Origin of the sequence: Streptomyces montanus, from assembly GCF_005786655.1 — a bacterium.
Lineage (GTDB): Bacteria > Actinomycetota > Actinomycetes > Streptomycetales > Streptomycetaceae > Streptomyces > Streptomyces sporangiiformans.
Genome location: NZ_VBZC01000034.1, coordinates 1,321 through 58,991, shown reverse-complemented (window position 1 = coordinate 58,991; position 57,671 = coordinate 1,321). Strand labels below are relative to the sequence as shown.

Sequence of the window (57,671 nt, the reverse complement as noted above, 5' to 3'; positions counted from 1 at the left end):
TGCGTCACCCCGGTGCTGTCCTACGGAGTGGAGCACTGGACGCGCCAGATACAACGGCGCCCGATCGACGCCGGGCACTGGGTACAGCTCAGCCACCCCGAGGAGATCGCGTCCCGGATCACGGAATTCGCCAACCGCGTCGAAGACGGCTCCCGCCGCAGTCCGGACCACACCGCGCACCCGATCTGACAGCCCAACAGACCAGCAGTACTGGACGGCTGCCTGACCGCCCCTTCGCACACACCGATCGCTGACGGAGGAGGAACCTGTCATGTTCCGAGCCGCACATGCCCACCTGCAACGTCCGTCCGAGCCCATCGACCACCACGACCTGGTGCTGCAACCCCGGGACGTCACCTTCGACTGGGGCACCACCCCGCTGCACTGGCTGCCCGGTGAGCCCTTCGCGACGCACACCTTCGACGTGCTCCACCTCATGCTCCCCGAGCTCGAACGCTGGTTCGTGCGCACCTTCGAGCAGGCACTGCCCCTGATCACCGATGACCGGCTGCGCGAGGACGTACGCGGCTTCATCGGCCAGGAAGCGATGCACGCCGAGGCGCACCAGGAGGTCCTGGAGCACCTGCTCACCAGGGGGCTGGACCCGGCTCCGTACACACTGCAGTCCGAATGGATCTTCCGAAGGGTGCTCGGAGACCGGCCGGATCTGACGCCGGCCGCCACACACGCGCACCTCCTCCAACGGCTCGCCCTCATCGCGGCCTTCGAGCACTTCACCGCGTATATGGGTCACTGGATTCTCAGCAACGGGCACCTGGACCGGGCCGGTGCGGACCCCGCGATGCTCGATCTGTTCCGCTGGCACGGCGCGGAGGAGGTCGAACACCGTTCGGTCGCGTTCGACCTGCTGGTGCACCTCGATCCCCGGTACCGGCGCCGAGTGGTCGGCATGCTCGTCACTGCTCCGGTGCTCACCCGGCTGTGGATCCGCGGAGTCCGCTTCCTGATGAGCGCCGACCCCGAACTCGACGACCGGGTCAAGGTCCGCTTCCGCGACTACCTGGCCGCCGCCCGCAAGGACCTGTTGCCGCCACCGGGCGCGTTCGCCCGCTCGGTGCTGCGCTACTTCCGCCCCGACTACCACCCGACCCAGGAGGGCTCGACCCAGCAGGCAGTCGCCTACCTGGCGGCGTCCCCCGCTGCCCGAGCGGCTGCCCGATGACCCAGCAACCAGCGAGGCATCCCATGGACATCAGCACACCCCTCACTCGGCCGCCGGACCTGTACGGCAGACCGTGCAGCGACTCCTTCATGCAGAAGCTGGCGGCTTTCAGCGACAACTCGGTCACACGGCTCGCGCGGCGCGGCACTCCTCCCAGGCGACCGCCGGCCACCGAGATGCCCGCGATCCGGGAACTGGTGGTCGCCGCCAAGCACCAAGAGGCCGAGGATGTCGTCTGCCTGCGGCTGGCGGCACCCGACGGGGGAACGCTCCCGCCCTGGCAGCCCGGCGCCCACATCGAACTGCACTTGCCCTCCGGCCGCAAGCGGCAGTACTCGCTGTGCGGCGACCCTGCCGACCGGTACCGGTACCGCATCGCGGTGCGCCGCATCGCCAACGGCGGAGGCGGTTCGGCCGAAGTGCACGACACTCTCGGAGACGGTATGCGGGTCGCCGTCACCGGGCCCCGGAATGCCTTCCCCTTCGCCGCCGAAGCATCCATCCTGCTCATCGCGGGCGGCATCGGAATCACCCCGATCCTGCCGATGGCCCGGGAAGCCGCCCGACGCGGGCTGGACTGGAGGCTCGTGCACACCGGCCGTACCCGCGGCTCGATGCCCTTCGCGGCAGAGCTGGCCGAACTCGCAGCCGCAGCCCCTGGCCGGGTCTCCATCCGTCCTGACGACGAGTCCGGCGTACCCGAAGCAGCCGATCTATTGAGCTTGAGCCCGGCGGCGGGTGCGGTGTACTGCTGCGGGCCCGCGCCCATGATCGACGGCGTTCGGCGCGCGTTCGGTGGCAGCCGCGCGTCAGCCCTGCACTTCGAGCGTTTCGCCCCGGCCCCGATCACGGACGGCCGTCCCTTCGAACTTCAGTTGGGCGACACCGGACGGGTTCTGCCAGTGCCGTACGACCGCTCCGCCCTGGATGTTCTCCACGAGGCCCTGCCGGACCTGCCGTTCTCCTGCCGCCAGGGGTTTTGCGGCACCTGCCGGGTACGGGTGGCCCATGGCCATGTAGATCATCGTGACCGTCGGCTCACGGCCACCGAACGCGCGGAGGGCGCCATGCTGCCCTGCGTCTCGCGTGCACCGGAAGGAGAGCGGTTGGTGCTGGAGGTGTGAGCGATGGTCGAGGGCCCGTAGAGCGCGGCCGTCGCCGCGAGGAACCTCAGCGGCAGGGTTGATCCCCGACCCATGGCGCGACGCACTGCCTGGACGGTGAGACGGTCCATCGGGGACACCGGCCAGATCCCACGCTCTCAGCGTGCTGGGCGGTGAGGTCATACGAGCCTGACCGGCCCGGCGTCGATGGGCAGGCGGACCAGGAGATAGGGCTTGCGGCGCAGGTCCGTGCCCTCGTGGAAGGGCGACAGCCGGTTGAGCTGGTTGGCGATGGCGTACAGGTGCCGGTCCGAGGCGACGGACAAGGTGTCGACCCAGAGCAGGTCGCTCCCCTGGGCGAGGGTCCGGTAGGTGCCGTTCGGGCTCCTGCGCCAGAGGGAGTTGTGTTCCAGGTCGCCGCCGTAGAGCCGCCCCTGGTCGTCGCTCTCCAGGCCGTCGGCCATCGGCTTGAACCCGAGGTCCTCGACCGTCGCCGCCACCTCGGCGTCCGTGGCGTCCGGGTCGGCGAGGGCGTCGGTGGACACGCTGTGCAGTCGGCGGCTGGACAGCGGGCAGAAGTAGAGGCGCGTGCCGTCGGCGCTGAGAGCGATGCCATCGGAGCCGGTCTCGTAGTACGTGGGCTCACCGCCCGCGGGGCGGACCATGAAGGGCTCGCCCTCAATGACCGGAAGGAACTGCTCGTCCGGGAGCGCCGAGGGATGCCCGGCCAGTCGCCGCCAGGAGCGGCCCGTGGCGAGGTCGACCACGATCACCCCGTTCGAGCCGCCCGAGTCGGTGATGAACGCCATGCCCTCGGCGCCGCGCCGCAGGTCGAAGCGCACGTCGTTGGGGTAGCTGTTCGCCGGCACCACCTCGGGCGGGAAGAGGATCTTCCGTACGATCCGGTCGGTGCGCAGGTCGACCGCCACGAGCTTCGGACCGCCGTAGGAGGACCCGGCGAACAGCGGGCTTCCGGTGTCGAGGACCCACAGCCGGTCGGCCGGGTCGACGACGACGCTCTGCACCGACCGGAAGTGCCCGGCCAGGTCGGAGGCGTCCTCGCGGTTCACCTCGGCATCGGGGTAGGCCACCGGCTTGCCGCCCCGCAGTTCGGCGACGGTGAACGGGACGTCGTCGCCCCAGCGGGGAAAGTTGACGAAGACCCGGCCGCGGCGCGAGACGGTGACACCCGTCGGCATCGCGCCCCAGAAGCGGGCAACGACCTCGTATTTTTTGGCTGTTGAACCGGATGCGGAGGCGGAGGTGGGCCCGGCGAGTTGAGTGGCGGCCAGCGACGCGGTGGTCGCTGTAAGGAACGTACGTCGTTTCATGCGAGCGTCTCCTGCTTGGTCAAGTTTCCGGAAGGCGCGGCGAGTTCCCGCATCACCTCGGCGCGTGGGGGGATCGGCCGGAACAGGTCCGCCGGGCTGCCGGCCGGGTCAGCGGGACCACGCGGCGGTCCCCGAAGGTGACCATCGCGTGCACGGGCGCGGCGCTGGCGCGCATGAGCGCCGCGACGCCCCGGCGGCCCTGCCTGCGGGCGAGCTCCGACCCCGCGCTGATCATCAGAGCGGTGAGGGCCGGCATCGGACGCCCGAAGAGCGTGATCTCCTTGATGCGTGCCTCGTCGTCGAGCCGCAGCAGTTGCGCCTCCTCGAACGGCTGGGCTCCCACCCGCGCCCGGTAGAACAGCGAGTACGCGTCGCCCTCGCAGGTCTGAGTGTGGAAGCGGATGTCCTGAACGGCCGTGAACGCCGAGGTCAGAAAATCGCCCAGCTGGGCAGGTCCCTCGAAGCGGAACTGCTCGGTGAGCGGCGAGCTGAGCACGACGTCCCGGCTCAGGCACGCGACCGCGGCGTCGACGTCACCGCGTTCTGAGGCGGCGCGCCAGCTCGCGACAGTAGCGGCGCCGGAGTGCAGGGTCTCGGACATGGGTCTCTCCCGGTATCAACGGCGCGATGGGGTTTGCGGGTGACGGGGGTCAGCCGGCCAGCTTGTTCATCGTGCGGATCTGCTTGTCCAAGACCCAGGCAGGAACAAAGCGGAGCAGGCGCGCGCGTCCGGCCATGGGGCCGGCGGCATAGCGCAGCTTCGGCTTCGCGTCGGTCGCTGCCGCGACGATCGCCTTGGCGACCACGGCGGGGTCGTCACCGCCCTTGATCGCCTCCGCCATCAGGCGGTCGAAGACGTGCCGCTGGTCCGCGTAGACCTGCAGGGACATGTCGGGCTTCGCGCTGTTGGCCTCGAACCCGGTGTTGGTGTAGGCGGGTTCGACGAGAAGCGACCGGACGCCGTACTGCCGCACCTCGTGGTCCAGGGACTGGGAGTAGCCCTCGATCGCGTGCTTGGACGCGCCGTAGACGGCCATGTAGGGAGCGGGGATGAACCCCTGTACGGACGAGAGGTTGATGATGCGCCCGCGTCCCTGGGCGCGCATGTGCGGCAGGACTTCCTTCACCATGCGCATGACCCCGAAGACGTTGATGTCGAAGACGCCCTGGGCCTGCGCGACGGAGGTTTCCTCGGCCGCACCTATCGAGCCGATGCCGGCGTTGTTGACCAGGACGTCGATCCGCCCGAACCGCTCGATCACCTGCTGGACTGCGGCGGTGACCGACTTGTCACTGACCACGTCGAGGTCGAAGAACGTCACACCCTGGAGCGGGGCGACGCGTGAGGTGTCCCGGCCTGTACCGGCCACCTCGAAACCCGCCGCGACCAGCGCGAGCGCGGCTTCCTTGCCGATCCCGGAGGACGCACCCGTCACCAGTGCCACCGGCCGATTTGTCGTCATCACGCACTCCCGAACTCATCTGGGAAACCGATCGGTTTCGCCTCGCCTCACTGTAAACTGATCGGTTTCCTGACGCAAGCTCAAGCAGGGAACTGATCGGCCGCGTCACCGGCCGGCTTCAGGTTGAGCTGACCGGCGCCCGTCAACATGCGGCACGGGCTGGATGAGGAGGCAGGGGAGACGCGGGAGTGTCCTCCCAGCGCTGCGATCGCCGAGTTCGCGCTCACCGGCCCCCGTCCAAAACAGACGCCACTCATCCACAACTCGGCCCACTCCGCCTGCAACACGACCTCTTTCAACACGGGGAACGTAAGTCGCGGGCTGCGCCTCAGGCAGAACACAGGGTTCCCGCAGCGGATCGGTACAGGTCCACCGATGGCCGATGTGGAGGACCTGATCAGCGGGCTGGCCAGACGCGACTCACTCGCCGCGGTACTTCGCCGCAGCCGCCTGGGCGAGTACCTGTGACTTCTGCAGGGCCGTGTCCACCGACTGCCTGCCGGCGATGGCCGCGCTGATCTCCTGGGAGACCTTGTCGCCGAGGCCGGCGTACTCGGGGATGCCCACGAATCCGATACCGGTGTAGGGGCGGGGACTGACGCCCGGGTTCTTCGGGTCGGGGGCGTTCGTCTCCGCTGTGTACTCCTGCCGGTACCAGGCCGCGGCCGCCATCTGGTAGTCGGGATTGGCGTAGAGCGACTTACGGCTTCCGGCCGGCGCCGCGGTCCAGCCGAGTTCCGTGCCGACCTGCCGCTGGTACTCCTTGGAGGAGGCCCAGGAGATGAACTTCCAGGCGGCGTCCTTATTCGTCCCGGCGTCCTGGATGCCCCATGCCCAGGTCCACAGCCAGCCGGCCGTCTCGGTCTTGTCGTGCGGCGCCGGGACATAGCCGACCTTGCCCTTGACCACCGAGCCGTCGGCCTCGATCGACGAAGCGAGGGAAGTGGCGTCGTACATCATGGCGCACCTGCCCGACAGGAAGGTTTCGAGGATCTCCTGGACGCCCATCCGGTGGGCGTTGGGCTGGCCGTGCGAGCGGACCAGGTCGACGTAGAACCCCACTGCCTCCTTGAACGCCGGGGAGGTGAGCCGGGCGTTCCACTTCATGTCGTACCAGGCGCCGCCGAAGGTGTTGACGACGGTGTTGAGGGGGGTCAGGTTCTGGCCCCATCCGGGCATGCCGCGCAGACAGATGCCGCTCGCACCGTCGGTGCCGTCGATCTTGGCCGCCAGCGACGCGACCTGGTCCCACGTGGGCTTCTGCGGCATGGTCAGCCCGCTCTTCCTGAAAAGGTCCTTGCGGTACATCAGGAAGGAACCCTCACCGTAGAAGGGCTCGGCGTAGAGCTTGCCGTCGGCCGTCAGCGACGTGATCAGACGAGGGAAGATGTCGTCCTGGTCGAAGGACTCGTCCTCCAGGAAGGCGCTCGTCGGCGTGAGCCAGCCGTTCTTCGCGAAGATCGGCGCTTCGTACGGGCTGACGCTCGCCACGTCGTAGTGTCCGGCCTGGCTCGCGAATTCGCGGTTGACGGCGGCCCGCGCCTCGTTCTCCGGCAGGAGCGTGTAACGGACCGTGATGCCGGTCTCCGCGGTGAAGTGCTCCTTCGTGAGCCTTCTCAGGTTCTGCATCTGGGACGCGTCCGTGGTGAGCACATTGATGCTCTGCGCCCCTCCGGACGAAGAGTCGGTGCCGACGCAGCCGGAGAGCGCCAGCCCTGTCGCGGCCGCGAGGCTCACGGTCACATGGAAGAGGCGCCTGTGCTTCATGGGACTCCGATGGCTACGGCGTTCGGTCCCTTGGTTATATATCCGTCTTTATTACGTAACGGGCAGTTAATGCGAAGTGTAGCGAAATAAGAGTGATCGCTCAGATGCGGCCGCGCGCCGCCGCCGAGGAGCGCCGGGAGAGCGCGTCGGCGGCGACGGCGGCCAGCAACACGGCACCGGTGATGATGAACTGGACGGCGTCCCGGACCCCCAGAAGCGCCATGCCCGAGGCGATCGACTGGATGACCAGCACGCCGAGCAGCGCGGACCAGGTCGAGCCGCGCCCGCCGAACAGGCTGGTGCCCCCGATGACAGCCGCGGCGATGGCGTTGATCAGCAGCATGCCGGAGCCGGCGGCGCGGGCCGTCGTCGGGCTCGCCGAGGTGAGTTCCGAGGCCACGAACAGGCCACCGATCGCGGCCAGTGTCCCCGACACCATGAACATCGCGATCCGGACCCGGATCACACCGACGCCGGCGCGCAGCGCCGCTTCGACGCCGCCGCCGAGCGCGTACACCCGCCGCCCGTAGCGGGTCCGGCGCAGGATGTAGTCCGAGACGACGATGACCACCAGGAAGATCAGGAGAGCCAGCGGCAGGCCCTGGAACTGGTTGAGCGTGTAGGCGGCGGCGAAGGTGACCGCCGCCAGTAGGCCTGTGCGCAACCAGAGCTCGCCCAGCGGCCGGTACGGCATACCGGTGGCCTTGCGGCGGCTCCTGCTCCAGGCGGCGAACAGGAGGTAACCGGCCGTGCCGAGCGCCGCCAGACCGTACGCGGCCGCGGGGTCTTCGAAGTAGTTGCTGGTCAGGGACGCGACCAGGCCCTCCTCGTCAATGTTGATGGTGCCGCTCGCGCCCAGCAGGTACAGCGTCAGACCGTTCCAGGCCAGCAGCCCCGCGAGGGTGACCACGAACGAGGGCACGCCGATCCAGGCGAAGAAGGCCCCGTGGACGGCTCCCACCGCCATTCCCGAGACCACCGCCACGATGACGGCGAGCCACTCCGGCACACCGAGGTTCACGTTCAGCACGGCGAACGCGGCCCCTGACAGGCCGCTGACGGAGCCGACCGACAGGTCGATCTCGCCGATCAGCAGCACGAAGACGATGCCGACCGCGACCACGCCGGTACCGACGATGTCCACGCTGAGGTTGGACAGGTTGCGCGGCGAGAGGAAATTGTTGTCGAGGGCCTGGAAGACGGCCCCGATGACGACAAGGCCGAGGGCGACCAAGATCGGGCCGCCTTCGGCGCCGCGCAGCCTGTCGCGGACCGTTTCGGCGTATCTCCCGACGTTCATGTTCCGCCCGCGGGTGCGCGCGGGCCGACCCGATGAGGCGGACCCGGTCCGGGCGCCGCCGTCCGTCCCGGTGGAGCGCGAATCCCGGGACGCGCCCCTTTCGCTTCCGCTCACGGCCATGCCCCCTCGGTGCCCGGGGTGCGGTGGGCCACGGCGTTGTCCGCAGCGCCGGTGATGGAGGAGATGATCTGTTCCTGGGATGTGGTGTTCACGTCGAAGAGGCCGTTGTTGCGGCCGAGGCGCAGGACGGCGACGCGGTCCGCGATGGCCTTGATGTCCCCCATGTTGTGACTGATGAGGAGCACGGCGAGGCCGCGGTCACGCAGCTCCTCGACGAGGTCGAGGAGGTGGCTGGTCTGCTCGACGCCCAGGGAGGCGGTGGGTTCGTCGAGGAGGAGGACCTTGGGTGCGCCCATGAGCGAGTGGGAGAGCGCGACGGCCTGCCGCTGTCCTCCGGACAGTGTGGCGACAGGCGTCCGCACATCGGGGATGGGGATGGCCAGGGTGCGCATCAGCTCCCGGGCGCGGCGCTCCATCTCCACCTCGTCGAGGATGCCGAGCCGGTCGATCTCACGGCCCAGGAACAGGTTGCCGACGACATCGAGGTTGTCGCACATCGCGAGGTCCTGGTAGACGGTCGCGATGCCCAGCGCCTGGGCGTCGTGAGGGCGTTTGATGTGGACGACCCGGCCCTCCCACTCGATGACACCCCTGTCGGCCGGGCCGACGCCCGAGATCACCTTGATGAGCGTGGACTTGCCGGCGCCGTTGTCGCCCACCAGCGCGACCACCTCGCCGGCCCGGATGTGCAGCTCGACATCCATGAGAGCCTGCACACCGCCGAACCGCTTGGAGATGCCTCGCAACGCCAGCACGGGCGGGTACGCCACGGGGACCACCTCCCTTACTGGACTCCCCTCACTGGGGTTCGCCGCCTTACGGGGTGAGTCCGGCCTCGTCACAGGCGGGCCGGAGCTTCGGGGTGCAGATCTCGTCGATCGTGTACACGCCGTCCTTGACGAGGGTCTGCTCGATGTTGTCGACCGTCACAGCGATCGGGGTGAGCAGGACGGCCGGGATGTCATCGTCGGTGGGGGTGTCCACCGTCGTCGTGGTGAGGGAGCCGACGTCGTTGCCGCGCCCCAGGGCGATGGCCATGGCGGCGGCCGAGTCGGCCTCCGCCGTGAAGGGCTTGTACACGGTCATGTACTGCTCCCCCTTGACGATGCGGCGCACGGCATTGAGGTCGGCGTCCTGGCCGGTCACGGGAGGCAGCGGGGTGACCCGGGCGCTCTTGAGCGCGGAGATCACGCCGGTGGCGATGGTGTCGTTGGCCGCCAGGACGCCGTCGATCCGCTGCGGGCCCAGGGCGGAGATGGCGGCGGACATGTTGTCGTGGGCGTTCTCCGCTCGCCACCCCAGGGTGGTGTACGACTTGCCGATCTTCACCTTGTTCTCGAGGACGGACATCGCCCCGTCGCGGTACCAAGCCGCGTTGGGGCTGGCCGGATCGCCGTTCAGCATGACGATCTGGCCCTCCTTCGCCTTGTCGCCCATGGCCCTGAGGAGAGCCTCGCCCTGGAGCCGGCCGACCTGCGCACCGTCGAAGCTGACAAAGCTCGAGATCGGGCCCTCGGCGAGCCGGTCGTAGGAGACGACCGGGACACCCTCATCGCGTGCGTCTTGGATCGAGGAGCGCAGCGCCTTGGTGTCGGCGGCGTCGACGATCAGGACCTCGACTCCTTTGGTGATCATGGAGTTCATCTGTTGCCGCTGGTTTGCCGCGTCGTTCTCGGCGTTGGCGTACTCCAGACGGCAGTCGGGGCACAGTTCCTTCACCCTCTTCTCGATCAGGGGCTTGTCGGAGTGCTCCCAACGAGGGACCGCACGGCTCGGAAGCAGCAGGCCGACGGTGAAGCCGCCATCGCTCGCCCCGCTCCCGCCGTTGTCTCCGCAGCCGGCCAGGGAGACGGCCATGAGCCCCGCGACGGTGGCGGCGACTGCGTTCCACGTACGGGTCCTGCGGGTCCTGCGGGTCCTGCGGGTCCCAAGGGTCTTATGGGTCTTACGGGTCTTACGAGTGCTCTGGGTCCTCATGTCAGACCCCCTTGTTCTGTCCGGGGCCCGGCCTCCGCGAGACCGCGGTCGATGGGTGGCACGATGATCTCGCTCCACACCTGCTTGCCCGCGCCGACCGGCACGGAGCCCCAGGACGCCGACATCGCCTCGACCAGGAGGAGGCCCCGGCCGCCGGTCGACTCCCAGTCCACGATCACCGGCTTGGCGGGCGCACGGGGCGAGGAATCGGTCACGGCGACCCGCACCCGGTCCGCGGCGAGGATGAGGTCGACGCGGACCGCGCCCTGGGTGTGCACCAGGGCGTTGGTGACCAGTTCGGAGACGACCAGCAGCACGGTGTCGGCCGCGTCCGCGACCTGCCAGGAGCGCAGGGTGCGCGCGGTGAACCGGCGCGCGTGCATGACGGCGTCGGGCAGCCGCCACACCACCCAGCCGGCCCGTGTCGGCCGGACCTGCATCCCGTCGTACCGCAGCAGCAGCAGTGCCACGTCGTCCTCACGACGACCGTCGTCGCCGAGGATCGCGTCGGCCATCCGGCCGGGGTCCGTGGGATCGGCCGCGGAGAGCGCTTCGCGCGTGCGGCGCATGCCTTCGTCCAGATGCAGGGCGGCGGACTCGACCAGGCCATCGGTCACCATGGCGAGGACGGTGCCCGGCGCCAGCGCGACCGCGGTCATGGGGTACTCCGCGTCCGCGAGTATGCCCAGCGGGAGCCCGCCCTCGACCGGGACCTCCTCCGTGCTTCCGTCCGGATGCCGGGCCAGCGGCGAGAGGTGCCCGGCACGGACGAACCAGGCATTGCCCTCCTCCATGTCCAGCTCGACATAGCAGCAGGTGGCGAACAGGTCGGTCTCCATGCCGACCAGCAGACGGTTGGCACGCGAGACGACCACGTCGGGCGGATGACCCTCCACGGCGTAGGCCCTGACCGCGGTGCGCATCTGGCCCATGATGGTCGCGGCACCGGCGCTGTGCCCCTGCACATCGCCGATGACCAGTGCCACCCGCCCCTCGGAGAGGGCGATTACGTCGTACCAGTCACCGCCCACCTGCAGCCCGCGTTTGGCGGGCAGATAGCGGGCGGCGGCGATCCCGCCGGGCAGCTCGGGGAGACGGCGCGGCAGCAGACTGCGCTGCAGCATCGTGGCAAGCTCCTGCTCGGCGTCGTGCACGTGCGCGCGCATCAGGGCCTGCCCGACCAGTCCCGCGGTCGCCGTGAGCAGGGAGCGCTCTTCGGGTACGAACTCGTGCGGCTCGTCCCAGCCCACCAGGCACACCCCGGCGACCCGGCTCTTGGCCAGGAGCGGCAGGACGGCCAGCCCTCCCGGGCCGACGCCCGCGAGCCCGGGTTCGAGCGTGGCTTGTGCGGGCCACAGGCCCATGCGCCCCTCCCGCAGAGCCGACTGCAGCGTGGGCAGGGAGTCGACCGGTGCGTCGGGCCACTCCGAACGCCACTCGGCACGCCACGCTTCCGGCCAGGCACAGGGCTGCGGCGGATCCAGCACGGTGACCGTCAGCCGGTCTTCCTGCAACTCCGCGAGCGCCACCCGGTCGGCACCGAGGGGCTCGCGCAGGGCGGCGACGACCACCTGGCTGACATCACGGACCGTGGTGGCGTCGTCGAGCGCGGCGGTCAGCCACTGGATCTTGGAGACGTCATCGGCACTCTGCCGCAGCGCGGAGGCCGCGGTCATCACGCCCAGCACCTGCTCCGCCCCGTCGCCGGTGCCCTTCAGCACCCGGCAGCTCAGGCGCAGCCAGCGTTGCTCACCCGTGGGGCGGCGGATGCGGAACTCCAGTTCCCGGCGTTCGGATGCCTGCGTGGACGGCTCCACGACCGACATCAGCGCGGGCAGGTCCTCCGGGACGGTGTGCGCGAGCAGGGTGTCGACCTTGCCGTCGAAGTCGTCCGGGGCGATGCCGACCAGTTCGAGCACGACCGCGTCCGCCTCGATCAGACCGGTGTCCGGGACCAGGAGGAACGAGCCGACGCGCATCCTGAGCAGGGCGGGGCCCAGCAGCGGCGAGGGCGCGGACCCGTCGGCCCCGGCCTTGAACACGTCAGCGACCGCGTCGGCGTACCGCTCCAGGAAGCCCTGCTGCTCGGTTCCGAAGTCCTCCGCGGTGTCCCCCACGACGACGAGGCAGCCCAGCCGCCTGCCCTCCGCTCTGAGGGGCATGACACCGAGCGACACCCCGCGCCGCAGTGCCGCCGCCCCGCCCTCGTGGTACGAGGCGAGCGCCGTGGGACCCAGCCACAGGGGCCCGCCGGCCCGGAAGGCGTCGGCCATGGGGGAGCGACTGGACACGGGGCTGCGCTCCGGCAGCCCGTACCGGGCGGGGGCGTCTCCGGCCGTTTCGACCAGCCGAAGGTCTTCGCTCTCCTCGTCCGGCGCGTAGACCGCCGCCAGCGCCGCCCCGGCGAACGCCAGGATCCGCTCGCTCGCGGTGTCCTCAGGCGCCGGAGGAGGCGAGCCGGTCCCCTCCGCCCCTGCTCCGTATGTCCTCAGCCCCGAGAGTCCGGCCTGGGCACCGCCGTAGTGGGGCATGTCCGCATCTACCTCCTGTCCGTGCACCGGTGCCAACCGGTGGAGGCCCCCCGGAACACAGGCGGCGCCGACCCCGGCGCCGGTTCACGCCGCTCAGGAGGCGGGGCACCCCACACCAGAATCGCATACATGGACAAAGCCGACAGATGCATCAGGGATGGTTGTGCACTCGCACCCGCGTCAGGCGTTTACAGCGGTTGCCGTGCGCGCTAGCTTCACAAGAGGGAGGTGGGAGCGCTCCCATACGGGGTGGACCGGAACCCGCCCCCGGGGTTCGCTCCCGCCTCACACCTACGCGTACGCATCCATGCGTGCACATCACCTGCGCACGTTCCTTCAGGTCGTACACCAAGGAGCAATTGTCATGCACGTGACAAAAACGCGATTAGGGCTGCTGCCCGCACGTCACAGAGCCCTCCTCCTCGTCCTGCTCGCCCTCGTCACGACGATCCCGGCGCTCGGTCTGGTCGTCACGGCCGGAGGCGAGGCCCAGGCGCACGGCACGCCCATGAAGCCGGGCAGCCGCACCTTCCTGTGCTGGCAGGACGGACTGACCGACACCGGTGAGATCAAGCCCGTCAACCCGGCCTGCAAGGCGGCGCAGCAGGTCAGCGGCACAACGCCGTTCTACAACTGGTTCTCCGTACTCCGCTCGGACGGTGCCGGCCGTACCCGCGGCTTCGTGCCCGACGGCGAGCTGTGCAGCGGCGGCAACACCAACTTCTCCGGGTTCAACACGCCCAGCAAGGACTGGCCGCTCACCCACCTCACGTCGGGAGCGACCGTCGACTTCTCGTACAACGCGTGGGCGGCGCACCCGGGTTGGTTCTACGTGTACATCACCAAGGACGGCTTCGACCCGACCAAGACGCTCACCTGGAACGACATGGAGGACCGGCCGTTCCTGAGCGTCGACCACCCGCCGCTGAACGGCAGCCCGGGCACGGTCGAGGCCAACTACTCCTGGCGGGGCAAGCTCCCGGACAACAAGTCGGGCCGCCACATCGTCTACATGGTCTGGCAGCGCTCCGACAGCCAGGAGACCTTCTACTCCTGCTCGGACGTCGTCTTCGACGGCGGCAACGGCGAGGTGACCGGCGTCAAGGAGCCGGGCAACCCCACCGATCCCGTACCGGGCCAGTGCTCCGCGACCCGGCGCACCACGGGCAGCTGGTCCGGCGGCTACCAGTCCGAGGTGACCGTCACCAACACCGGAAACGTGCCGATGCTCGGCTGGATGGTCGACTGGAACCTGCCGAGCGGGCAGCGGCTCGACAGCCTCTGGAGCGGCACCGCGACCACCCAGGGGCAGAACGTGATGGTGCACAACGCGAACTGGAACGGCTCGCTGGAGCCAGGCCGGAGCACGACCTTCGGATACGTCGTCTCCGGCTCGGGAGGTGATCCGTCGACCAGCCTTGCGTGCAGGGTTGGCTGATCTTCGGGGACGGGTGCGGGTGGGCGGGGGAGGGTCTTCTTTCCCCAAGCCCACCCCTTCCCGAAACCGGGGGCTTCGCCCCCAGGCCCCCGCGGTCGTGTTTCGGCTGCGGGTTCGTTGTGGCTGGTCGCGCCCACGCGGCGGAGCCGCATGTGTCACGGCCCCGCGCCCCTCACGGGGCGCGGGGAACCTGCCTGCCTCAGGCCAGCAGCTCCACCTCCGCGAGCGTCGCCTCACCGTCGAGGACCAGGCGGTAGTGCCGGTACGTCCCCGGTGACCCGACCGAGAACGCCCGTGTCTGCTTGTCCCACGTGAAGGATTCACCGGAACGCCGGTCCAGGTCCTTCCACTCACCGCCGTCGGACGAGCCCTGCAGGATCCAGTCCTTGGGCGCCTTCGCGCGGTCGGACGAGGTCAGCGTGTACTGAACCGCCTTGGTGTCCTGGGTGGTTGGCAGTTCGACGGAAGCCGTGACTGCCGCGTCCGTCGCCGAGGTGTCGTCGAACAACGCTCCGTCGCCCTCGAGGGCATCGCCCCGCGGCGACGGCACCTTGTCGTCCTGAGTGATCGACACGGGCGCCGCGTTCTCCCCCGTGCCCCACGACGACGGCCTCGGCCCCATGTCGAACTCCAGGACCCCACCGCGGGCGATCAGCGCGTGCGGAAGCGAAGTGGACGTCCACGTACGGCCGTTGACCTTCACCCCCTGCACGTACACGTTCTTCGCACTGTTCTTCGGGGCCCTGACGACCAGCTCCTCGCCGTTCTCCAGGTGAACGGTCGCTTTGGTGAACAGCGGCGAGCCGATGGCGTACTCCCCGCTGCCCATCACCAGCGGATAGAAGCCGAGCGCCGAGAAGAGGTACCAGGCCGACTGCTCGCCGTTGTCCTCGTCGCCGTGATAGCCCTGGCCGATCTCGCTGCCGGTGTAGAGGCGGGAGAGCACCTCGCGTACGTTCTTCTGGGTCTTCCAGGGCTGACCGGCCGCGTCGTACATATAAGTGGCGTGGTGGGCCACCTGGTTGGAGTGGCCGTACATGCCCATCCGTACGTCACGGGCCTCGGTCATCTCATGGATGACGCCGGGGTACGAGCCGACGAACTCCGGCGAGGCCGTCTCGGGGGTGGCGAAGTACTCGTCGAGCTTCTCCGCGAGGCCCTGCCGTCCGCCGTACAGGTTGGCGAGGCCGCGCGAGTCCTGGGGAGCGGTGAAGGCGTACCCCCACCCGTTCGTTTCGGTGTAGTCGTAACCCCACACCCGTGGGTCGTACCGGGACGACTCGACCCGCCAGTCGCCCTTCTCGTCGCGGCCCTGGAAGAAACCGGCCTCGGGGTCGAAGAGCCGGACGTAGTCACGCGCGCGGTTGAGGAAGTACGCGGACTCCTCCTGGTAGCGCTTCTCGCCCGTCTTCTTGTAGAGCGCCTGGCCCATCCTCGCGATGCCGTAGTCGTTGAGGTAGCCCTCCAGCGCCCACGACAGGCCCTCGTCGGTGTCGGTGCTGGTGTAGCCGAGGAAGGGCGAGGTCGTCATGCCCTTGCGGCCGACGCCCGAGGACGGCGGGACGACGGTCGCGTTCTTCAGGGCCGCCTCGTAGGCCGACTTCGCGTCGAAGCCCACGCCCTTGACGTACGCGTCGGCGAACGCCACGTCCGACGAGGTGCCGGTCATCAGGTCCGCGTACCCGGGCGAGGACCAGCGCGAGGTCCAGCCGCCGTCCTTGTACTGCTGCACGAAACCGTCCACCATGTCGCCCGCCTGCCCCGGTGTGAGCAGCGAGTACGCCGGCCAGGTCGTCCGGTACGTGTCCCAGAAGCCGTTGTTGACGTACACCTTGCCGTCGACGATCTTCGCTCCGGTGTGGGTCGGCGTGTCCGGTCCGGGCATCGGCGAGAACGGTGAGGCGTACTGGTACGTCGAACCCACCTTCTCGAAGCCGGAGTTGGGGTAGAGGTAGAGCCGGTAGAGGCTGGAGTACAGCGTCGTCAGCTGGTCCGGCGTCGCGCCCTCGACCTCGACCTTGCCGAGGATCCGGTCCCACTGCCGCTGGGCGCGTGACATGACCGTGTCGAAGGACGTGCCGTCCGGGATCTCCTGGCGGAGGTTGTCCTCGGCCTGGTCGACGCTGATGAGGGAGGTCGCCAGGCGCAGCGTGACCCGGCGGTCGGCGCCCGCGTCGAAGCGCAGATGGCCCTTGACTCCCGAGGAGCTCCCGTCGGTCACCGGCGCGTCGAAGACCCCGTACACGAACAGCCGGGTCGCGCCCGTCGACAGTCCGGACTTCACGTCCGAGTAACCGGTGACGACCCCGTTCTCCTTGTCCAGGGTCAGCCCGGCCTGGTCCGTGACGTTGTCGAAGAGCACGCTCGCGTCGTCACCGGGATAGGTGAAGCGAAGGGCCGCCGCGTGGTCCGTCGGCGCCATCTCCGCCTTGAGGCCGTTCTCGAACCGGACCCCGTAGTAGTACGGGCGCGCCGTCTCGTTCTCGTGCCGGAAGGCGAGCGCGCGGGCGGCGCGGCCGGTGTCCGGTGTGCCGGCCGCGGCCGACGGCATCACCTGGAAGGTCTGCCGGTCGCCCATCCAGGGGCTGGGCTCGTGACTCGCGCTGAACGCCTGGATGGTGGGCAGGTTGTCCGCGTCGTTCGCCCGCGCGTAGTCGTACAGCCAGCTGAGCGATCCCGCGTTGGTGACCGGCGTCCAGAAGTTGAAGCCGTGCGGTACGGCCGTCGCGGGGAAGTTGTTGCCGCGTGAGAAGCCGCTGCTGGAGTTGGTGCCGCGCGTGGTCGAGGCGTAGTCCGACAGGTGGGCCTTGGGTTTCTCGGGCTTCTTGACGCGCAGCGTGAGATCGTCGAGCCAGCCGCGGAACTTCGCGGGGCCCTTCGGGGAGTCGTATGCGACGAGGATCCGGTCGACGGTCCTGCCGGCCGCGACGGAGCCGATCCGCGAGACGACGTTGTTCCACTGGTTGACGTACAGGACCTTGGCGGCGCCCTGCCCCTGCGGCGTCAGCGCGAACCCGTGCTGGTCGGTGGCGCGCAGGTCACTCAGATGGGTGCCGTCCGTGAAGGCCAGGTCCACGGACACGTTCGTGGCGTCGTAGTCGCGGTCGGCGTCCGCCATCGCGGGGAAGATCCGGTACGCCAGCTCGGTGTTCCGTCCGACCCGGACGTTCACGTCGAAGATCTTGTTGTACGAGTAGGCGCGGCCGTCCGTCCGGTGCGTGCCCGCGTACCGCAGGGCCCGCTTGCCGGTGAAGCCCGCACGCGCCTTGGCGGTCGGGGAGCCGTTAGGCCCGCGGTCCACGAGCGAGAGCATGTCCCGGGGTGCGGGCTCCTCGCCGCCGCCGGTCGATAACTGCACGTCGGCCAGTTGCGTGGCGTCGGGGGCGCCGTTGTTCCGCGTGATGTCGAGCCGGAAGTGCTGGTACTCGGCCGGGGCGGCGAGGTCGTACGACTTTGTCTGGAATCGTTTGTCGAAGACCTCGCCCGAGCGGCTGTCGAGGGTCTTCCAGTCCTTGCCGTCCGTGGAGCCCCGCAGGGTCCAGTCCTTGGGATCGCGCTCGTCGTGGTCGTTGGCCGACGTCAGCGCGTAGGTGACGACCTTGACCGGAGCGTCCAGGTCGAACTCCACCCAGCCGGTGGGCGCGAAGGTCAGCCACTTGGTGCTCGGTTCACCGTCGACGAGGTTCTCCTTCACCTCGCCCGCGCCCGTGTGCTCACCACTCGCCCGGACGTCCGTGACGTGGTCGGTCACGTTGCCGGGGATGCCGCTGCTGTAGCCGCCGTCCACGCCCGACGATCGTTTTGTACCGTCAGGCGACGTATCGACTGTGTTGAGCCAGTCCGGTGCGGGATCGTCCGTCTCGAACGAGGAGGCGAACTCGCGGTCGGCGGCCGTCGCTTCGCCGGGCCGGGCGACGGCGGCGCCCTGCGAGGTCATCACCAGTGCGAAGGCGGTCGCTCCGAGGACCGCCGTGGAAGCCCATCTGTGCCGAGGTCTGTGCTGCATGCGCGAGCAGCCTCCCTGCGCGTGGACAACGTTGTCAAATTCGTTGCGCAAGGTTCAATAGGGGGTCAAGTTGCCGGTGATGTCAAGGTTGTCGAATGTGCCGTCCCGTGCATTCTCGGCCATTTTTTTGTCAGCGGAATGCGACGGGTGCGTGATATTTCCGGGAGGTCTCAACTCGGGAAAGATGATGGGGCGACCCGGCTCCCGATCTTGCTCCATGGACGGGAAGTGGACTATACCTGTCGGCGTCTGCTCGACCGTTCGAACAGGTCGTCAACAGACAGGGGCAGGGGGACACCGGAGGCGCGGCGCACGCCGACTGCCGCCATTCCCGCTGATCCTGGTGCTGAAATGTGCAAGACCTCCAGTCAAGTGCAAGACCAGCTTCACCACACCGCGGTGCCGGGGAGGGTCCGGTTCACCGCCTGAGTCCTGGAGAAGGCGAGGACTTGAGCATGGGATCCACTTCCGCCCACAGTGACCATGAGGGTGTCGGCCGCCGCGATCTGATCAAGCGGTCCGCCGCACTCGGCCTGATCGCCGTGCCCACCATGAGTTTCCTGTCCGCGTGCGCCAGCGGTGACAGTGGCAGCGACGAAAAGGTGGACAAGGGCAAGAAGAGCAAGGAGAACCCGCTCGCCGTCAACGAGAGCGCGCCGCTGGAGATCGTCATCTTCGACGGCGGTTTCGGCACGAAGTACGCCGAGGACGCCAAGGCGGTCTACGAGCAGAAGTTCCCGAAGTCGAAGGTCAAGTTCTCGTCGACGCAGAAGATCCAGTCGGTCCTGCAGCCGCGCTTCAACCAGGGCACCCCGCCGGACCTGATCGACAACTCCGGTGCCGAGCAGATGGACATGGGCGTCCTCGTTGGCAAGAAGCAGCTCGCCGACCTCACGCCGCTGCTGGACGCGCCGTCCGTCGACGACCCGAGCAAGAAGGTCCGGGACACTCTTCGCCCCGGCGTCGTCGAGATGGGCCAGTTCGACGGCGACCCGATCTGGATCATGTACTACGCGTACACCGTCTACGGCGTGTGGTACTCCCAGAAGGCGTTGGAGTCGCTTGACGCGACCTACCCGGAGACCTGGGACGACATGCTCGCGGTCTGCGCGAAGGCGAAGAAGAAGGGCATGGCGGGCTGGACGTACGCCGGTAAGCACCCGTACTACCTCCCCTTCTCGCTCTACCCGATGATCGCCAAGGTCGGCGGCCGAGAGGTCCTCGACGCGATCGACAACCTGGAGCCGAACGCCTGGAAGCACCCCGCGGTCAAGACCTGCTTCGAGGCGTACTACGAGCTCTTCAAGAAGGGCTACATCCTCAAGGGCACCCCGGGCCTGGACCACATCCAGTCCCAGACCGCCTGGACAGAGGGCAAGGCGCTCTTCATCCCCAACGGTTCGTGGGTGGAGAACGAAGCGGCGAAGACCATGCCGAAGGACTTCGCCTGCACGGTGTCGGCGCCGTCAGGTATCGACAGCTCGGACAAGATGCCCTTCGGCACCATCTGGGCGTCCGGCGGCGAGCCCTTCGTCGTCCCCGCCAAGGCCAAGAACCCCGACGGCGGCATGGAGCAGCTGCGCATCATGCTCAGCGAGGCCTCGTCGAAGAACTTCACCAAGTCCGTCAAGTCGCTGACCGCGCTCGACGGCGGCACCGACGGCATCGAGCTGACTCCGGGTCTGACGTCCGCGATCGCCGCCCTCGAGAAGGCCGGCGACAACGTGGTCAACCCGCGCATCCAGGACTGGTACGTGGCGCTGCAGAAGGAGAAGATCGGCGTCGGCGGCCTCGGCGAGATGATGGCGGGGCGGCTCACCCCGGCCGAGGCCATCAAGAAGATCCAGGGCTACGCCGACGAAGCCGCCAAGGACGACACCATCAAGCACTACAAGCACCAGTGAGCGCGGCCTGGGGCCCCGGGCCGGGACCCGGGGCCCCAGGCTCTCGATGTGCGGCGCCGGTGTCGGCAGCGCCCGCCAGAAGATGGGGTCCGAAGGAATGCAACACGGCAAATACCGTTTCATCGTGGGGTTCTTGGCGGCACCCCTGGCCATTTACGTCCTCTTCGTGATCTGGCCTTTCATCCAGTCCATCTACTATTCGTTCACGGACTGGAGCGGTCTGAGCCCCGAGTTCAAAATGGTGGGCTTCAAGAACTTCACGAGGCTGCTCGACGACGAGGTCTTCTGGAAGTCCTTCCAGCACAGTGTGATGTTCGTCGTGTTGCTGCCGCTGGTGACGCTGACGCTGGCGCTGTTCTTCGCCTTCATGCTGAATGTCGGCGGACGGCGCCGGAAGAACGCCGCGATCGCGGGCGTCCGCGGCTCCTCCTTCTACAAGGTCGTCTATTTCTTCCCGCAGGTACTGTCGATCGCGATCGTCGCCCTGCTGTTCCAGTTCGCCTACAACCCCAATAGCGGCGCGCTCAACTCCGCGCTGAAGGCGGTGGGCCTGGACAACGTCCAGCCCGACTGGCTCGGCGATCCCGACCTCGCCCTGTGGTGTGTTTTCGCGGTTCTCGTCTGGTGCACCGTCGGATTCTTCGTGGTGCTGTTCTCCGCCGGAATGGCCTCCATTCCCAAGGACTACTACGAGGCCGCGCTGCTCGACGGCGCGAACCGCATCACCACGTTCTTCAGGATCACCCTGCCGCTGCTCTGGGACACGGTGCAGTCCGGCTGGGCCTATATGGGCATCCTGGCGCTCGGCGCGGAGTCGTTCGCGGTCGTGCAGATCATGACGGTGGGGCCGAACGGCGGGGGCCCCGACTATTCGACGACGGTCCTGCCGCTGTACGTCTACCAGAAGGCGTTCCGCGACGGTCAGGCCGCCTACGCGACGACGATCGGTGTCGCCCTGCTCATCCTGACGCTGCTGTTCGTGGCGGTCGTGATGAGGCTGGGCCGGCGCGAGCGGCTGGAGTACTGATGCGGACGGAGCTGACCGGGCTGACCGGGCGGACCGAGGCGACCGAGCTGACTGAGACGACCGAGCTGACCGAGTCGCGAGGAGGACACGAGTGAAGACGACCGACACGCCTCCCGCCGACGCCACCGAGGAGCCGCCACCCGTCACCAAGACGACGGGCGCGCCCGCGCCGCGGGAGAAGTCCGCCGAGGGCAGGACCCTCAATGTCTTCTCGCACGGCATGCTCATCCTCTGGGCGTTCATGGTCGTGATGCCGCTGCTGTGGGCGGTGATGACCTCGTTCAAGAGGGACCGGGACATCTTCAGCTCGCCGTGGGCGCTGCCCGACACGCTGCACTTCGACAACTGGTCGCGCGCCTGGACCGAGGCGCACATGAGCGACTACTTCCTCAATACGGTGATCGTGGTGGGCTTCTCGCTCGTCGGCACCATGCTGCTGGGCTCCATGGCGGCGTACGTCCTCGCGCGCTTCGACTTCCCCGGGAACCGCTTCATCTACTTCCTCTTCATCGGAGGAATGAGCTTCCCGATCATCCTGGCGCTGGTCCCGCTGTTCTACGTCATGCAGAACCTCTCGCTGCTGAACACGCTGCCCGGGCTGATCCTGGTCTACATCGCGTACTCGCTGCCGTTCACGGTGTTCTTCATGACGGCCTTCTTCCGTACGCTGCCGACCTCGGTGGCCGAGGCGGCCTTCGTGGACGGCGCCTCGCACACCAGGACGTTCTTCCAGGTGATGCTGCCGATGGCCAAGCCCGGTCTGATCAGCATCAGCATCTTCAACTTCCTGGGCCAGTGGAACCAGTACATGCTGCCGACGGTCCTCAACACCGAACCCGACGGCAAGGTGCTCACCCAGGGCCTCGTCCAACTGGCCGTCAGCCAGGGCTACAAGGGCGACTGGTCCGGCCTCTTCGCCGGCCTCGTGATGGCGATGCTGCCGGTACTCGCCGCCTACATCGTCTTCCAGCGCCAGGTCGTACAGGGCCTGACGGCGGGCGCCCTGAAGTAGCCCCGCACAGCGAATCCGCGACCACCGCGCCGTCGGCACACGGGGATCGTCGGCGTCGTCACCCTGGGCTGGTTCGTCCGGCGGCAACCCCGCCTCGAACACCCGCTGATCGACTTCCGACTCTTCCGCGACCGGGTGTTCACGATCGCGGCCATCACCGGGCTTCTGCCTCTGGCCGCATGGTCGGCAGTGGCCTACCTCGGCGGCATCTACCTCCAGTCCGTCCTCGGACTGACCGTCCTGGACGCGGCTCTCGTCGCGCTCCCCGGCGCCGCTGTGCTCACCGTCACCTGCATCGTCACACCGGCACTGGTCGCGCGTACCGGCGCACGAGCAGCGCTCATCACCTGCCACTCCTTCATCGCCGCAGGTCTGCTCCTGCTGTTGCCCACCAGCGTCTCCGGCGGGATCGGTTGGTACATCGCATCCACCGTCGTCGCCGGCATCGGCTACGGCATCTCCTTCAGCGTTGTCGCCGACACCGCCGTCGCCGCGGTTCGACACTCCGGATCCCCGGCCTCGTACCCGGGGTGATCGGCGACGCGCAGACCGCCTTCGTCGCCGGTCTGCACGCTACTGCCGTCATCGCAGGCATCCTCCACTGCGCACTCGGAGCCATCGCCCTGCGCTGGATACCCAGAACGTTCCTCAGCACGGGCGACGTCGGCACGGAGCCCCTGGCCCAGGACGCCGACGCAGAAAGCAGCGTGCGATGACCCATGCCGACTCCCCGCGCGGTAACGGGACAGCGTGCCCGGCCCCAGCACATGGCGGACGTGCGCACAGGACTGCGCGCCGCGCCGCCCGCTCCAGGCCGCAGCCGCGCTGTCGCGTTTGGCCACGACGAGGAGGTCAGACCGTTCGCGCGGGCGTACTTTCGTTCACGGCCGAGAAGCGCGCCGCGGGGCTTTCGGGGCCGATCCTCGTTCGGGTGGGCCGGTTGCTCCAGATCAGCTCAACCTCTTGACGGGAGGCGACCGCAACGGCTCAGCTTAGAGTTCACTAGTTGGACATAGGCGGGGCCTCGCCGCGGCGGCCCCGTACGCAGGAGGTCGTCGTGGAGACTCCGGGCTCTCAGTCATCGCTGCACCGAGCAAATCTCGAACGGGTTGTCCGTGCGGTGCGCCTCGCCGGATCGCTCACGCAGGCGGAGATCGCCAGGACGACGGGCCTGTCCGCCGCGACGGTCTCCAATATCGTCCGGGAACTCAAGGACGGCGGAACGGTCGAGGTCACGCCCACGTCGGCCGGCGGCCGCCGGGCCCGCAGCGTCAGCCTGAGCGGCGACGCCGGCATCGTGATAGGGGTCGACTTCGGGCACACCCATTTGCGCGTCGCAATCGGAAACCTCGCGCATCAGGTGCTCGCCGAGGAGTCCGAGCCGCTGGACGTGGACGCCTCCGCCGCGCAGGGCCTCGACCGGGCCGAACAGCTGGTCAGCCGGCTGATCCTGGCCACCGGTGTCGACCGTGCCAAGATCGCGGGCGTGGGCCTCGGCGTACCGGGCCCGATCGACGTGGAGTCCGGAACGCTCGGCTCGACAGCCATCCTGCCGGGCTGGACCGGTACCAAGCCCGCCGAGGAGCTGCGGGCGCGGCTCGGCGTGCCGGTGCACGTGGACAACGACGCCAACCTCGGTGCCCTCGGCGAGCTGGTCTGGGGCAGCGGCCGGGGGGTCAAGGACCTCGCGTACATCAAGGTGGCAAGCGGTGTCGGCGCCGGCCTGGTGATCAACGGCCGGATCTACCGCGGCCCGGGTGGCACTGCGGGAGAAATCGGGCATATTACTCTTGATGAGTCCGGCCCCGTCTGCCGCTGCGGAAACCGGGGCTGTCTGGAGACCTTCGCGGCCGCGCGCTATGTGCTGCCGCTCCTCCAGTCCAGCCACGGCACGGATCTGACGATGGAAGCTGTCGTGCGGCTGGCGCGGGACGGGGACCCTGGCTGCCGTCGCGTGATCGCCGACGTCGGCCGACACATCGGCAGTGGAGTCGCCAACCTTTGTAATTTGCTCAACCCGAGCCGGGTGGTCCTCGGCGGTGATCTCGCGGAGGCCGGTGAGCTGGTGCTCGGGCCCATAAGGGAGTCGGTCGGCCGCTATGCCATTCCCAGTGCGGCGCGTCAGCTTTCCGTTCTTCCAGGGGCACTTGGCGGTCGGGCGGAGGTCCTCGGGGCACTCGCTCTCGCACTCAGCGAGATGGGAGATTCGACCCTTTTGGACGGAACCCTTTCGGTGACCGCACCTGCCTTCACTTAGAGAACGGATGGCACCGTTGCCATCTCGTTAAGGATTTACTTCTTGACGTCGCACATTGGGCCGAGTTGACTTCCAGCCACCTCGGCCGCACTGTCGCGGCCTTGTCAGGGAGGTTTCTGAAGTGAACACGCGTATGCGTCGTGCCGCCATTTCCGTCGCGGCAGGGGCGATGGCTGCCTCGCTCGCGGCCTGCGGGAGCGCCGCGGAGTCCGGCGGCGACAGCGACGAGACCGCGAGCAAGGGCGACGCGATCAAGGTCGGTCTGCTCCTTCCGGAGAACCAGACCGCGCGTTACGAGAAGTTCGACAAGCCCCTGATCGAGAAGAAGGTCAAGGAGCTCACGAACAACAAGGGCGAGGTCGTCTACGCCAACGCCAAGCAGGACGCCACCACCCAGAACCAGCAGGTCGACACGATGATCACCAACAAGGTGGACGTGCTGATCGTGGACGCGGTGGACTCCAAGGCCATCGAGAACTCCGTCAAGAAGGCCAAGGACGCGGGCATCCCCGTCGTCGCGTACGACCGCCTCGCCCAGGGGCCCATCGACGGCTACACCTCGTTCGACAACGAAGAGGTCGGCCGCGTCCAGGGCAAGGCGCTCCTGGACGCCCTCGGCGACAAGGCCACGCCCTCCGCCAAGATCGTCATGATGAACGGCGCGATCACCGACCCCAACGCCGCCTTCTTCAAGAAGGGCGCCCTGTCCCAGCTCCAGGGCAAGGTCGACATCGCGAAGTCGTACGACACCAAGGAGTGGAAGCCGGAGAACGCCAACTCCAACATGGAAGGCGCGATCTCCGCGATCGGCAAGAACAACATCGTCGGTGTCTACTCCGCCAACGACGGCATGGCGGGCGGCATCATCACCGCCCTGAAGGCCGCCGGCGTCTCCCCGCTCCCGCCGGTCACCGGCCAGGACGCCGAACTCGCCGGCGTGCAGCGCATCGTGGCGGGTGAGCAGTACATGAGCGTGTACAAGCCCTACCCGCAGGAGGCGGACATCGCGGCGGAGATGGCCGTCGCGCTCGCCAAGGGCGAGAAGCTCGACTCCATCGCCAAGGAAGATGTCGACAGCCCGACCGAAAAGGGCATCCCCTCGGTCCTCGTGCCCGTTGTCTCGCTGACCAAGGACAACATCAACGAGACGGTCATCAAGGACGGCATCTACACGGTCGACGAGATCTGCACGCCCAAGTTCAAGGCCGACTGCGACAAGATCGGCCTCAAGTAAGTACCGCAAGTCCCTTTCTACGTACGGGAATTCGTCCTTGAATTCCCGTACGGGACTCGCGTACTCGAAGCCCCTCCGGCGCCCCGCACACAACCAGCCCCGCAAGCTCGGGCGGGGCGCCGGCAGGAACACCCCTCTACAACTTTTCTGCACAACCTCCCGCCGGGTCAGGCGGCGAAGGAGATGGTTCACGTGTCCGCTACGCCTGTGCTGGCGTTGCGCGGGGTCTCCAAGCGGTTCGGCGCCGTCCAGGCGCTCACCGACGTAGAGCTCGAGGTCCACTCCGGTGAGGTGGTCGCCCTCGTGGGCGACAACGGCGCCGGCAAGTCCACGCTGGTGAAAACCATCGCCGGCGTGCACCCCATCGATGAGGGCGTCATCGAATGGGACGGGAAGTCCGTCCAGATCAACAAGCCGCACGACGCCCAGAACCTGGGCATCGCGACGGTCTACCAGGACCTCGCGCTGTGCGACAACATCGACGTCGTCGGCAATCTCTACCTGGGCCGGGAGCTCAAGAGACGCGGCGTCCTCGACGAGGTCGAGATGGAGCGCCGCGCCCGCGAGTTGCTCACCACGCTGTCGATCCGCATCCCCAGCGTGCGCATCCCGATCGCCTCGCTCTCCGGTGGCCAGCGCCAGACCGTGGCCATCGCCCGCTCCATGCTCGGCGAGCCCAAGCTGGTCATACTCGACGAGCCCACCGCGGCCCTCGGTGTCGAGCAGACCGCCCAGGTCCTCGACCTGGTGGAGCGGCTGCGCGAGCGCGGCCACGCCGTGATCCTCATCAGCCACAACATGGCCGATGTGAAGGCCGTCGCCGACAAGGTGGCGGTGCTGCGGCTCGGCCGCAACAACGGCGTCTTCGAGGTGAAGTCCACCTCGCAGGAAGAGATCATCTCCGCCATCACGGGCGCCACGGACAACGCCGTCACCCGTCGTGCGGCCCGCAGTAACGGGGAGGCTCAGAAGTGAGCATCGACAAGACGAAGAACGCCACCCTGGAGTCCTCGGGCGGTGTCGTCGAGAACCCTGAGGCGGCCGTCGGCGCGGACGTCGCGGTGGACCCGCGACTGCTCGTGCGTGAGCGCGGCTTCGCCGGCTACATCATCGAATTCAAGCGCAAGTTGCGCGCCGGAGACCTCGGCTCGATCCCGGTCGTCGTCGGCCTGATCGTCATCGGCGCCATCTTCCAGAGCCTGAACTCGGCCTTCCTGTCCGCCGAGAACCTCAACAACATCGCCGTCGCGATGGTCGCGACCGGCATGATGTCCGTCGGCATCATCTTCGTGCTGCTGCTCGGCGAGATCGACCTGTCGGTCGGCTCCGTCAGCGGTGTCGCGGGAGCCATCGCGGCCGTCCTCAGCGTCACACACGGCATGACCGAGTGGCAGGCCGTGGTCATCGCCCTCGTCGGCGGCGCGCTCATCGGCGCGATCCATGGCTTCTTCTTCGCCAGGATCGGCGCGCCCGCGTTCGCGGTCACCCTGGCCGGCCTGCTGTTCTGGCTCGGCTTCATGCTCCAGATCCTGGGTGAGAACGGCACCATCAACCTCGACAGCGACGGTCTCATCGGCAAGCTGACGACGTACTACTTCTCGGACGTCGCCGCCGCCTACGGGCTCGCCACCGTCGCGGTGGTCGTCTTCTTCGTCACCTCCCTCCTGGACAGCCGACGCCGCGAGGCCGCGGGCGTCCCGTCCCGGCCGCTCAGCGAGATCGTGCTGCGCACGGCCCTGCTGGCGATCGTCGGGTACGCCGCCGCGATCATGTTCAACCAGTACAAGGGCCTGCCCCTCGCGCTGCTGCTGTTCATGCTGGTCCTGGTGACGACCGACTTCGTGCTGCGCCGCACGGGCTACGGCCGCAAGATCTTCGCGCTCGGCGGCAGCGTCGAGGCCTCCCGGCGTGCCGGTATCAACGTCACGGCGGTACGGATCTCCGTCTTCGCCCTGGCGGGCTTCTTCGCCGCGGTCGGCGGTCTGTTCTGGGCCTCCAAGATCGCCGCCGCCAACCAGAGCGCCGGCGCGGGTGATCTTCTGATGAACGTGATCGCGGCAGCCGTGATCGGCGGCACCAGCCTCTTCGGTGGGCGCGGCCGCACGTGGAACGCGCTGCTCGGTGTCATGGTGATCACCTCGATCCAGTACGGCCTCGCCCTTGAAGGCATCGCCACGCCGATCCAGTACATGATCACTGGCAGTGTGCTTCTCGCCACGGTCGTTATCGACTCCGTCACGCGTAAGACGCAGAAGACGGCGGGGCGCGCGTAGCGGTTGAGCAGGGGGCGCCGTGGTTGGTTGCGGTGGTTCCTCAGCTGCGGAGTTGTTGGTGGCTGGTCGCGCCCACGCGGCGGAGCCGCACCATGTCACGGCCCCGCGCCCCTTACGGGGCGCGGGGCCGATCGCGTGACAAAGAAGGCACTGAGCCCGGGCTTCGCCGTGACAGGCGGAACATTAGACTCGACGAGCCCGGCAAAGCTCGAACAGCTCTACTGCAAGGAGGCACGGGTGCCGCTGCTGACCCGTATCAGGGGACCGCGCGATCTGGACCGGCTCAGCCCGGAGCAGCTGGAACAGCTGGCCGAGGAGATCCGGACCTTCCTCGTCGAGGCGGTCTCCAAGACAGGCGGCCACCTCGGCCCCAACCTCGGTGTCGTCGAGCTCACCATCGCGCTGCACCGCGTCTTCGAATCCCCGAAGGACAAGGTGCTGTGGGACACGGGACACCAGTCCTACGTCCACAAGCTGCTCACTGGTCGTCAGGACTTCACCCGGCTGAAGATGAAGGACGGCCTGTCCGGCTATCCCTCGCAGGCCGAGTCCGAGCACGACGTCATCGAGAACTCGCACGCCTCCACGGTCCTCGGCTGGGCCGACGGCCTCGCGAAAGCCAACGAGGTCCTCGACCGGGACGACCACGTGGTCGCGGTCATCGGGGACGGTGCCCTCACCGGCGGCATGGCCTGGGAGGCGCTCAACAACATCGCGGACGCCAAGGACCGCCCGCTCGTCATCGTCGTCAACGACAACGAGCGTTCGTACGCGCCCACGATCGGCGGCCTCGCCAACCACCTGGCGACGCTGCGCACGACCGACGGCTACGAGCGCTTCCTGGCCCGCGGCAAGGACATCCTGGAGCGCACCCCGGTCGTCGGACGGCCGCTGTACGAGACCCTGCACGGCGCGAAGAAGGGGCTGAAGGACTTCATCGCCCCGCAGGGCATGTTCGAGGACCTCGGCCTGAAGTACGTCGGACCCATCGACGGCCATGACATCGAGGCCCTGGAGTCCGCGCTCGCCCGCGCCAAGCGCTTCGGCGGTCCCGTCATCGTGCACTGTCTCACCGAGAAGGGCCGCGGCTACCAGCCCGCCCTCCAGGACGAGGCGGACCGCTTCCACGCCGTCGGCAAGATCCACCCGGACACGGGCCTGCCCATCGCGTCCTCCGGCGCCGACTGGACCTCCGTGTTCGGCGAGGAGATGGTCAAGCTCGGCAGGGAGCGTGAGGACATCGTCGCCATCACGGCGGCCATGCTCCAGCCCGTCGGCCTGGAGAAGTTCGCCAAGTCCTTCCCGGACCGGGTGTACGACGTCGGCATCGCGGAGCAGCACGGCGCGGTCTCGGCGGCGGGCCTGGCGACCGGCGGACTGCATCCCGTCTTCGCCGTCTACGCGACCTTCCTCAACCGCGCCTTCGACCAGGTCCTGATGGACGTCGCCCTGCACAGGTGCGGTGTCACGTTCGTCCTCGACCGGGCCGGCATCACCGGCACCGACGGCGCCTCCCACAACGGTATGTGGGACATGTCGATCCTCCAGGTCGTACCCGGCCTCCGGCTCGCCGCGCCGCGCGACGCCGACCAGGTCCGCGCCCAGCTGCGGGAGGCCGTCGAGGTCGATGACGCGCCGACCGTGGTGCGCTTCTCCAAGGGCGCGGTCGGACCGGCCGTCCCCGCGGTGGGCCGCGTCGGCGGCATGGACGTCCTGCGCGAACCGGGCACCGACACCCCGGACGTCCTCCTCGTCTCGGTCGGCGCGCTGGCGCCGATGTGCCTGGAGATCGCCGACCTCCTCGACAAGCAGGGCATCTCCACCACGGTCGTCGACCCGCGCTGGGTCAAGCCCGTCGACGAGGCCATGGCCCCGCTCGCCGAGCGGCACCGCGTGGTCGTCACCGTCGAGGACAACTCCCGCGTCGGCGGCGTCGGTTCGACGATCGCCCAGGCCCTGCGCGACGCGGGCGTCGACGTACCGCTGCGCGACTTCGGTATCCCGCCGCGTTTCCTCGACCATGCCTCCCGCAAGGAGGTCATGGCGGAGATCGGCCTGACCGCGCCGGACATCGCCCGCCAGGTCACCGGCCTCGTCTCCAGGATCGACGGCCGCTTCTCGGACGCCGACGCGGGCGCCGTCGACTCCGTGGAGCCCGCGCGCGACTGACGTCCCCACAGGTTCGTACGGGCCGGTTCCGGCACTCGGCAGGGTGTCGGAACCGGCTCTTTTTTGGCGTGAACTCGTGGTGTCGGGGCATACGACCACCGCTCATTCATGTCGACGACGACAAGCGCGGGAGGTATGCCTGTGAGCAACACCCTCTTCCGGACGAAGAGTGTCGAACAATCTGTAAGAGACACTCAGGAACCCGAACACGCGCTCAAGAAGTCGCTCTCCGCCCTGGACCTCACCGTCTTCGGGGTCGGAGTGATCATCGGCACCGGCATCTTCGTCCTCACGGGCCAGGTGGCCAAGGACGTGGCCGGGCCCGCCACCGCGATCGCATTCGCCGCCGCGGGCGTCGTCTGCGGTCTCGCGGCCCTGTGCTACGCCGAGTTCGCCTCCACCGTCCCGGTGGCCGGATCGGCGTACACCTTCTCGTACGCCTCCCTCGGCGAGCTGCCCGCCTGGATCATCGGCTGGGACCTGGTGCTGGAGTTCGCGCTGGGCACGGCGGTGGTCGCGGTCGGCTGGTCCGGCTATGTCCGTTCGCTGCTGGACAACGCCGGCTGGCATCTGCCGGACGCGCTGGCCGGGCCGGACGTGGCCGACGGGTTCGGCTTCGACATCCTCGCCTTCGGCCTGGTGCTGCTCCTGACGGCCATCCTCGTCCTTGGGATGAAGCTCTCCGCGCGCGTCACCTCGATCATCGTGGCGATCAAGGTGACCGTGGTCCTGGTCGTGATCATCGCGGGTGCCTTCTTCATCAAGGCCGACAACTACAAGCCCTTCATCCCCGACGCGCAGTCGCAGCAAGCGGGGAACGACCTCCAAGCGCCGCTCATCCAGCTGGTGTTCGGCTACGAGCCCACCAACTTCGGTGTGATGGGCATCTTCACCGCCGCCTCCGTCGTCTTCTTCGCCTTCATCGGCTTCGACATCGTCGCCACCGCCGCCGAGGAGACGCGCAACCCGCAGCGCGACATGCCCCGAGGCATTCTCGGCTCCCTCTTCATCTGCACCGCGCTCTACGTCGCCGTGTCGATCGTCGTCACGGGCATGCAGCACTACAGCAAGCTGTCCGTGGACGCCCCGCTCGCCGACGCCTTCAAGGCCACCGGGCACTCCTGGTACGCCGGGTTCATCAGCTTCGGCGCCGCCGTCGGCCTGACCACCGTCTGCATGATCCTGCTGCTCGGCCAGACCCGGGTCTTCTTCGCGATGAGCCGTGACGGACTGCTGCCCCGCTTCTTCTCCCACGTCCACCCCCGGTACAAGACGCCACACCGGCCGACCATCCTGCTCGGCGTGGTGATCGCGACACTGGCGGGCTTCACCAGCCTCAGCGAGCTCGCCGAACTGGTGAACATTGGCACGCTCTTCGCCTTCGTCGTCGTGGCGATCAGCGTCGTCATCCTGCGCCGCACCCGCCCCGAACTCCACCGCTCCTTCCGCACCCCGCTGGTCCCCTGGGTGCCCATCCTGTCCGTGCTCGCCTCGCTGTGGCTGATGCTCAACCTGCCGGCCGAGACCTGGGTGCGGTTCGCGGGCTGGATGGCGGTCGGCTTCGTCGTCTACTTCCTCTACGGCCGCTCCCACAGCCGTATGGAGGAGACCGCGGACCTCGCCGCCGACCGACAACACGAGGTAACCGGAACCAACGACACGCAGTAACCGCCTCGGTCTTCGCGCGGGCGCATTCGAATTGGGCGGTTCATCCCCGTATGTTCCGCTTCGGTAGAGGTCGCGGGGCCGGATAGCGTGCACAGCATGCTCGCCGAGCCCCTCGTCTCGTCACCCTCCGGATACGAGCCCGCGGGCGTCCGCCCCTCCGGTTACTGGACCCGGCTGCTGCCGGCCCTGGCCGTCCTGGCCTGCGTCACCAGGATCCCCTCCTTCCGGCTCCCGCTGTGGAATCCGGACGAGGGCTATCTCGCCGTCCAGGCCCGGCTGCTGGCCGCCGGCGGCTCGCTGTACGAGACGGTGGTGGACCGCAAGCCGCCGCTCGTGCCGTGGCTCTACCAGGGGGCGTTCACGCTCTTCGGCGACGGCTCACTGACGGGCGTGCGGGTGTGCGCGGTCCTCGCGCAGCTGCTGACCGCCGTGCTACTGGCGTCCCTCGCCCGGCGCCGCTGGGGCGACGGACCGGGGCGCTTCGCCGGGGTGCTGTATCTGCTCTCCTCCATCGGGCTCCATCCCGAGGACGCGCAGGCCGCCGCCTTCGAGATCTTCATGCTCCCCTGCACGGCCGCCGCGATGTGGTGCGCGGACCGGGGCCGCTGGGGCGCCGCGGGCGCGACAGTCGCCTGCGCGGCCCTGGCCAAGCAGACCGGCGGGGCGGTCGTGGTGCCCGTGCTGTGGCTGCTGTGGCGCGGCGGGGGATCCCGAAAGGACCTCGTACGCCTCGGCGTCGGGGCCGTGCTCCCGGTACTCGGCGCCGCGCTGGTCACCGATCCCGCCGGGTTCCTGTTCTGGACGGTCACCGGCTCGGGCGCGTACGCGTCCTTCGCGGGCTCCGAACTCCACATCGCGGGCCGGGCGTTGACCAACACCACGATCCTGGGCGTGGGCTGCGCGGGTCTGATCCCGCCGGTCGTACGCGTGCTGCGGGTCGCTCGCACGGGAGCGGCGGACCTGTGGCTGTGGCTGGCCTCGTCGGCCGTCGCGGTCCTCCTCGGCTTCCACTTCTTCGGCCACTACTTCCTGCAACTGACGCCGCCCCTCTCCCTGTTGGCGACGGCTGCCCTCCAGATCCTGCCCTTCGCCCGTCTGGCGACGGCCCTGCTCACCTCGGCCTGCTGCTGCGCCCTGTTCCTGTCCTGGGGCCTGCTGGCTCCCCGCCCCGACCTCGCGCACGCGGCACGCGTCGCGGCGGCCGTGGCCCAGCGCACCGCTCCCGGCGAGCGGGTCCTCGTCTGGGGGATACACCCCGAGACGTACTGGCTCGCCGACCGCGTCCCCGCCACCCGCTACCTCACCGCCGGTCTCCTCACCAACTACAGCGGCGGCCGCGACGGCCCCCGGGTCGGCGAGAAGTACGCCGTCGAGGGCGCGTGGCCGGTGTTCCGCGAGGAGCTCACGGCCCACGCACCGGCCCTTTTCGTCGACGACTCGCGCGGCAAGCCGTACGCCCCGCAACGCCTGCCCTGGCTGGGGCGGCTGCTGGCGGCCGAGTACGAGCGGGCGGGGCTCGTGGACGGAGCGGTGCTCTACGCACGCGTGCCGCAGCGCTGGCCGTAGCCGTAGTCGTTGCCAAGCCGACGCCGAGGACAGGGAGTTACGGGCGTACGGTCCGCGGGCCGGTCACCTCGGCGTCCAACGCGCCTACCCGGTTCCGCAGTTCGCGGTCGGCCGTGACGACCAGGCAGCGGCGTTCCCCGGCTTCGGCGGCCAGCTCCACGATGCGGTCGTCCCCGCTGCCGGGCGCCGACTCGACCCGTACGCCCGCGACGGAGGGCACTCCGCGGGCGGCTCCCTCGACTACGAGGACGACTTCCAGGGGACCCGGGAAGCCCGTCAGGCCTTCGTCGGCGTACGGCACCAACAGGTCCCGCAGGCGTTCCGCCGCCCCTCGGCGGTCCCGCCACCAGCCGTCGGGGACCGAGCCGATCACATTCGCGGCGTCGACGATCACGAGGAGAGGGGCGTTCATGAGGCCAGGGTCGCACGGGGCGGATCCCGCGGCCCCGACTACAGTGGGGGAGTGTCGATGGTCCCTACAGTGAACGGCGCCTGGCTCCTGAAAGGCCGGGACGGCCGACTCAGCGCTTACGCTTCCCGGGACGATGCCGTGTGGTGCTGGGCGGAGCGAAACCCGGGAGGCCCGTGGAGCGCGCCGCGTACGGTGGGCGGCGACCAGCGGGTGCACCCCGTGCTGGCCGTGGGTCAGGGAACCGATGGTTACGCCCACCTGGTCTCCTGGCGTCCCACCGGAGCGCGGGAGGCGGGACTCGTCCACTCCACGCACTTCCGCCCGCATCTCGCCGCACTCGACTGGAACCGGCTCGGGCACCCCAACCAGAAGGGGGAGCAGACCGGCGTCCCGGCCGTCGCGGTCGACGCGGAGGGCCGCGCCCACGTCTTCGTACGCAACAAGGGCGGCGGCGTCAGCATGCGCGGCCAGAAGGAACGCGGCGGCTGGGGCCCCTGGCGTGATCTGAAGGGCCGTGAGGTGGAAGGCGAACTGACGGCCGTGACCCGGGCGTCCGGGCGCGTCGAGCTGTACGCGACGTCACCGACGGGGATCCTGCGCTGGACGCAGGCGGGACCGGGGCACATACCCGCGCTCGACGAGGAACCGCTGAAGGCGGCGGCCCGGCCGGGCACCCTGCGGGCCCTTGCCACCTCCGACGAGCACGTGACCGTGTTCTTCACCGACGAGTCGGACATGCTGTGCGCCTGGAGGCCCGGCACGGAGCCCGCCGAACTGCTGCCGTGCGCCGGACCCGGCCCGGTGTCCGCCCTCCGCTTCACGCTCGACGGCATCGACTGCACGCTGCTCGCCCAGCGCTCCGCGAGCGGCCGGGTCGCCTTCGCCGCCTACCCGACCGAGCAGGAATCCGCCGGAGCCTGGTGGACCGAGTCGGGACCCCAACTTCCCGCGGACACACAGCTGTCGCTGGGCGAGGACCACGAGGGCAAGGTCGTGGCGGCGCAACTCCAGCCGGGCAGCGGGGAGTTGCTGACGACCCGCCGGAAGGCGGAGCCGGGGCTCGCCCTTCAGGCGTGGCGCAGCTTCGTCCTCACGTAACACCGGTGCCCGGCACACCAGTTGGTGTGCCGGGCAGCAGCGCACTTCAGGGGCGCGGGGAACTGCGCGACCAGCCACAGACGGGCCCGCGGTTTCCCGACCGCTCAAGCCGAGCGCTACGCGGGAACGCTGGCCACGCCCGGCTCCAGGAACCGCTTCCCGTTCACTCGCTCGGAGACGTCCTCACGGTCCAGGTACGGCGTGATGCCGCCCAGGTGGAAGGGCCAGCCGGCGCCGGTGATCAGGCACAGGTCGATGTCCTGGGCCTCGGCGACGACGTCCTCGTCGAGCATGATCCCGATCTCCTGGGCGACGGCGTCGAGCACCCGGGCCCGCACCTGCTCCTCGGTCAGGACGGTGTCGCCCTGCTTGAGCAGCGCGGCGACCTCCGGGTCCAGCTCCGGCTTCCCGCTGTCGTACACGTAGAAGCCGCGCTTGCCCGCCTTGACGACGGCGGCGAGGTTCGGGGAGACCTTGAAGCGGTCCGGGAACGCGCCGTGCAGCGTCTCGGAGACATGCAGGCCGATCGCCGGGCCGACCAGCTCCAGCAGCACCAGCGGAGACATCGGCAGACCGAGCGGCTCGACGGCCTTCTCGGCGACCTCGACCGGGGTGCCCTCGTCGATGACGTTCTGGATCTCGCCCATGAAGCGGGTGAGGATGCGGTTCACGACGAACGCCGGGGCGTCCTTGACCAGGACCGCGGTCTTCTTCAGCTTCTTGGCGACGGCGAACGCCGTGGCCAAGGAAGCGTCATCGGTCTGCTCGCCGCGGACGATCTCAAGGAGCGGCAGAACCGCGACCGGGTTGAAGAAGTGGAAGCCCACGACCCGCTCGGGGTTCTTGAGTTTCGACGCCATCTCGGACACCGACAGCGAAGACGTGTTCGTGGCGAAGATCGCGTGCGCCGGGGCGACCGCCTCGACCTCCGCGAACACCTGCTGCTTGACGCCGATCTCCTCGAAGACGGCCTCAATGACGAAGTCGGCGTCCGAGAAGCCCTCCGCCTTGTCGAGGACACCGGTGACCAGGGCCTTCAGGCGGTTCGCCTTGTCCTGGTTGATCCGGCCCTTGCCGAGCAGCTTGTCGATCTCGGCGTGCACGTAACCGACACCCTTGTCGACCCGCTCCTGGTCGATGTCGGTCAGTACGACCGGCACCTCCAGGCGGCGCAGGAAGAGCAGGGCGAGCTGGCTGGCCATCAGACCGGCGCCGACCACGCCCACCTTGGTGACCGGACGGGCCAGGCTCTTGTCCGGGGCGCCCGCCGGGCGCTTGCCGCGCTTCTGGACCAGGTTGAACGCGTAGATACCGGCGCGCAGTTCGCCGCCCATGATCAGGTCGGCGAGGGCCACGTCCTCGGCGTCGTACCCCTGCTGCAGGTCGCCGTTCTTGGCCGCGGCGATGATGTCCAGCGCGCGGTACGCGGCCGGCGCCGCGCCGTGCACCTTGCTGTCCGCGATGAAGCGGCCCCGCTCGACGGCCTGGTCCCAGGCCTCGGTGCGGTCGACGACCGGGCGCGTGACCTCGGTGTCGCCGTTGAGGACGGACGCCGTCCACACCAGCGACTGCTCAAGGAAGTCCGCGCCCTCGAAGAGGGCGTCGGCGATGCCGAGGTCGTAGACCTGCTGGCCCTTGAGCTGCTTGTTCTGGTTGAGCGAGTTCTCGATGATGACGGTGACGGCGTTGTCCGCGCCGATCAGGTTCGGCAGCAGGGTGCAACCGCCCCAGCCCGGGACCAGGCCCAGGAAGACCTCGGGGAGCGAGAACGCGGGCAGCGCCTTCGACACCGTGCGGTACTTGCAGTGCAGACCCACCTCGACGCCGCCGCCCATCGACGCGCCGTTGTAGTACGCGAAGGTCGGCACGGCCAGCGCGGAGAGGCGCTTGAAGACCTCGTGGCCGCCCTTGCCGATGGCGAGCGCGTCGTCGTGGTTCTTCAGGAGCTCGACGCCCTTGAGGTCCGCGCCGACGGCGAAGATGAACGGCTTGCCGGTGATGCCGACACCGACGATCTCGCCGGCCGCGGCCTCCTTCTCGACCTGGTCGATGGCGGTGTTGAGGTTCGCCAGCGATGCCGGGCCGAAGGTGGTCGGCTTGGTGTGGTCGAGGCCGTTGTCCAGCGTGATGAGCGCGAAACGGCCCGCGTTGGACGGCAGGTCGAGATGGCGTACGTGCGCCTGTGTCACGACCTCGTCGGGGAACAGCTCGGCCGCACCCTTCAACAGCTCACTGGTGGTGCTCATGCCGCTCCCTCGCTTCGCTCGGTCGAGCATTCGCACGTGCTGCACCTTTCAATTGTTCGCTCGCTACGCTCGCTCACTTGTCCCCCTCGAAGTTCGGGTTCTCCCAGATGACCGTCGCGCCCATGCCGAAGCCCACGCACATGGTGGTCAGGCCGTAGCGGACGTGCGGCTGCTCCTCGAACTGGCGGGCCAGCTGCGTCATCAGGCGGACGCCGGAGGAGGCCAGCGGGTGGCCGAACGCGATGGCGCCGCCGTACTGGTTGACGCGCGCGTCGTCGTCCGCGATGCCGTAGTGGTCCAGGAAGGCCAGGACCTGGACGGCGAACGCCTCGTTGATCTCGAAGAGGTTGATGTCCTCGATCGACAGGCCCGCCTTGGCGAGGGCCTTCTCGGTCGCCGGGATCGGGCCGTAGCCCATCACCTCGGGCTCGACGCCCGCGAAGGCGTACGAGACCAGGCGCATCTTCACCGGCAGGTCGTTCTCGCGAGCGAAGTCCTCGGACGCGATGATCGAGGCGGTGGCGCCGTCGTTCAGACCGGCCGCGTTACCGGCCGTGACCCGGCCGTGGACGCGGAACGGGGTCTTGAGACCGGCGAGGTTCTCCAGGGTCGTACCCGGGCGCATCGGCTCGTCGGCGGTGACCAGGCCCCAGCCCGTCTCACCCGCCTCCTCGTTGGTGCGGCGTACGGAGATGGGCACCAGGTCGGCCTGGATCTTGCCGTTGGCGTACGCCTTGGCGGCCTTCTCCTGCGAGCGCACGGCGAATTCGTCGGCGCGCTGCTTGGTGATGTGCGGGTAGCGGTCGTGCAGGTTCTCCGCGGTCATGCCCATGAACAGGGCCGACTCGTCGACCAGCTTCTCGCTCACGAACCGCGGGTTCGGGTCCACGCCCTCGCCCATCGGGTGGCGGCCCATGTGCTCGACACCACCGGCGATGACGGCGTCGTACGCGCCGAAGGCGATCGAACCGGCCGTGGTCGTCACGGCGGTCAGCGCGCCCGCGCACATGCGGTCGATCGAGTAGCCGGGGACGGACTGCGGCAGCCCGGCCAGGATGCCCGCGGTGCGGCCGATGGTCAGGCCCTGGTCGCCGATCTGCGTGGTCGCGGCGATGGCGACCTCGTCGACCTTCTTCGGGTCGAGACCCGGGTTGCGGCGCAGCAGCTCCCGGATCGCCTTCACGACGAGGTCATCGGCGCGGGTCTCGTGGTAGATGCCCTTCGGGCCCGCCTTGCCGAACGGTGTGCGGACGCCGTCGACGAAGACGACGTCCCTGACGGTACGAGGCACGATGGCTCTCCTCCAGATGCGGGATGGCACTGCTGCGCGGCACACACGCCTGAGCGCGCGCTCACCCTCATGCTACTTACGAGTAACCATGCTGCACAGTCCCCCCGCCGGGAGCGGTGAAGGTCACACCTTCGGAGGCGCGGTCGATCCCCTCGGGGTCAGCACCGGTGTCGGTACGGGATGCGAGCCGGGCCCCTCTCCCGTGATCACCCCGAACAACGTGCGCGCCACGTCCGCCCCGAATCCGTGGACGTCATGGCTCATCGCGGACAGCGTCGGATGGGTGAGGCGGCACAGCTGGGAGTCGTCCCAGGCGAGCAGCGAGACGTCGCCGGGGACGCCGAGGCCCATCTCGGAGGCGACCGAGAGCCCGGCCACGGCCATGATGTCGTTGTCGTACACGATCGCGGTCGGCCGGTCCGGCCGCGCGGCGCTCAGCAGCGACCGGGTGGCCCGCGCGCCCGCCTCCCCGGAGAAGTCGGTGGCGACCTGCCGGGCCCCGGCGATTCCGAGGGCCCGGGCCGCCTCGTCGAAGGCGGCCGTACGGATCGAGGTGTGCCCGAGCGCCGCCGCGCCGCCCACCCGGGCGATCCGCCGGTGGCCGAGCGCGGCGAGATAGCCCACGGCCTCCGTCACGGCGGTCGCGTCGTCGGTCCACACGGAGGTGAGGCTGCCGGTCAGGGAGGGATGCCCGACCGCGACGACCGGCAGCCCGAGGCGCTCCGCCGCGGGCACGCGCGGATCATCCGCGCGGAAGTCGACGAGGATCGACCCGCTCACCTGCTTCCCCCGCCACCACGCGTCCTGCAGCCCCACCTCCTCCTCCACGTTCCGGACCAGCCGCAGCAGCAGCGAACAGGAGCGTTCGGTCAGGACGCTCTCCACGCCGGAGACGAACTCCATGTAGAACGGTTCGAGCCCGAGCAGCTGCGCCGGCCGGCAGATCGCGAGTCCGACCACGTCGACGCGCGAGCTGGACAGCGACCGGGCCGCGAGGTTCGGCGCCCAGCCCAACTCCCGGGCGGCCTCGAAGATCCGGTCCCTCGTCGCCTCGGACAGCCCCGGCTTGTGGTTGAAGGCGAGCGACACCGCCCCTTTGGACACCCCGGCGCGCGCGGCGACGTCCTTGATGGTCACGCGGGGTGTCGGCGAGGTCGTCATCGGGTGGGCTCCACGCAGTACAGGGCGGCTCGTGCGGCGGCCGCGGCCGCTTCGCCCCGAGTCTCCCAGCCGCGTACGGCCATGGTCACCTGCTCGCCGGGCAGCAGCGTGACCAGCCCCCGGTCGGTCGTCGCGGTGGGCGCCAGCCGGTCGGCCTGGAGAAGCAGATCCCGTACGAGGGTGCGGGCCGTCACGGTGACCTCGCCGGGCGCGACGCTCACGTCGAACCTCGGCCGCGGGTACGGGACTTCACGGTCCGGCACGGGGAAGTACAGCGCCCGCAGCCCGTCGGCGTCCGCCACGAGGAACTCCTTCGGACCGACGGGCTCCAGCTCCTTGGGCACGGGCGTGCGGGCGACCGCTCGCGCGCCGGCCGCGAGCTTCGCGTTCGTCTCGGCCACGACGCCGCCCTCGACGGACATCCGACGCAGCGTGAGCGACGACGACCACGGGTCCGCGGACTGGTTCACGGCGGCCACCGTCAGCTGCCGGTCCCGCGTCTGAAGCGTGAGCAGCCGGTCCGCGTACAGCCGCTTCAGCTCGTGGTACAGCGGTTTCTCCCGCCCGTCCCCGTCGATCGCGGCCCAGGACGTCACCGGCCAGCAGTCGTTGAGCTGCCACACGATCGTGCCCGCGCACACCGGCCAGTGCGAGCGCCAGTACTCGATCCCGGTGGCGACCGCCCGCGCCTGGTTGACCTGCGTGAGGTAGTGCCAGCGGTCGAAGTCCCTTTCGGTGAAGCCCCCTTCGGGCACCGCGAAGTGATGTGCCAGACCGCGCTCCAGCTTGCCGTTCCCGTCGTCCGCCTTCTGGTGGTGCAGCATGCCGGGGGAGTCGGGGGCGAGCCGCTCACCCGGCAGCGCGCGCCGCAGCGTGGCGTACGCGGGCGGTGCCTGCCAGCCGAACTCGGCCACGAAACGCGGGACTTCGGCCCGGTACGCGGCGTAGTCGAGGCGGTTCCACACATCCCAGGAGTGGTGCGTGCCGTGCGCCGGGTCGTTCGGGTGGTGGTCCCAGGAACCCGACCAGGGGCTGCCCGCCGTGTACGGCCGGGTCGGGTCCGACTCGGCCACCACACGCGGCAGGACACCCAGGTAGTACCCCTCGCCCCACGAGTCCCCGGCCAGCCGCCCCTCCCAGCCCCAGTCCCGGAAGCCCCACAGGTTCTCGTTGTTGCCGTTCCACAGCACGAGCGAGGGATGCGGCATCAGCCGTACGACGTTCTCGCGCGCCTCTGCCTCCACCTCGCCGCGCAGGGGCTGCTCCTCGGGGTAGGCGGCGCAGGCGAAGGGGAAGTCCTGCCAGACGAGCAGGCCCAGCTCGTCGCAGGCGTCGTAGAAGTCCTCGCTCTCGTAGATCCCGCCGCCCCAGACGCGTACGAGGTCCACGCCGGCCTCGGCCGCCTGCGTGAGCCGGGTGCGGTAGCGCTCGCGGGTGATCCGGGACGGGAAGATGTCGTCCGGGATCCAGTTGACGCCCCGGGCGAAGATGCGTTCGCCATTGACGACGAGGGTGAAGCCGGAGCCGTGCGCGTCGGCGCTCCGGTCCAGCTCGACGCTCCGGAAGCCGATGCGACGGCGCCATGTGCCGAGCGGGCCGGCCTCGCCGTGCAGCTCCAACTCCACCTCGTACAGCGGCTGTTCGCCATAGCCGCGGGGCCACCACAGTGCGACGTCCGGCACTTGGAGGCGTACCAGACCGCTGGTGCCGTCGATCGTCGCCGACGCCCGCACCCCGCCGACCCGGGCCGTCACGGAGAGCTCCGCCTCGACCCTGGTCCGCTCGACGTCGACGTACAACTCGACATGCCCCCGGGCTCTGCCGTCGGTCCGTCCCTCCTCGACCGTCACCAGCGGCCGCACGCGGGCGATCCGCGCGGTCGACCACCGCTCCAGCCGCACCGGCTTCCAGATGCCGGCCGTCACCAGCGTCGGGCCCCAGTCCCAGCCGAAGGAGCACGCCATCTTGCGGAGGTACTGGAAGGGCTCGGGATACGCGTTCGGCCGCTCGCCGAGCCGCTCCCGCACGGCCTCGGCCTCGGTGTAGGCGGAGAGGAAGCGTACGGCGAGCGGGCCTTCGAGACCCGTGACGTCGAAGCGATGGGAGCGGTGCATGTTCCTTGCCCGGCCCAGGAGTTGGCCGTCGACACGGATCTCGGCGACCGTGTCCAGCCCGTCGAAGACGAGGTCGGTCTGCTCGTGCTCGCCCGCGGCCGCGTCCAGCGTCGTCTCGTACGTCCAGTCCTGCCGCCCCACCCACGCCACCTCGGCCTCGGCCAGGCCGAGGAAGGGGTCCGGGATGACCCCGGCGGCCAGCAGATCCGTGTGCACACAGCCCGGTACCGCCGCGGGGAGGGCGGCCCCGTCATGGCGAAGGGTCCAGCCCTCGGTGAGCGGTGTGACGTCCAGCATGCGCACTCCCTAAACCGGTATAGGCCCGTAGTAGGCCAGGCTGATACACACTTTTGGCATCGTTGGCGAAATAGGGACTTTACCGGTTCAGTAACGGCTGCCAGAGTGCCGAACCAGCCATCCCACTCGTGCTCATCCGTCCCTGAACGGAGCTGGTGCAATGAACCGCCGCACGACACACCGCACACACCGCACGAAACGCCGCACGACACTCGCCGGAACGCTTCTCGCCACCGTGCTGCTGGCCACGGCCTGCACCGGGAGCGGAGGCTCGTCGAAGGGCGAGGACGCCCAGGCCCCCGACGACCCGAAGAGTGTGTCCGGGACGATCAAGGTCCTGACCCACCGGACCGACCTCGCGCAGGACGGCACGCTGAAGAAGTACGCCGCCGAGTTCAACAAGACCTACCCGAAGGTCAAGGTCGAGTTCGAGGCCCTCACGGACTACGAGGGCGAGGTCAAGATCCGTATGAACACGGAGAACTACGGCGACGTCCTGATGATCCCCGCCGTGATCAAGAAGAACGACTACCCCAAGTTCTTCGCCTCCCTGGGAACGGTGGCCGAGCGCAGCAAGAAGTACCTCTTCACCGACTTCACCATGGTCGACGACAAGGTCTACGGACAGAGCCCGATGGGCGCGGTCCCCGGGTTCCTCTACAACAAGAAGGTCTGGAAGGCGGCCGGGATCACCGACTGGCCCACCACGCCCGCCGAGTTCGTCGACGCGCTCAAGGCCGTCAAGTCCAGGACCGACGCGGTCCCGTACTACACGAACTTCAAGGACATGTGGCCGCTGAGCCAGTGGACGAGCGTCAACGGCTCGGTCGGCTGTGACACACAGGCAACCACGCAGCTCGCGGAGGGCAACCCCTGGGCCAAGGGCGCCGACCTGCGGGTCGGCGACACGCTGCTGTACGACATCGTGCGCGAGGGACTGATCGAGAAGGACCCCACGACCACCAACTGGGAAGCGTCCAAGCCCAAGCTGGCGAAGGGCGACATCGCCACGATGTGGCTCGGTTCCTGGGCGGTCGTCCAGTTCCAGGCTGCGGCGAAGAAGGCCGGCACCAACCCCGACGACATCGGCTTCATGCCCTTCCCGGCCCAGGTGGACGGCACGTTCTGCGCGACCATGTCGCCCGACTACAACCAGGCCGTCAACATCAACTCCGATCACAAGGAGGCGGCCCGCGCCTGGATCGACTGGTTCACCGACAAGTCCGGCTACGCGGAAGCGAACATGGCCCTCTCACCGGTCAAGGGCGCTCCGCTTCCCGAGGTGCTGAAGCCGTACGAGAAAGCGGGCGTGAAGCTCATCGAGCTCGACGACACGCAGGGGGCGACGGTCAAGGAGATCGACAACCAGTCGGAGGTCGGCATCTACAAGCCCGACTACCGCCAGGACCTCGTCGACCTCGCGCGCGGCGCCAAGAAGGGGAGCCTCGACGACTTCCTGGTCGAACTCGGCGAGCGCTGGACCGAGGCGGCCAAGACCGCGGGTTCGTGATGACGGACACGACGACCGAGAAGGTGGCGCGGCCGCACAGGGCCGCGCCGCCCGTCCGCAAGACCCAGGCCCCGCGCCACGTGCGACTGCGGCGCGGCCTCACGCCCTGGCTGTTCCTCGCCGCCCCGCTGATCCTGCTGATCACCTTCACGTACGCGCCCGTCGCCAACATGGTCGCGTACAGCTTCACCGACTGGGACGGCGTCAGCCCCGAACTCAGCTACACGGGCGCCGAGAACTACGCCGAAATCTTCACCAGGGGGGAGCTCTTCCAGGTCTTCTTCGTCAGCGGCTACTACCTCGCCGCCTCGGTGGTCCAGATCGCCGCCGCGCTCTACTTCGCGACGATCCTGAGCTTCAACGTCCGCTTCCGGAACTTCTTCAAGGGCGTGCTCTTCTTCCCGTATCTGATCAACGGGGTCGCGATCGGTTTCGTCTTCCTCTACTTCTTCCAGGACGGCGGAACCCTGGACTCGGTGCTGCGGCTGCTCGGCGTCGAGTCCGACCGGGCGTGGCTGGGCACGTCGACGTCGGCCAACGCCTCCCTGGCAGGCGTCTCCGTCTGGCGTTACATGGGCCTGAACTTCGTCCTCTTCCTGGGCGCGATCCAGTCCATACCGGGGGAGTTGTACGAGGCCGCCGAACTGGACGGGGCCAATCGCTGGCACCGGTTCCGGTACATCATCGCGCCCGGGATCCGGCCCGTACTGAGCCTGAGCGTGATCCTCTCGATCTCCGGGTCGCTCTCCGTCTTCGAGATCCCGTACATCATGACCGGCGGCGCGACCGGCACCGAGACCTTCGTGATCCAGACGGTGAAGCTGGCCTTCCAGTTCAACAAGACGGGGCTCGCCTCGGCGGCCGCGGTCGTACTGCTGCTGATCATCCTGGCGGTGACGTGGGTGCAGCGGCGGCTCGTTCCGGACGACAAGGTGGATCTCGTATGAGCCGTCGAGGTATCGCCCGTGCCCTCACCTACCTGTCACTGGTCGTCGCCAGTGTGGTCGTCCTGCTCCCGCTCGTTGTGGTCCTGCTGACCTCCCTCAAGTCCTCGGAGGAGATGGCGAACGACAGCAGCGCGCTCCAACTGCCCGAGAGCCTGCTCCATTTCGAGAACTATGTGACGGCGTTCCAGGACGGCGAGATGCTGGCAGCGTTCGGGAACACCGCGTTCATCCTGCTCTTCTCCGTCACCGGCACGGTGATCATCGGGTCGATGGCGGCGTACGCCATCGACCGCTTCACCTTCCGGTTCAAGAAGCTCGTCGTCGCGCTGTTCCTCGTCGCGACGCTGGTCCCGGGCGTCACGACCCAGGTGGCGACCTTTCAGATCGTCGACAGCTTCGGCCTGTTCGACACCCGCTGGGCGCCGATCGCGCTCTACATGGGCACGGACATCGTCTCGATCTACATCTTCCTGCAGTTTGTGCGGTCCATCCCGGTGTCCCTGGACGAGTCGGCACGGCTGGACGGCGCAGGCGCCTTCACGATCTACCGAAAGATCATCTTCCCGCTGCTGAAGCCCGCGATCGCGACGGTGGTCATCGTCAAGGGCATCACGGTCTACAACGACTTCTACATACCGTTCCTCTACATGCCGTCCGAGGACCTTGGCGTGATTTCGACGTCGCTGTTCCGCTTCAAGGGACCGTTCGGAGCGCACTGGGAGAACATCTCGGCCGGTGCGGTCCTCGTCATCCTCCCGACGCTGATCGTCTTCCTGTTCCTGCAGCGCTACATCTACAACGGGTTCACTCGGGGGGCGACGAAGTGAGGGCCGTCACCAGGACCGGGGTGACCTGAGCGATCTGCCAGGGCCGCGCCCCGTGTCCGGCGAGCGCGGCCGCGACCGAGTCGGCGTCCGGCACGGCGGGCGGCTCCCAGCACACGCGGCGCACGGTGTCGGGGGTGATCAGGTTCTCCTGTGGCATGTTCAGGGTCTCGGCGAGAGCCGACACCGCCGCGCGCGCGGCGGAGAGCCGGGCCGCGGCGGCCGGGTCCTTCTCGGCCCAGGCGCGCGGTGGCGGGGGACCGGTCACCGGCTGGCCGGGCTGCGGCAGCTCGGAGTCCAGCAGGGCCTTCGCGCGGTCCACGGCGGCCTGCCACTGCTCCAGCTGCCGTCGGCCCATGCGGTGCCCGAAGCCGTTCAGCGCGGTGAGGGCGTGCACATTGGCCGGCAGGGCGAGCGCGGCCTCGACGATCGCCGCGTCGCCGAGCACCTTGCCCGGCGAGACGTCCCGGCGCCGCGCGACCCGGTCCCGGGCCTGCCACAGTTCCCGTACGACGGCCATCTGCCGGCGGCGGCGCACCTTGTGCATGCCCGACGTGCGGCGCCACGGGTCCTTGCGGGGCTCCGGCGGGGGCGCCGAGGCGATCGCGTCGAACTCCTGAATGGCCCACTCCAGCTTGCCCTGACGGTCGAGGTCCTTCTCCAGCGCGTCCCGCAGGTCGACGAGCAGCTCCACGTCGAGCGCGGCATAGCGCAGCCACGGCTCGGGCAGCGGACGCGTCGACCAGTCGACCGCGGAGTGCCCCTTTTCGAGTACGAAGCCCAGGACGCCCTCGACCATCGCGCCGAGGCCGACGCGCGGGAACCCGGCGAGCCGTCCCGCCAGCTCGGTGTCGAAGATGCGGCTGGGGATCATGCCTATCTCGCGGAGACAGGGCAGGTCCTGCGTGGCGGCGTGCAGCACCCACTCCACACCGGAGAGCGCCTCGCCGAGTCCGGACAGATCGGGGCACGCGACGGGATCGATGAGCGCGGTACCCGAGCCCTCGCGGCGCAACTGCACCAGATAGGCCCGCTGGCCGTAGCGGTAACCGGAGGCGCGCTCGGCGTCGACGGCGACGGGGCCGCTCCCGGCGGCGAACGCGGCGATCACCTCGGCGAGCGAGGCGTCGTCGGCGATCACGGGCGGAATTCCGTCGCGGGGCTCGAGCAACGGGATCGGCGCCGTTTCGACGTCGTCCGGAGGAGCGCCTCCGGTGGTTCGCAGTGAGCTGTCTGCTGCGGTCTCTTGGGCGTCGGTCACCTGTCAAGGGTATCCGTACTGGGCGGTCTCCTGACCTGCACTTTCGGACGAAGCTCCGACTGACCTGCGGAAACGGGTTCTAGACACTTGTCATGGTTTCCGGGTGTTTCTCGTCCCCTGTGCCGTGCACGCGCCCGCTGCTCGGTCGCCTTGCGCTCGCCCTGTTCCGGCCTCCGGCTTGGTGCCCAACTCCAGCGCCTGAGCGGCCCGCTGCGGCCCCCGCGGAAACCGACTGCCGGCCGAGGGTGATCGTCGTCACAGCTTGGATGTGAGGATCCGGCCGCGAGCAGTGTGGTCCCGAAGAGGTCCGCGCATGGACAACGCCCGTCGACGGAACGTTCCGTCCACGGGCGTTTGAGGGGTGTGAGCAGGTCAGGTAGCTGAATGGATCCGGATTGTGGTCGGTGAATTGATCCTGGTCGCGGTCAGTGGATAATCCCGGTCCGCAGGGCCACCGCCACCATGCCGGCACGGTCGCCCGTGCCGAGCTTGCGGGCGATGCGGGCCAGGTGGCTTTTGACGGTCAGTGCGGACAGGCCCATCGAGACGCCGATGGCCTTGTTCGACTGGCCCTCCGCCACCAGCCGCAGCACCTCGACCTCACGGCCGGACAGTTCGCGGTAGCCGCCCGGGTGGCTCGGGGCACCCGGGGGGCGGCGGTGCATACGGGCGGCGACCGAGCCGATGGGGGCGGCGCCCGGCCGGGTGGGGAGCCCGATGTTCGTACGGGTGCCGGTGACGACGTAACCCTTCACACCGCCCGCGAGGGCGTTGCGTACGGCGCCGATGTCGTCGGCGGCGGACAGGGCCAGGCCGTTGGGCCAGCCCGCGGCTCGGGTCTCGGAGAGGAGGGTGAGGCCGGAACCATCCGGCAGGTGGACTTCCGCGACACAGATGTCACGGGGGTTGCCGATGCGGGGACGAGCCTCCGCGACGGACGAGGCCTCGATCACGTCGCGTACACCGAGCGCCCACAAGTGGCGGGTGACGGTGGAGCGCACGCGGGGATCGGCCACGACCACCATCGCGGTCGGCTTGTTCGGGCGGTAGGCGACCAGGCTTGCGGGCTGCTCGAGGAGAACGGACACCAGGCCTCCTGGGGTGCGGGACGGGACCGGCCTGGGGGCAAGCCGGAACGAACCGTTGCTTTCAAGGTCACAGAGGTCTTCGGCACCAAACCCGTCCGCCTTTAGAGAATGATCACGATTTGGTGAGTAACAATCCGTGCAATTCGGACGCGCGATCGATCAGTCGAAGATCGAACGAGTTCGCTCCGCTTCGTTATGAGGCTGAAAGTGGCCGTATCGACAAAGAGGTTGGCCCACTCAGGGCGCGGGGGCTCTGCGATTGTCGTACGGCGGAACGCGGGGGTCAGCGAGGGTCAGCGGGGGTCAGCGAGGGTCAGCGGGGCTGGGGGCCGCGGCGCTGGGGGAGTGTCACCACCGACGCGTCGCCCGGCGCGACCGGGGGCAGGCCCGCGATCTGGCACAACAGGTCACACCACGCGGCGAGGTGGGACGCCGCGTCCGGGACACCGCCGAGCCCCTCGCGGGGGGTCCACGACGCGCGGATCTCGATCTGGGAGGTGGACGGGCGTTCCGCGAGGCCGCCGAAGTAGTGGGAGCTCGCGCGGGTGACGGTGCCGCCGGGTTCGCCGTACGACAGGCCGCGGGCCCGGAGCGCGCCGGTCAGCCAGGACCAGCAGACGTCGGGCAGCAGCGGGTCGGCGGCCATCTCCGGCTCCAGTTCCGCGCGGACCAGGGTGACCAGACGAAAGGACCCCTGCCAGGCTTCGTGGCCCGCCGGGTCGTGGAGGAGGATCAGGCGGCCGTCCGCGAGGTCCTCGTCGCCGTCGAGGACCGTGGCCTCCAGCGCGTGCGCGAACGGGGCGAGCCGCTGCGGCGCCCGGGTCGGGTCGAGCTCGATCTCCGGCCGCGGCCGTGCGGCCCTGAGCGCCTCGACGGCCGTACGGAACGGCAGCGGAGCTGCGTCCGTACCATTGCGCTCCCCCTCTCCCGCCTCGTCCATCCCGTCAGCGCCGTCCGACAGTCGTCCTTGAGCCGCAGCCATGCGGGGAAGGTTAAGGGGAACGACGCCTTCGTGCAGGGAGAGACACCCGTGCACCGGGCCACTGTCCGGATCACGCCCCCTCAAACACGCCCCTGCGCTCCTGTGGGACCCAGGCTTCCGGTGTTTCCAGGGCGTGCGAGACTTTTCGACGTGAACGCCAATGACCGCCCCCTGGGCCAGCCGACAGCCACGTACGAATCCGTCTTCATGAAGGCGTGCCGACGTGAGAGCGTGCAGCACACGCCGGTGTGGTTCATGCGGCAGGCCGGGCGTTCCCTGCCCGAGTACCGCAAGGTGCGCGAGGGCATCCCCATGCTCGAGTCGTGTATGCGGCCCGAGTTGGTCGCGGAGATCACGCTGCAGCCGGTGCGCAGGCACAACGTCGACGCGGCGATCTACTTCAGCGACATCGTCGTACCGCTCAAGGCCATCGGCGTCGACCTCGACATCAAGCCGGGCGTCGGCCCGGTGGTCGAGAACCCGATCCGCTCCCGCGCGGACCTCGCGCAGCTGCGCGACCTGACGCCCGAGGACGTCTCGTACGTCACCGAGGCGATCGGACTGCTCACCGCCGAGCTCGGCGAGACCCCGCTCATCGGCTTCGCCGGCGCGCCCTTCACGCTCGCGAGCTATCTCGTGGAGGGCGGTCCCTCACGCAACCACGAGCACACCAAGGCCCTGATGTACGGCGACCCGCAGCTGTGGGCCGACCTGCTCGACCGGCTCGCGGAGATCACGGCGACGTTCCTGAAGGTGCAGATCGAGGCGGGAGCCTCCGCCGTCCAGCTCTTCGACTCCTGGGTCGGCGCCCTCGCGCCCGCCGACTACCGGCGCTCGGTCATGCCCGCCTCCACCAAGGTGTTCCAGGCCGTCGAGGGGTACGGAGTTCCGCGCATCCACTTCGGCGTCGGCACCGGCGAACTGCTCGGCCTGCTGGGAGAGGTGGGCGCGGACGTCGTCGGCGTCGACTGGCGCGTCCCGCTGGACGAGGCCGCCCGGCGTGTCGGCCCGGGCAAGGCGCTCCAGGGCAACCTCGACCCCGCCGTCCTCTTCTCCTCCACCGAGGCCGTCGAGACCAAGACGCAGGAGGTCCTCGACGCCGCCGCGGGCCTGGAGGGCCACATCTTCAACCTCGGCCACGGCGTCCTGCCGAGCACGGACCCGGACGCGCTGACCCGACTCGTGGAGTACGTCCACACGCGGACCGCGCGCTAGGGCCCGTCCGGCGGATCAGGGCCGGAGGTGCCCTAGGTGTGCCGGGAGGCTGGGTGCCGTCGCGAGTCGGGCCGACGTCACGCGATCGGAGCGGCCGGCGCGGTCAGCCTTGAGGCTCCTGCGGTTTGACCTCGGCCTCGCTCAGGCTCTGGTCCTTGAGATCGACTTGATGTTGACCTTCGAAGACATCTCCAGCTGCCCGCGGCGTGGGTTACCTGCTCAGCACGTCGGATCAGGCTCCAGAGCGGCGGCCATGGCCGGGTGATGGTGTCCCGGCGTCTGATCCGTCGAGATCCGCCACTGGCTCCGCGAGCGGGTCGGCGGAGTCGAAGGCAAAGGCCGATGACTGGACGATGGGATGCTCAGCGGGTGGCGTCGCCCTGTGCCCTTTCATTTGGGCGGCTCGCTGACCATGTGTACGGCCTGGGTGTGTATGTCCATGCCGCGCTCTCCTCTGCGTACGCACGAACCCCAGGCACGAAAGGGGGCCGCTCGATGTCCTGCTGAGACATCGGGCGGCCCCTGGTTGCGGTGTCGCATGAGGCTGTCTGAGCAGCCCATCGGCTATACGCCGATCTGCTCGCCCTTGGCCGCCGGAGCGGACGCCTGCTGTGCGGCGGCCGCGGCCCCGTCGCCGCGCATCACCAGGAGGGTGACGAGACCGCCGACGGCGGCGACCGCGGCGGCGCCCAGGAACGCGGCGCTGAAGCCGTCGGTGAGCGCCGGCAGGTTGCCCAGCTGTCCCGCGCCCTGTGAGGTGGCGAGAGCGGTCAGGGCCGCCAGACCGAGGGCCGAGCCGACCTGGTAGGTGGTGTTGACGATGCCGGAGGCCAGGCCCGCCTGCTCCTGCGGGGCACCGGACATGGCGGCCATCATCGCCGGGATGTACGCCAGCGACATGCCGAGCGCCGCGACGAGCGAGGCCGGCAGGACGTCGACGGCGAAGGTGCCGGTCGGTTCGACGGCCGAGAGCCACAGCAGGCCGAGGGCGAGGACCAGCAGGCCGCCGCCGATGAGCGGCTTGGCTCCGAACCTGGCGAGCAGCTTCGCCGTGATCGCCGTCATGAAGATCATCAGCAGGACGGTCATCGGCAGCAGCGCCGCGCCGGAGGCGAAGGCCCCGTAGCCGAGGACCTGCTGCAGGTAGAGGTTGAGGAAGTACCACATCGGAATCCAGGCGGCACCCAGCAGCGTCATCGCCAGGTTGGCCGAACCGAGGCGCGGCACCCGCCAGATGCCGAGCGGCATAAGCGGCTGGCGCACCGATTTCTGGATCACGAAGAACACGACCAGCAGGGCGGCAGCGCCTCCCAGCTGGAGAACGGTGGCGCTCGAGCCCCAACCGACGTGCTCCGCACGGACGATGGCGAACACTGCGAGCGCGAGGCCGGCGGTGACGGAGGCGGCCCCGAGCACGTCCACCGCGCCACGGCGAGACTCGACGGCGGGCAGCAGCTTGGTCGCGGCGAGCGTGGCGACGCCGATCGGGACGTAGATGATGAAGATCCACGGCCAGCTCAGCCACTCGGTGAACACGCCCCCGAGGAAGACGCCGGCGGTGCCGCCCGCGGGGGCCGCCGCGCCGTAGAGCGCCATGGCCTTGCCGAGCTCCTTCGGATCGTGAGCGAAGAGCATCATCAGCAGCGTCATGGCGGCCGGAGCGATGAGGGCGCCGCCGACTCCCTGCACGGCGCGGCCCACGACCTCGACCCAGGCGGTCTGCGCGGCGGCCGCCACGATCGACCCCGCGATCAGGACGACCCAGCCGGCGTTGAACACCTTCCGAGCGCCCAGAAGGTCGGAGAGGCGTCCGCCGAGCAGAAGCAGTCCACCGAAGGCGATGACGTAGGCGTTGAAGACCCACTGTAACTCGCCCTGGGAGAAGCCGAGTTCACGCTGCATTTCGGGGAGCGCGACCCCGATGATGCTCGTGTCCATGATCACCATGAACTGAGCGGCGGCAAGCACGATCAGTGCCCACCAGTGCCGGGGACTGACAGTTGGCATGGTCTTACCCCTTCCTCGACATACCCCTGGGGGGTATCTTTGGGGTGGGACCGTAACATACCCCTGGGGGGTATGCAAGGAGTCGAGTGACCTTCGGTCAGATGGACTACCGGATCCGTGGCGAGCAGCGGGCGCCGTCGCGCGCCATTCGTCGTGAGTCGTATCGCCGATCGCTACGTACTAAGTGTGTACGTAGTAGTCGGCGATCGGAGAGCCGCGACATCGGCTCCCGTAAGGGGTGGCGACGTGACGGGACACCTCCTGGGCTGGACGCTGGTGGTGCTGGGGGCCGGAGTGGCTGTCGGGAACCTCGTCCGGATGGCACTGGTCAGTGGCTGGGCGCGGTACGAAGCGGGGGCCGAGGCGGTGATGGGCGCAGGCATGGCCGTGATGTCCGCGCCTCCGACAGCGGCGCTCTACGGCACTTACGGCGTGTGGTGGGCAGCGGTGTTCGGGCTGCTCTGTCTCGGGGGTGTCGCCCTGTCCTTACGGCAGGTGGCCCTGGGAGGCTTGCGGCACCTGCACCATCGCGTCCACCTCGTGGTCGGCAGCGCCGCCATGGTCCTGATGACCCTGGCCATGCCGGGCGCCCCGTCGGGGCCCGTGCTCGCTCTGGCCGGATCCTCCGGACACGGACATGGAGCCATGTCCGGGATGGAGGGCATGGCCGGGATGGAGGGAATGGGAGGTGCGAGTGCCCACGGCGTGACCGAGGCCGCTACCTCATCGGGTTCCGAGGTCGCCTGGCGCGCGACCTTCTGGGTCCTGGCCGCGTACTTCCTGGTCTTCATGGCTCTGGCCGTACGTGCCCGGATGCGGGGCGCGGACGAGTCGACGCAGTCCTCAGCCGCACTCGGCCGCAGGGCCCGTCACCGTCTGGCACCTCGCACTCCAACGGTGCTCTCCGCGCCGAACGCACGTCTGGCCGGTCATGTCGGCATGGGCGGATCGATGGCGACAATGCTGCTGATGATGACCGCCTGACCGATTTGATCTACTCGTGCGGACCCAACTGCCCGGAGCGGGTCAATCCGTCGGCTCGGGTTCGGGGCGGGTGCGTCACCTGAAGCCGTTTCCCTCGGTTGCCGTGCCGGCGTCCGGCGTGTGCGACGCCGAAGCCGGCCATCTTGCGTTTGACGAAGCGGGAGTTGAGGCTTTCACGGCGGGCGGGCACCCGACGTGCCGCCATCTCGCGGATGCCCTCGGCGCGCGACCACCGCGGCGGCCGAGTCACCTCGACCGCTCTGTGCTCAGCTCTCGAACTCCCTCTGGAGGGCAGGACGCTTTGCTCCAGGGTGATCGCGGTAGGTGGAGAGATACTTGGCGTCCATGCGGTACCGGAGCTTGAGCGGCCACCTGCCTCCCGCCACCGGCTTGCGGTTGCGGACGAAGAGAGTGCGGCCGCCCACGTCCGGCATGGAGAGGGCGGCCATGCGTGCGGCCCTGCGCATGTCCAGCCCCGCAGGGCTGACGCCTCCGAGTGCCGCAGCCGCGTTGCGGCCGGCTGTTTCCGCCTGGAGGCGCGCCATGATCCACGTTTTCGGCAGCTCGAACGCCGTGCCCTGCACACTGCTGAAGTCGCCGGCGGCGAATACGTTGTGAAGCCCCGGTACCGCCAGTGTGGTGTCGACCCGCAGTAGGCCGTGGTCGTCCAGGAGTTCGGTCGGGAGTCCGAGATCCGGGCCGCACAGGGGGCTTGTGACGGATACGAGGTCGGCGCTGACGGTGCTGCCGGCCAGCACGAGCCCACCTTCGTCGATCCGCTCCACGTCAGCGTTCCTCACGACGTGGACGCCGACGGAGTCCGCAACGGACACCAGCCGGTCGGCGGCCTTCGTGCCGAACTGCCGGTCCATGGCGTCACCGTGGTCGACGGCGATCACTGACACGTCTTTCCGTCCTGCTGTCCGCATCGCCCGCGCGACCCAGCCCGCGTACTCCAGCCCCGGGCCGATCCGTTCGCCGGTCAGCAGGAACGCAACGGTTCCCGCCGTCAATGCCTTCAGCCGGTCCAGCAGTTGTTGTGCCTCTGCGGGATCGCACGGGAACAGCGCATGGGCGTCGCTGCCCGGGATGCGCTGCCGGTCCGCCGGGGCGCCGGGAGCGAGGATCAACTGGCCGTACCCCAGTCGTTCACCGGTGGCGGCCAGGACCAGCTCGCCGGCTTCCATGTCGACGGCGCTCACCCCGTCCTGGACGTGCTCGAAGCCGTGGCGGGAGGAGATTCCGGACAGCGGGATCGACAGATCCTTCGCCGGCACGGCCGCTGCTGGGAGGTACACCAGCCACGGCCGGTAGAGGAGGTCCGGTTCCGGACTGATGAGCGCGACGCTTGCGCCCGGGGCATGGCGTCGAACGGCGGCGGCCGCGTCCACGCCCGCCGCACCTCCTCCGACCACAGCGACATCGAACTTCATCGGACCGCATTCCCCTCGGTGACCGTGGTGACAGAGCGTGAAATTGCTTGACAGGTCTAACTACTACGGACCACAGTACATGACGTTGGTATGCCACATACCTACAGTTCATTGGGGGCTTTGTGAACAACGGGGAAGGCCTGGTCGCAGAGGTTTCTGGCCGGGCGGTACGAACAGCCGCGCACCAAGAAGGAGATGGGGGCGGGTCGTTCATCGGAGCGCCGCTCCTGTTACGCACCGACGCTCAGCAGACACAGAAGTTTCGTAGGTTCGCTGCAGAGGTCGCCCGATGTCCGGTGTGCGCATGATCGGGGTGACCACACCCCACTCTCGTGATCGAATAACCGATTCGTGCCTCGGCTGCGAAGGCACCATGAATGTCCTGATCGAGCCGCACACCGTGACGCGTACGGGCCTGCAGCACATGCTCGAAGAGGCATGTCCCGGGCGCGTCGTGGTGGCAGCCGCGGCTCTCGACGACATATCAGTGGAGGAACTGGGCGGGTGCCTGACGCTCCTGCTCTCACCGAGTGCTCTTTCCGGTGCTCTGGACCGCCTGGAGCCCTTATTGGCCCGTCCCTGCACACGATTGGTGCTGCTCGCCGGTGCTCTCGACCGGGACCGGCTGCTTCTCGCCGCCGGACTGCCGGTCGACGCGGTGGTGCGTGAGCAGGATCTGTCCGTGGCATCTCTGGCGGAAATGCTCAGCGCTCTGCATCGCGGCATGGTCTCCGTCTCGCGGAACACCATGCGGGAGTTGCTGGCTCTCGCCGCCGACCCCGTTGGAACAGGAGCGCCCCTGCGGCCACCGCTGAGCGCTCGTGAGCTGGACACGCTCCGGCTGATGTCGACGGGACTGAGTAACCGCCAGATCGCCAAGCGCATGTGTATCACCGTGCACGGGGTGAAACGTCACGTCGCCAACATCCTGGTCAAACTCGGATGTCAGAACAGGACGATGGCGGTCGCACTGGGCCTGCGGCTGGGGCTCGTCGAGCTCGAGACGGCGACAGGATCGTAAGAACAGCTGGGCTCCGTCCCCGTCTGGATCGACGGAGCCCAGCACGCTCGTGACCGGCCGTCATCGCGGGTCGGTTCGAGGGCACAGCACCGCCGCGAGGCGATCGGCGAACCCGCCCGGATCGTCGAGGTGGAAGAAGTGTCCGCCCGGCAGCTCCGTGAGCGTGCAGGCCGCCCTTGTCTCCTGCTCCCACGCCTTCATGTCCGTAGCCGACGCCTCCGGGTCCTCCTGGCCGGCGAACGCGTGCAGCGGGAAGCTGAGAGTCGGTCCTGCGCGGTACTCGTACGTCTCGAAGACGGCGAAGTCCGCGCGCAAGGTCGGCAGCAGAAGTTCCCGCAGGTCACGGTTGCGGGAAACCTCTTCGGGGATCCCGTTCAACGCGGCGGCGCTCTGCCACAGTTCGTCATCGGTCATCAGGCGGCGCTGTGGCAGGGCGGTCCGCTCGGGCGATTGCGGTGCCTGGCAGCCGGAGACCACCAGGGCCTCGCCCCGCAGGCCGAAGCGGGCTTCCAGGACACGGGCCAGCTCGAAGGCGACGAAGCCGCCCATGCTGTGGCCCCACAGGGCGAACCGGCCACGCAGGTGAGGCACCAGGCGGGGCAACACGGCCTGAACCACGCGCGGCACGTCGCCCAGGGCCGGTTCACCGATTCTGGACTCCCTGCCCGGCAGGTTCACCAGACGCAAGGCGATCTGCGGGGCAAGACGCTGGGCGAAGGCCCGGTAGACGCCCGGCCCGGCTCCAGCGTGCGGAACGCACACCAGAGTCAGCGCCTGCCGGGACACGGGCACCTGAGGGTCGAGGAGCCATGGGTCCTCGCCCCCGGTAGGGCCGGGGGCGGTCGGACGTGGCCGGTACATACGTTGTCTCTCTTCCTGCCGTGGTCTCTCCTCCTGCGGGGTGGTCTCCGCGCTGTCACTCGCTCATCGGACCGAGTGCAGTACTTCGAGACCGCCCTGCTCGTACAGGTGGCGCGTCGCCTGCCGTTGCCGCTTGCCCGACGACGTCTTCGGCAGTGTCCCGGGCTTGATGAACAGGACCTCGTGCGGCGCATGCTCGGCCGCGTCGCGCAGGGTGTCCATCACACGACGGCCAACCTGGTCCAGATCGCCTCCGGAGCTGCGTCCCTCGGCCACGACCACCATCCGTTCCCGGCCGGGCAGCGAGAACGCCACGACGTTGCCCGCACGCACTCCCGGAACCCGCTCCGCGACCATTTCGTAGTCCTCGGGGTAGAGGTTGCGCCCGCCCACGATGACCATGTCCTTGATCCGGCCGCAGATGACCAGGTCGCCTCGATCGAGGAAGCCGAGGTCCCCCGTGGCCAGCCAGCCGTCCCGGTGGCAGCCGCCGGAGTCGGCTCGGCCTCCAGCAGTCCAGTAGCCGGACGTCACGCCGGGCCCCTTCACGAGGACTTCGCCGACGGCGCCCTCGGGAAGAGCACGGCCGTCTTCGTCGACGATCCGTACCTCGGTTCCGGGAATCGGCGGCCCGCAGCTCACCAGACGGCGCCCGGGAGCGGCCTGACCACCAGAAGTCCGACCATCGCCGACGGGCTCGACCATGCGTACGGGCGTCGCATGGTCGCTGCCGGAAACCGCCAGCGTCGCTTCGGCCAGGCCGTACATCGGGCACATGGCACTCTCCCCGAACCCGTGACGTCCCAGCACGTCCTGGGTCATGACCAGAGCGTCGGCGTCGATCGCCTCCGCGCCGTTGATCGCGCAGCGCAGACCGCTCAGGTTCAGCGCGGCGGGCCGCAGCGCCTGCACCTTGGCCGCCAGACCGTACGCGAAGTTGGGTGCCGCGGTGACCGTGCCGCCGTAGTCGCTGATCGTCCGCATCCACGAGGCGGGCTGCTGCATGAACGTCTCGGTCGCCATGGCGACGAAGTGCGCGCCGGCGGCGGCCATGCCGGCCAGCGAGACGATCCCCATGTCGTGGTAGAGAGGCAGCCAGCTGACGTAGGTGTCGTCCGGACCGAACCCGGTGCCTTCGCCGGCGGCCGCGATGTTGCCGATCAGCTGGGCATGGGTGATGGGCACGGCGCGGGACAGCGCGGTCGTCCCCGAGGTGAACTGCAGCAGGCCGATGCTGTCCGGAGACGGCATCGGCAGCGAGCGTTCGGGCGCGACGGTGTGCGTACGCAGCCTGCCCAGGCTGACCGTGGGCACGGCGACTCGTCCGGCGAAGAGCTCGGCGCTCTTCTCGGTCGTCACCAGCAGCGCGGGCGCCGCCGCCTTGATCCTCCGCTGCACCTCCTCCACGAACGCCTCGGCATCGGCCCGCGTGGGACGCGGCAGGACCACGGGCGCCGCGCCGAGCCGCCAGACGCCGAAGAGCGTGATCAGGAGGTCCTTGGTCGTGGGCGACAGCAGGCAGACGCGGTCCCCCGCGGAGACTCCGTGGGCGCGCAGCGCGCGGGCAGCCTGCTCGGCCAGTCCCGCGAG

42 protein-coding genes and 1 pseudogene (1 of these 43 running past the window's edge) are annotated in these 57,671 nt (G+C 69.0%); 22 read left to right on the top strand and 21 right to left on the bottom strand.

Features of this window, described 5'->3' with window-relative positions:
* The 3 genes from FE633_RS27940 to FE633_RS27930 all read left to right on the top strand — a co-directional run.
* On the top strand, positions 1–189 hold the end of the coding sequence (locus FE633_RS27940) for an alpha/beta fold hydrolase (RefSeq protein ID WP_119099002.1). It extends 735 nt beyond the left edge of the window; the window shows 189 of its 924 coding nt (coding positions 736–924); the start codon falls outside the window, past its left edge; its stop codon occupies positions 187–189.
* A gap of 82 nt (positions 190–271) precedes the next feature.
* Positions 272–1,183 carry a metal-dependent hydrolase gene (locus FE633_RS27935; RefSeq protein ID WP_138047954.1) on the top strand — a complete coding sequence of 304 codons (912 nt, stop codon included), beginning with the start codon at positions 272–274 and terminating at the stop codon, positions 1,181–1,183.
* A gap of 23 nt (positions 1,184–1,206) precedes the next feature.
* Positions 1,207–2,307, top strand: coding sequence for a PDR/VanB family oxidoreductase (locus FE633_RS27930; RefSeq protein WP_138047953.1), 1,101 nt, complete (start codon positions 1,207–1,209; stop codon positions 2,305–2,307).
* Positions 2,308–2,465: 158 nt separating this feature from the next.
* On the opposite strand, the gene FE633_RS27925 is transcribed toward FE633_RS27930, so the two are convergent.
* The 8 genes from FE633_RS27925 to FE633_RS27890 form a co-directional block, all read right to left on the bottom strand.
* Positions 2,466–3,617, bottom strand: a complete 1,152-nt coding sequence (locus FE633_RS27925) for an L-dopachrome tautomerase-related protein (protein WP_138047952.1) — start codon at positions 3,615–3,617, stop codon at positions 2,466–2,468.
* Between the two features lie 52 nt (positions 3,618–3,669).
* A complete protein-coding gene (locus FE633_RS27920; RefSeq protein ID WP_138047951.1) occupies positions 3,670–4,218 on the bottom strand; it encodes a nuclear transport factor 2 family protein in 549 nt (182 codons plus the stop codon).
* 49 nt (positions 4,219–4,267) lie between these two features.
* Positions 4,268–5,080 carry an oxidoreductase gene (locus tag FE633_RS27915; protein WP_138047950.1) on the bottom strand — a complete coding sequence of 271 codons (813 nt, stop codon included), beginning with the start codon at positions 5,078–5,080 and terminating at the stop codon, positions 4,268–4,270.
* Between the two features lie 420 nt (positions 5,081–5,500).
* Positions 5,501–6,847, bottom strand: a complete 1,347-nt coding sequence (locus FE633_RS27910) for an ABC transporter substrate-binding protein (RefSeq protein WP_138047949.1) — start codon at positions 6,845–6,847, stop codon at positions 5,501–5,503.
* A gap of 100 nt (positions 6,848–6,947) precedes the next feature.
* Positions 6,948–8,267: a sugar ABC transporter permease gene (locus FE633_RS27905; RefSeq protein WP_425473235.1), complete on the bottom strand. Its 1,320-nt coding sequence runs from the start codon at positions 8,265–8,267 to the stop codon at positions 6,948–6,950.
* A complete protein-coding gene (locus FE633_RS27900; protein ID WP_171060147.1) occupies positions 8,258–9,037 on the bottom strand; it encodes an ATP-binding cassette domain-containing protein in 780 nt (259 codons plus the stop codon). The genes FE633_RS27905 and FE633_RS27900 overlap by 10 nt, the downstream gene beginning before the upstream one ends.
* Positions 9,038–9,083: 46 nt before the next feature.
* A complete protein-coding gene (locus tag FE633_RS27895) occupies positions 9,084–10,124 on the bottom strand; it encodes a sugar ABC transporter substrate-binding protein (protein WP_138047986.1) in 1,041 nt (346 codons plus the stop codon).
* Positions 10,125–10,240: 116 nt separating this feature from the next.
* Positions 10,241–12,775 carry a SpoIIE family protein phosphatase gene (locus FE633_RS27890; protein ID WP_138047947.1) on the bottom strand — a complete coding sequence of 845 codons (2,535 nt, stop codon included), beginning with the start codon at positions 12,773–12,775 and terminating at the stop codon, positions 10,241–10,243.
* 364 nt (positions 12,776–13,139) lie between these two features.
* Here FE633_RS27890 and FE633_RS27885 point away from each other — a divergent pair, with 364 nt between their 5' ends.
* Complete coding sequence (locus FE633_RS27885; RefSeq protein WP_138047946.1) at positions 13,140–14,213, top strand: lytic polysaccharide monooxygenase auxiliary activity family 9 protein; 1,074 nt, start codon at positions 13,140–13,142, stop codon at positions 14,211–14,213.
* Between the two features lie 199 nt (positions 14,214–14,412).
* Here the strand turns inward: FE633_RS27885 and FE633_RS27880 are convergent, their stop codons facing one another.
* Positions 14,413–18,219 (bottom strand): GH92 family glycosyl hydrolase, encoded by a 3,807-nt coding sequence (locus FE633_RS27880; RefSeq protein ID WP_138047945.1) that lies wholly within the window; start codon positions 18,217–18,219, stop codon positions 14,413–14,415.
* Between the two features lie 455 nt (positions 18,220–18,674).
* Here FE633_RS27880 and ngcE point away from each other — a divergent pair, with 455 nt between their 5' ends.
* From ngcE to FE633_RS27825, 11 genes and pseudogenes are all read left to right on the top strand, one after another.
* Entirely contained in the window at positions 18,675–20,123 is a 1,449-nt protein-coding gene (gene ngcE / locus FE633_RS27875; RefSeq protein WP_138047944.1) for an N-acetylglucosamine/diacetylchitobiose ABC transporter substrate-binding protein, read from the top strand.
* A gap of 97 nt (positions 20,124–20,220) precedes the next feature.
* On the top strand, positions 20,221–21,150 hold the full coding sequence (locus FE633_RS27870) for a carbohydrate ABC transporter permease (RefSeq protein WP_138047943.1): 930 nt from the start codon (positions 20,221–20,223) through the stop codon (positions 21,148–21,150).
* 91 nt (positions 21,151–21,241) lie between these two features.
* A complete protein-coding gene (locus FE633_RS27865; RefSeq protein ID WP_138047942.1) occupies positions 21,242–22,162 on the top strand; it encodes a carbohydrate ABC transporter permease in 921 nt (306 codons plus the stop codon).
* Between the two features lie 51 nt (positions 22,163–22,213).
* Positions 22,214–22,878 (top strand): annotated as a pseudogene (locus tag FE633_RS27860) (MFS transporter); the annotation flags it as partial.
* Between the two features lie 341 nt (positions 22,879–23,219).
* Complete coding sequence (locus FE633_RS27855) at positions 23,220–24,419, top strand: ROK family transcriptional regulator (protein ID WP_138047985.1); 1,200 nt, start codon at positions 23,220–23,222, stop codon at positions 24,417–24,419.
* 133 nt (positions 24,420–24,552) lie between these two features.
* The gene (locus FE633_RS27850) at positions 24,553–25,653 is read left to right on the top strand and encodes an ABC transporter substrate-binding protein (RefSeq protein WP_171060152.1); all 1,101 of its coding nucleotides are present in this window, start codon (positions 24,553–24,555) and stop codon (positions 25,651–25,653) included.
* 183 nt (positions 25,654–25,836) lie between these two features.
* Positions 25,837–26,628 (top strand): ATP-binding cassette domain-containing protein, encoded by a 792-nt coding sequence (locus FE633_RS27845; protein ID WP_138047941.1) that lies wholly within the window; start codon positions 25,837–25,839, stop codon positions 26,626–26,628.
* Complete coding sequence (locus FE633_RS27840) at positions 26,625–27,926, top strand: sugar ABC transporter permease (RefSeq protein ID WP_138047940.1); 1,302 nt, start codon at positions 26,625–26,627, stop codon at positions 27,924–27,926. The genes FE633_RS27845 and FE633_RS27840 overlap by 4 nt, the downstream gene beginning before the upstream one ends.
* Positions 27,927–28,163: 237 nt before the next feature.
* Entirely contained in the window at positions 28,164–30,095 is a 1,932-nt protein-coding gene (gene dxs / locus FE633_RS27835; RefSeq protein ID WP_138047983.1) for a 1-deoxy-D-xylulose-5-phosphate synthase, read from the top strand.
* 141 nt (positions 30,096–30,236) lie between these two features.
* A complete protein-coding gene (locus FE633_RS27830) occupies positions 30,237–31,763 on the top strand; it encodes an amino acid permease (protein WP_138047939.1) in 1,527 nt (508 codons plus the stop codon).
* A 96-nt stretch (positions 31,764–31,859) separates the two neighbouring features.
* Complete coding sequence (locus FE633_RS27825; RefSeq protein ID WP_138047938.1) at positions 31,860–33,329, top strand: ArnT family glycosyltransferase; 1,470 nt, start codon at positions 31,860–31,862, stop codon at positions 33,327–33,329.
* Between the two features lie 37 nt (positions 33,330–33,366).
* On the opposite strand, the gene FE633_RS27820 is transcribed toward FE633_RS27825, so the two are convergent.
* Positions 33,367–33,741 (bottom strand): NYN domain-containing protein, encoded by a 375-nt coding sequence (locus FE633_RS27820; protein ID WP_138047937.1) that lies wholly within the window; start codon positions 33,739–33,741, stop codon positions 33,367–33,369.
* Positions 33,742–33,810: 69 nt separating this feature from the next.
* Between FE633_RS27820 and FE633_RS27815 the strand changes: the two genes are divergently transcribed.
* Positions 33,811–34,839: a PLL family lectin gene (locus tag FE633_RS27815; protein WP_138047982.1), complete on the top strand. Its 1,029-nt coding sequence runs from the start codon at positions 33,811–33,813 to the stop codon at positions 34,837–34,839.
* 116 nt (positions 34,840–34,955) lie between these two features.
* Here FE633_RS27815 and FE633_RS27810 read toward each other — a convergent pair whose 3' ends face one another.
* The 4 genes from FE633_RS27810 to FE633_RS27795 all read right to left on the bottom strand — a co-directional run bounded on the left by FE633_RS27810 (position 34,956) and on the right by FE633_RS27795 (position 41,948).
* Positions 34,956–37,085, bottom strand: a complete 2,130-nt coding sequence (locus tag FE633_RS27810; RefSeq protein WP_138047936.1) for a 3-hydroxyacyl-CoA dehydrogenase NAD-binding domain-containing protein — start codon at positions 37,083–37,085, stop codon at positions 34,956–34,958.
* Between the two features lie 73 nt (positions 37,086–37,158).
* On the bottom strand, positions 37,159–38,376 hold the full coding sequence (locus tag FE633_RS27805) for a thiolase family protein (RefSeq protein WP_119099025.1): 1,218 nt from the start codon (positions 38,374–38,376) through the stop codon (positions 37,159–37,161).
* A 123-nt stretch (positions 38,377–38,499) separates the two neighbouring features.
* A complete protein-coding gene (locus tag FE633_RS27800) occupies positions 38,500–39,537 on the bottom strand; it encodes a LacI family DNA-binding transcriptional regulator (RefSeq protein ID WP_138047935.1) in 1,038 nt (345 codons plus the stop codon).
* Positions 39,534–41,948, bottom strand: coding sequence for a glycoside hydrolase family 2 protein (locus tag FE633_RS27795; protein WP_138047934.1), 2,415 nt, complete (start codon positions 41,946–41,948; stop codon positions 39,534–39,536). Before FE633_RS27795 ends, FE633_RS27800 begins: the two co-directional genes overlap by 4 nt.
* Before the next feature lie 160 nt (positions 41,949–42,108).
* On the opposite strand from FE633_RS27795, the gene FE633_RS27790 reads away from it, so the two are divergent.
* The 3 genes from FE633_RS27790 to FE633_RS27780 are packed head-to-tail and all read left to right on the top strand — an operon-like array spanning position 42,109 to position 45,232.
* On the top strand, positions 42,109–43,458 hold the full coding sequence (locus tag FE633_RS27790; protein WP_138047933.1) for an ABC transporter substrate-binding protein: 1,350 nt from the start codon (positions 42,109–42,111) through the stop codon (positions 43,456–43,458).
* On the top strand, positions 43,458–44,405 hold the full coding sequence (locus FE633_RS27785; RefSeq protein ID WP_138047932.1) for a carbohydrate ABC transporter permease: 948 nt from the start codon (positions 43,458–43,460) through the stop codon (positions 44,403–44,405). The genes FE633_RS27790 and FE633_RS27785 overlap by 1 nt, the downstream gene beginning before the upstream one ends.
* Positions 44,402–45,232 (top strand): carbohydrate ABC transporter permease, encoded by an 831-nt coding sequence (locus FE633_RS27780; RefSeq protein WP_119099030.1) that lies wholly within the window; start codon positions 44,402–44,404, stop codon positions 45,230–45,232. Before FE633_RS27785 ends, FE633_RS27780 begins: the two co-directional genes overlap by 4 nt.
* On the opposite strand, the gene FE633_RS27775 is transcribed toward FE633_RS27780, so the two are convergent.
* From FE633_RS27775 to FE633_RS27765, 3 genes are all read right to left on the bottom strand, one after another.
* Positions 45,210–46,490 carry an HRDC domain-containing protein gene (locus tag FE633_RS27775; RefSeq protein WP_138047931.1) on the bottom strand — a complete coding sequence of 427 codons (1,281 nt, stop codon included), beginning with the start codon at positions 46,488–46,490 and terminating at the stop codon, positions 45,210–45,212. The genes FE633_RS27780 and FE633_RS27775 overlap by 23 nt on opposite strands.
* Positions 46,491–46,915: 425 nt before the next feature.
* The gene (locus FE633_RS27770) at positions 46,916–47,578 is read right to left on the bottom strand and encodes a helix-turn-helix transcriptional regulator (protein WP_119099034.1); all 663 of its coding nucleotides are present in this window, start codon (positions 47,576–47,578) and stop codon (positions 46,916–46,918) included.
* A 313-nt stretch (positions 47,579–47,891) separates the two neighbouring features.
* Positions 47,892–48,560 carry a DUF3000 domain-containing protein gene (locus FE633_RS27765; protein ID WP_138047930.1) on the bottom strand — a complete coding sequence of 223 codons (669 nt, stop codon included), beginning with the start codon at positions 48,558–48,560 and terminating at the stop codon, positions 47,892–47,894.
* Between the two features lie 150 nt (positions 48,561–48,710).
* On the opposite strand from FE633_RS27765, the gene hemE reads away from it, so the two are divergent.
* Positions 48,711–49,775 carry a uroporphyrinogen decarboxylase gene (gene hemE, locus FE633_RS27760; RefSeq protein ID WP_138047929.1) on the top strand — a complete coding sequence of 355 codons (1,065 nt, stop codon included), beginning with the start codon at positions 48,711–48,713 and terminating at the stop codon, positions 49,773–49,775.
* Between the two features lie 564 nt (positions 49,776–50,339).
* Here hemE and FE633_RS27755 read toward each other — a convergent pair.
* On the bottom strand, positions 50,340–51,782 hold the full coding sequence (locus tag FE633_RS27755) for an MFS transporter (RefSeq protein WP_138047928.1): 1,443 nt from the start codon (positions 51,780–51,782) through the stop codon (positions 50,340–50,342).
* Positions 51,783–52,028: 246 nt separating this feature from the next.
* Here FE633_RS27755 and FE633_RS27750 point away from each other — a divergent pair, with 246 nt between their 5' ends.
* Positions 52,029–52,766, top strand: coding sequence for a DUF5134 domain-containing protein (locus tag FE633_RS27750; protein ID WP_138047927.1), 738 nt, complete (start codon positions 52,029–52,031; stop codon positions 52,764–52,766).
* A 266-nt stretch (positions 52,767–53,032) separates the two neighbouring features.
* Here FE633_RS27750 and FE633_RS27745 read toward each other — a convergent pair whose 3' ends face one another.
* On the bottom strand, positions 53,033–54,199 hold the full coding sequence (locus tag FE633_RS27745) for an NAD(P)/FAD-dependent oxidoreductase (protein WP_138047926.1): 1,167 nt from the start codon (positions 54,197–54,199) through the stop codon (positions 53,033–53,035).
* Between the two features lie 373 nt (positions 54,200–54,572).
* Between FE633_RS27745 and FE633_RS27740 the strand changes: the two genes are divergently transcribed.
* Positions 54,573–55,220, top strand: coding sequence for a response regulator transcription factor (locus FE633_RS27740; protein WP_171060145.1), 648 nt, complete (start codon positions 54,573–54,575; stop codon positions 55,218–55,220).
* A 60-nt stretch (positions 55,221–55,280) separates the two neighbouring features.
* Here the strand turns inward: FE633_RS27740 and FE633_RS27735 are convergent, their stop codons facing one another.
* Positions 55,281–56,081, bottom strand: coding sequence for a thioesterase II family protein (locus tag FE633_RS27735; RefSeq protein ID WP_138047924.1), 801 nt, complete (start codon positions 56,079–56,081; stop codon positions 55,281–55,283).
* A 63-nt stretch (positions 56,082–56,144) separates the two neighbouring features.
* Positions 56,145–57,671 (bottom strand): AMP-binding protein (locus FE633_RS27730; RefSeq protein ID WP_212747287.1); only part of this gene is annotated, 1,527 nt, incomplete at its 5' end.

What these genes read in the sequence shown, in the direction of transcription:
- FE633_RS27800 (WP_138047935.1), bottom strand. Translation starts at nt 39,537, where the DNA reads ATGACGACCTCGCCGACACCCCGCGTGACCATCAAGGACGTCGCCGCG.
- FE633_RS27880 (WP_138047945.1), bottom strand. Translation starts at nt 18,219, where the DNA reads ATGCAGCACAGACCTCGGCACAGATGGGCTTCCACGGCGGTCCTCGGA.
- FE633_RS27780 (WP_119099030.1), top strand. Translation starts at nt 44,402, where the DNA reads ATGAGCCGTCGAGGTATCGCCCGTGCCCTCACCTACCTGTCACTGGTC.
- FE633_RS27755 (WP_138047928.1), bottom strand. Translation starts at nt 51,782, where the DNA reads ATGCCAACTGTCAGTCCCCGGCACTGGTGGGCACTGATCGTGCTTGCC.
- FE633_RS27910 (WP_138047949.1), bottom strand. Translation starts at nt 6,847, where the DNA reads ATGAAGCACAGGCGCCTCTTCCATGTGACCGTGAGCCTCGCGGCCGCG.
- FE633_RS27885 (WP_138047946.1), top strand. Translation starts at nt 13,140, where the DNA reads ATGCACGTGACAAAAACGCGATTAGGGCTGCTGCCCGCACGTCACAGA.
- FE633_RS27915 (WP_138047950.1), bottom strand. Translation starts at nt 5,080, where the DNA reads ATGACGACAAATCGGCCGGTGGCACTGGTGACGGGTGCGTCCTCCGGG.
- FE633_RS27895 (WP_138047986.1), bottom strand. Translation starts at nt 10,124, where the DNA reads ATGGCCGTCTCCCTGGCCGGCTGCGGAGACAACGGCGGGAGCGGGGCG.
- FE633_RS27785 (WP_138047932.1), top strand. Translation starts at nt 43,458, where the DNA reads ATGACGGACACGACGACCGAGAAGGTGGCGCGGCCGCACAGGGCCGCG.
- FE633_RS27765 (WP_138047930.1), bottom strand. Translation starts at nt 48,560, where the DNA reads ATGGCTGCGGCTCAAGGACGACTGTCGGACGGCGCTGACGGGATGGAC.
- FE633_RS27920 (WP_138047951.1), bottom strand. Translation starts at nt 4,218, where the DNA reads ATGTCCGAGACCCTGCACTCCGGCGCCGCTACTGTCGCGAGCTGGCGC.
- FE633_RS27845 (WP_138047941.1), top strand. Translation starts at nt 25,837, where the DNA reads ATGGTTCACGTGTCCGCTACGCCTGTGCTGGCGTTGCGCGGGGTCTCC.
- FE633_RS27820 (WP_138047937.1), bottom strand. Translation starts at nt 33,741, where the DNA reads ATGAACGCCCCTCTCCTCGTGATCGTCGACGCCGCGAATGTGATCGGC.
- FE633_RS27890 (WP_138047947.1), bottom strand. Translation starts at nt 12,775, where the DNA reads ATGCCCCACTACGGCGGTGCCCAGGCCGGACTCTCGGGGCTGAGGACA.
- FE633_RS27935 (WP_138047954.1), top strand. Translation starts at nt 272, where the DNA reads ATGTTCCGAGCCGCACATGCCCACCTGCAACGTCCGTCCGAGCCCATC.
- ngcE (WP_138047944.1), top strand. Translation starts at nt 18,675, where the DNA reads ATGGGATCCACTTCCGCCCACAGTGACCATGAGGGTGTCGGCCGCCGC.
- FE633_RS27870 (WP_138047943.1), top strand. Translation starts at nt 20,221, where the DNA reads ATGCAACACGGCAAATACCGTTTCATCGTGGGGTTCTTGGCGGCACCC.
- FE633_RS27850 (WP_171060152.1), top strand. Translation starts at nt 24,553, where the DNA reads ATGCGTCGTGCCGCCATTTCCGTCGCGGCAGGGGCGATGGCTGCCTCG.
- FE633_RS27905 (WP_425473235.1), bottom strand. Translation starts at nt 8,267, where the DNA reads ATGGCCGTGAGCGGAAGCGAAAGGGGCGCGTCCCGGGATTCGCGCTCC.
- FE633_RS27825 (WP_138047938.1), top strand. Translation starts at nt 31,860, where the DNA reads ATGCTCGCCGAGCCCCTCGTCTCGTCACCCTCCGGATACGAGCCCGCG.
- FE633_RS27795 (WP_138047934.1), bottom strand. Translation starts at nt 41,948, where the DNA reads ATGCTGGACGTCACACCGCTCACCGAGGGCTGGACCCTTCGCCATGAC.
- FE633_RS27735 (WP_138047924.1), bottom strand. Translation starts at nt 56,081, where the DNA reads ATGTACCGGCCACGTCCGACCGCCCCCGGCCCTACCGGGGGCGAGGAC.
- FE633_RS27930 (WP_138047953.1), top strand. Translation starts at nt 1,207, where the DNA reads ATGGACATCAGCACACCCCTCACTCGGCCGCCGGACCTGTACGGCAGA.
- FE633_RS27790 (WP_138047933.1), top strand. Translation starts at nt 42,109, where the DNA reads ATGAACCGCCGCACGACACACCGCACACACCGCACGAAACGCCGCACG.
- FE633_RS27810 (WP_138047936.1), bottom strand. Translation starts at nt 37,085, where the DNA reads ATGAGCACCACCAGTGAGCTGTTGAAGGGTGCGGCCGAGCTGTTCCCC.
- FE633_RS27925 (WP_138047952.1), bottom strand. Translation starts at nt 3,617, where the DNA reads ATGAAACGACGTACGTTCCTTACAGCGACCACCGCGTCGCTGGCCGCC.
- FE633_RS27740 (WP_171060145.1), top strand. Translation starts at nt 54,573, where the DNA reads ATGAATGTCCTGATCGAGCCGCACACCGTGACGCGTACGGGCCTGCAG.
- FE633_RS27745 (WP_138047926.1), bottom strand. Translation starts at nt 54,199, where the DNA reads ATGAAGTTCGATGTCGCTGTGGTCGGAGGAGGTGCGGCGGGCGTGGAC.